At 71.7% G+C, this 57,671-nt stretch carries 49 protein-coding genes and 1 pseudogene (2 of these 50 running past the window's edge); 22 read left to right on the top strand and 28 right to left on the bottom strand.

Going from position 1 to position 57,671, the window contains the following annotated elements:
• The 10 genes in view from hypE to AB0K80_RS22800 are tightly spaced (at most 56 nt apart) and all read left to right on the top strand, a layout consistent with a single transcriptional unit that may run on beyond the window.
• Positions 1-29: the final stretch of a hydrogenase expression/formation protein HypE gene (gene hypE, locus AB0K80_RS22845; protein WP_365672422.1), read on the top strand. Its footprint begins 997 nt before the window's first position; 29 of the gene's 1,026 nt are visible here — the last part of the coding sequence; its start codon lies off the left edge, out of view; its stop codon occupies positions 27-29.
• Positions 29-2,395 carry a carbamoyltransferase HypF gene (gene hypF, locus AB0K80_RS22840; RefSeq protein ID WP_365672420.1) on the top strand — a complete coding sequence of 789 codons (2,367 nt, stop codon included), beginning with the start codon at positions 29-31 and terminating at the stop codon, positions 2,393-2,395. Before hypE ends, hypF begins: the two co-directional genes overlap by 1 nt.
• A gap of 4 nt (positions 2,396-2,399) precedes the next feature.
• A complete protein-coding gene (locus tag AB0K80_RS22835; protein WP_365672419.1) occupies positions 2,400-3,662 on the top strand; it encodes a biotin carboxylase in 1,263 nt (420 codons plus the stop codon).
• A gap of 56 nt (positions 3,663-3,718) precedes the next feature.
• Positions 3,719-6,340, top strand: coding sequence for an ATP-grasp domain-containing protein (locus AB0K80_RS22830; RefSeq protein ID WP_365672418.1), 2,622 nt, complete (start codon positions 3,719-3,721; stop codon positions 6,338-6,340).
• Entirely contained in the window at positions 6,337-7,620 is a 1,284-nt protein-coding gene (locus AB0K80_RS22825; protein WP_365672416.1) for an MFS transporter, read from the top strand. Before AB0K80_RS22830 ends, AB0K80_RS22825 begins: the two co-directional genes overlap by 4 nt.
• Positions 7,621-7,636: 16 nt before the next feature.
• The gene (locus AB0K80_RS22820) at positions 7,637-9,145 is read left to right on the top strand and encodes a pyridoxal-dependent decarboxylase (protein WP_365672414.1); all 1,509 of its coding nucleotides are present in this window, start codon (positions 7,637-7,639) and stop codon (positions 9,143-9,145) included.
• Entirely contained in the window at positions 9,133-10,350 is a 1,218-nt protein-coding gene (locus AB0K80_RS22815; protein WP_365672412.1) for a fatty acid desaturase, read from the top strand. The genes AB0K80_RS22820 and AB0K80_RS22815 overlap by 13 nt, the downstream gene beginning before the upstream one ends.
• 54 nt (positions 10,351-10,404) lie before the next feature.
• Positions 10,405-10,824: a cobalamin-dependent protein gene (locus tag AB0K80_RS22810; protein WP_365672410.1), complete on the top strand. Its 420-nt coding sequence runs from the start codon at positions 10,405-10,407 to the stop codon at positions 10,822-10,824.
• Entirely contained in the window at positions 10,817-12,208 is a 1,392-nt protein-coding gene (locus AB0K80_RS22805) for a methylaspartate mutase (RefSeq protein WP_365672408.1), read from the top strand. The genes AB0K80_RS22810 and AB0K80_RS22805 overlap by 8 nt, the downstream gene beginning before the upstream one ends.
• Before the next feature lie 17 nt (positions 12,209-12,225).
• A complete protein-coding gene (locus AB0K80_RS22800; RefSeq protein ID WP_365672594.1) occupies positions 12,226-13,608 on the top strand; it encodes an aspartate aminotransferase family protein in 1,383 nt (460 codons plus the stop codon).
• 205 nt (positions 13,609-13,813) lie between these two features.
• Here the strand turns inward: AB0K80_RS22800 and AB0K80_RS22795 are convergent, their stop codons facing one another.
• Positions 13,814-16,063, bottom strand: coding sequence for an MMPL family transporter (locus tag AB0K80_RS22795; protein WP_365672406.1), 2,250 nt, complete (start codon positions 16,061-16,063; stop codon positions 13,814-13,816).
• 373 nt (positions 16,064-16,436) lie between these two features.
• On the opposite strand from AB0K80_RS22795, the gene AB0K80_RS22790 reads away from it, so the two are divergent.
• Positions 16,437-16,982, top strand: coding sequence for a DUF1697 domain-containing protein (locus tag AB0K80_RS22790; RefSeq protein ID WP_365672404.1), 546 nt, complete (start codon positions 16,437-16,439; stop codon positions 16,980-16,982).
• The gene (locus AB0K80_RS22785; protein ID WP_365672403.1) at positions 16,975-17,391 is read left to right on the top strand and encodes a nuclear transport factor 2 family protein; all 417 of its coding nucleotides are present in this window, start codon (positions 16,975-16,977) and stop codon (positions 17,389-17,391) included. Before AB0K80_RS22790 ends, AB0K80_RS22785 begins: the two co-directional genes overlap by 8 nt.
• Here AB0K80_RS22785 and AB0K80_RS22780 read toward each other — a convergent pair.
• Positions 17,330-18,232, bottom strand: a complete 903-nt coding sequence (locus tag AB0K80_RS22780) for a transglutaminase-like domain-containing protein (protein WP_365672592.1) — start codon at positions 18,230-18,232, stop codon at positions 17,330-17,332. The genes AB0K80_RS22785 and AB0K80_RS22780 overlap by 62 nt on opposite strands.
• 57 nt (positions 18,233-18,289) lie before the next feature.
• Positions 18,290-19,107: pseudogene (locus tag AB0K80_RS22775) on the bottom strand (aldo/keto reductase); the annotation flags it as partial.
• Positions 19,108-19,144: 37 nt separating this feature from the next.
• Between AB0K80_RS22775 and AB0K80_RS22770 the strand changes: the two are divergent.
• Positions 19,145-20,170 (top strand): 2-dehydropantoate 2-reductase, encoded by a 1,026-nt coding sequence (locus AB0K80_RS22770; protein WP_365672401.1) that lies wholly within the window; start codon positions 19,145-19,147, stop codon positions 20,168-20,170.
• Between the two features lie 71 nt (positions 20,171-20,241).
• On the opposite strand, the gene AB0K80_RS22765 is transcribed toward AB0K80_RS22770, so the two are convergent.
• The 15 genes from AB0K80_RS22765 to AB0K80_RS22695 all read right to left on the bottom strand — a co-directional run bounded on the left by AB0K80_RS22765 (position 20,242) and on the right by AB0K80_RS22695 (position 35,117).
• Positions 20,242-20,982, bottom strand: a complete 741-nt coding sequence (locus AB0K80_RS22765; RefSeq protein WP_365672399.1) for a sirohydrochlorin chelatase — start codon at positions 20,980-20,982, stop codon at positions 20,242-20,244.
• Positions 20,983-20,987: 5 nt separating this feature from the next.
• The gene (locus AB0K80_RS22760) at positions 20,988-21,890 is read right to left on the bottom strand and encodes an ABC transporter permease (RefSeq protein WP_365672397.1); all 903 of its coding nucleotides are present in this window, start codon (positions 21,888-21,890) and stop codon (positions 20,988-20,990) included.
• Positions 21,877-22,662 carry an ABC transporter ATP-binding protein gene (locus AB0K80_RS22755; protein ID WP_365672394.1) on the bottom strand — a complete coding sequence of 262 codons (786 nt, stop codon included), beginning with the start codon at positions 22,660-22,662 and terminating at the stop codon, positions 21,877-21,879. Before AB0K80_RS22755 ends, AB0K80_RS22760 begins: the two co-directional genes overlap by 14 nt.
• Before the next feature lie 44 nt (positions 22,663-22,706).
• Positions 22,707-23,813 carry an aliphatic sulfonate ABC transporter substrate-binding protein gene (locus AB0K80_RS22750; RefSeq protein ID WP_365672392.1) on the bottom strand — a complete coding sequence of 369 codons (1,107 nt, stop codon included), beginning with the start codon at positions 23,811-23,813 and terminating at the stop codon, positions 22,707-22,709.
• Positions 23,814-24,048: 235 nt separating this feature from the next.
• Positions 24,049-25,383, bottom strand: a complete 1,335-nt coding sequence (locus AB0K80_RS22745; RefSeq protein WP_365672390.1) for a GTP-binding protein — start codon at positions 25,381-25,383, stop codon at positions 24,049-24,051.
• 2 nt (positions 25,384-25,385) lie between these two features.
• A complete protein-coding gene (cysD, locus tag AB0K80_RS22740; RefSeq protein WP_365672389.1) occupies positions 25,386-26,324 on the bottom strand; it encodes a sulfate adenylyltransferase subunit CysD in 939 nt (312 codons plus the stop codon).
• Positions 26,321-26,857 (bottom strand): adenylyl-sulfate kinase, encoded by a 537-nt coding sequence (gene cysC, locus AB0K80_RS22735; RefSeq protein WP_365672590.1) that lies wholly within the window; start codon positions 26,855-26,857, stop codon positions 26,321-26,323. The genes cysD and cysC overlap by 4 nt, the downstream gene beginning before the upstream one ends.
• 35 nt (positions 26,858-26,892) lie before the next feature.
• Positions 26,893-27,603 (bottom strand): phosphoadenylyl-sulfate reductase, encoded by a 711-nt coding sequence (locus AB0K80_RS22730; RefSeq protein WP_365672387.1) that lies wholly within the window; start codon positions 27,601-27,603, stop codon positions 26,893-26,895.
• Entirely contained in the window at positions 27,600-27,779 is a 180-nt protein-coding gene (locus AB0K80_RS22725; RefSeq protein WP_365672385.1) for a hypothetical protein, read from the bottom strand. Before AB0K80_RS22725 ends, AB0K80_RS22730 begins: the two co-directional genes overlap by 4 nt.
• Complete coding sequence (locus AB0K80_RS22720; protein WP_365672383.1) at positions 27,776-29,473, bottom strand: nitrite/sulfite reductase; 1,698 nt, start codon at positions 29,471-29,473, stop codon at positions 27,776-27,778. Before AB0K80_RS22720 ends, AB0K80_RS22725 begins: the two co-directional genes overlap by 4 nt.
• Positions 29,474-29,621: 148 nt before the next feature.
• On the bottom strand, positions 29,622-29,705 hold the full coding sequence (locus AB0K80_RS22715) for a putative leader peptide (RefSeq protein ID WP_310591794.1): 84 nt from the start codon (positions 29,703-29,705) through the stop codon (positions 29,622-29,624).
• Positions 29,706-29,832: 127 nt separating this feature from the next.
• Positions 29,833-30,405 (bottom strand): GNAT family N-acetyltransferase, encoded by a 573-nt coding sequence (locus AB0K80_RS22710; RefSeq protein WP_365672380.1) that lies wholly within the window; start codon positions 30,403-30,405, stop codon positions 29,833-29,835.
• A gap of 70 nt (positions 30,406-30,475) precedes the next feature.
• A complete protein-coding gene (locus tag AB0K80_RS22705; RefSeq protein WP_365672378.1) occupies positions 30,476-31,765 on the bottom strand; it encodes a hypothetical protein in 1,290 nt (429 codons plus the stop codon).
• Between the two features lie 164 nt (positions 31,766-31,929).
• The gene (locus AB0K80_RS22700) at positions 31,930-33,219 is read right to left on the bottom strand and encodes a GAF domain-containing protein (RefSeq protein WP_365672376.1); all 1,290 of its coding nucleotides are present in this window, start codon (positions 33,217-33,219) and stop codon (positions 31,930-31,932) included.
• Between the two features lie 260 nt (positions 33,220-33,479).
• Complete coding sequence (locus AB0K80_RS22695) at positions 33,480-35,117, bottom strand: acyl-CoA dehydrogenase family protein (protein ID WP_365672375.1); 1,638 nt, start codon at positions 35,115-35,117, stop codon at positions 33,480-33,482.
• Positions 35,118-35,204: 87 nt separating this feature from the next.
• Here AB0K80_RS22695 and AB0K80_RS22690 point away from each other — a divergent pair, with 87 nt between their 5' ends.
• On the top strand, positions 35,205-36,368 hold the full coding sequence (locus AB0K80_RS22690; protein WP_365672372.1) for a YihY/virulence factor BrkB family protein: 1,164 nt from the start codon (positions 35,205-35,207) through the stop codon (positions 36,366-36,368).
• Positions 36,369-36,474: 106 nt separating this feature from the next.
• Entirely contained in the window at positions 36,475-37,158 is a 684-nt protein-coding gene (locus AB0K80_RS22685) for a helix-turn-helix transcriptional regulator (RefSeq protein ID WP_365672588.1), read from the top strand.
• Here AB0K80_RS22685 and AB0K80_RS22680 read toward each other — a convergent pair.
• Both AB0K80_RS22680 and AB0K80_RS22675 read right to left on the bottom strand, forming a co-directional pair.
• Entirely contained in the window at positions 37,144-37,542 is a 399-nt protein-coding gene (locus tag AB0K80_RS22680; RefSeq protein ID WP_365672370.1) for a VOC family protein, read from the bottom strand. The two genes, AB0K80_RS22685 and AB0K80_RS22680, sit on opposite strands and share 15 nt — an antisense overlap.
• A gap of 65 nt (positions 37,543-37,607) precedes the next feature.
• Positions 37,608-38,558, bottom strand: a complete 951-nt coding sequence (locus AB0K80_RS22675) for an aminoglycoside phosphotransferase family protein (RefSeq protein ID WP_365672368.1) — start codon at positions 38,556-38,558, stop codon at positions 37,608-37,610.
• Positions 38,559-38,609: 51 nt separating this feature from the next.
• Between AB0K80_RS22675 and AB0K80_RS22670 the strand changes: the two genes are divergently transcribed.
• Entirely contained in the window at positions 38,610-39,272 is a 663-nt protein-coding gene (locus AB0K80_RS22670) for a ThuA domain-containing protein (RefSeq protein WP_365672365.1), read from the top strand.
• 62 nt (positions 39,273-39,334) lie between these two features.
• Here the strand turns inward: AB0K80_RS22670 and AB0K80_RS22665 are convergent, their stop codons facing one another.
• From AB0K80_RS22665 to AB0K80_RS22650, 4 genes are all read right to left on the bottom strand, one after another.
• A complete protein-coding gene (locus AB0K80_RS22665; RefSeq protein ID WP_365672359.1) occupies positions 39,335-41,005 on the bottom strand; it encodes a tetratricopeptide repeat protein in 1,671 nt (556 codons plus the stop codon).
• A 61-nt stretch (positions 41,006-41,066) separates the two neighbouring features.
• A complete protein-coding gene (locus tag AB0K80_RS22660; RefSeq protein WP_365672355.1) occupies positions 41,067-42,110 on the bottom strand; it encodes a substrate-binding domain-containing protein in 1,044 nt (347 codons plus the stop codon).
• A gap of 671 nt (positions 42,111-42,781) precedes the next feature.
• A complete protein-coding gene (locus AB0K80_RS22655; protein WP_365672353.1) occupies positions 42,782-42,955 on the bottom strand; it encodes a hypothetical protein in 174 nt (57 codons plus the stop codon).
• A 154-nt stretch (positions 42,956-43,109) separates the two neighbouring features.
• Complete coding sequence (locus AB0K80_RS22650; protein WP_365672352.1) at positions 43,110-44,354, bottom strand: hypothetical protein; 1,245 nt, start codon at positions 44,352-44,354, stop codon at positions 43,110-43,112.
• Positions 44,355-44,574: 220 nt separating this feature from the next.
• Here AB0K80_RS22650 and AB0K80_RS22645 point away from each other — a divergent pair, with 220 nt between their 5' ends.
• Both AB0K80_RS22645 and AB0K80_RS22640 read left to right on the top strand, forming a co-directional pair.
• Positions 44,575-44,880 carry a hypothetical protein gene (locus AB0K80_RS22645; RefSeq protein WP_365672350.1) on the top strand — a complete coding sequence of 102 codons (306 nt, stop codon included), beginning with the start codon at positions 44,575-44,577 and terminating at the stop codon, positions 44,878-44,880.
• A 308-nt stretch (positions 44,881-45,188) separates the two neighbouring features.
• The gene (locus AB0K80_RS22640; RefSeq protein ID WP_365672348.1) at positions 45,189-47,570 is read left to right on the top strand and encodes a hypothetical protein; all 2,382 of its coding nucleotides are present in this window, start codon (positions 45,189-45,191) and stop codon (positions 47,568-47,570) included.
• 66 nt (positions 47,571-47,636) lie between these two features.
• Here the strand turns inward: AB0K80_RS22640 and mmuM are convergent, their stop codons facing one another.
• Positions 47,637-48,548, bottom strand: coding sequence for a homocysteine S-methyltransferase (gene mmuM, locus AB0K80_RS22635; protein WP_365672346.1), 912 nt, complete (start codon positions 48,546-48,548; stop codon positions 47,637-47,639).
• A gap of 131 nt (positions 48,549-48,679) precedes the next feature.
• Between mmuM and AB0K80_RS22630 the strand changes: the two genes are divergently transcribed.
• Positions 48,680-50,098 (top strand): amino acid permease, encoded by a 1,419-nt coding sequence (locus tag AB0K80_RS22630; RefSeq protein ID WP_365672344.1) that lies wholly within the window; start codon positions 48,680-48,682, stop codon positions 50,096-50,098.
• A gap of 43 nt (positions 50,099-50,141) precedes the next feature.
• Here the strand turns inward: AB0K80_RS22630 and AB0K80_RS22625 are convergent, their stop codons facing one another.
• Positions 50,142-50,753: a hypothetical protein gene (locus AB0K80_RS22625; protein WP_365672342.1), complete on the bottom strand. Its 612-nt coding sequence runs from the start codon at positions 50,751-50,753 to the stop codon at positions 50,142-50,144.
• Positions 50,707-52,959 (bottom strand): hypothetical protein, encoded by a 2,253-nt coding sequence (locus AB0K80_RS22620; protein WP_365672340.1) that lies wholly within the window; start codon positions 52,957-52,959, stop codon positions 50,707-50,709. The genes AB0K80_RS22625 and AB0K80_RS22620 overlap by 47 nt, the downstream gene beginning before the upstream one ends.
• A gap of 355 nt (positions 52,960-53,314) precedes the next feature.
• Between AB0K80_RS22620 and AB0K80_RS22615 the strand changes: the two genes are divergently transcribed.
• Positions 53,315-53,482, top strand: a complete 168-nt coding sequence (locus AB0K80_RS22615; protein ID WP_365672337.1) for a hypothetical protein — start codon at positions 53,315-53,317, stop codon at positions 53,480-53,482.
• A gap of 516 nt (positions 53,483-53,998) precedes the next feature.
• Here the strand turns inward: AB0K80_RS22615 and AB0K80_RS22610 are convergent.
• Positions 53,999-56,095, bottom strand: a complete 2,097-nt coding sequence (locus AB0K80_RS22610; RefSeq protein WP_365672335.1) for an autotransporter-associated beta strand repeat-containing protein — start codon at positions 56,093-56,095, stop codon at positions 53,999-54,001.
• A 171-nt stretch (positions 56,096-56,266) separates the two neighbouring features.
• Between AB0K80_RS22610 and AB0K80_RS22605 the strand changes: the two genes are divergently transcribed.
• Positions 56,267-57,358, top strand: a complete 1,092-nt coding sequence (locus tag AB0K80_RS22605; protein ID WP_365672333.1) for a glycoside hydrolase family 43 protein — start codon at positions 56,267-56,269, stop codon at positions 57,356-57,358.
• Between the two features lies 1 nt (position 57,359).
• Positions 57,360-57,671: the 5' end (the start) of an RICIN domain-containing protein gene (locus tag AB0K80_RS22600; RefSeq protein WP_365672331.1), read on the top strand. 1,101 nt of this gene lie beyond the right edge of the window; the window shows 312 of its 1,413 coding nt (coding positions 1-312); it begins with the start codon at positions 57,360-57,362; its stop codon lies beyond the right edge, outside the window.

The raw sequence follows: 57,671 nt of genomic DNA, 5'->3' as shown, positions 1-57,671 counted from the left end.
AGGGCGCCGAACTGCCCAGGCTCTGCTGATGGCACCCGACCAGGCCGCCGGACCGGTCGAGCGCCGGCGGCTCCGGGTGACCGGGGTGGTCCAGGGCGTCGGCTACCGGCCGTTCGTCTACCGGCTCGCCCTGACGCACGGGCTCACCGGCTGGGTCCTCAACGACCCCGAGGGCGTCCTGACCGAGGTCGAGGGAAGCCCTGAGGCGCTCCGGCGCTTCACGGTGGCCCTCAGCGACGACGCCCCGACGCTGGCGCAGGTCACCGGGGTCGAGGCCGCAGACGTGCCCGTGCGGGGCGAGCCCGGCGAGGGCTTCGTCATCCGCGAGAGCGTCCACTCGGGCCGCAAGGACACCCTGGTACCGGCCGATTCCCACGTATGCGCCGACTGTCTCGCCGAGCTGCGGGACCCGAACGACCGGCGCTACCGCTACCCGTTCATCAACTGCACCAACTGCGGACCGCGTTACTCGATAATCGGCGGTCTGCCGTACGACCGGGTACAGACGACCATGTCCGCCTTCACCATGTGCGAACGGTGCCGGGCGGAGTACAACGACCCACTGGACCGCCGATACCACGCCCAGCCCAACGCGTGCGCGGACTGCGGGCCGAGTCTGCTGCTCGCCTCCCCGGACGGCACGGTGCTCCGGGGGGAAAGCGCGCTCGCCGCGGCCGTGGCCGCGCTCACCGCCGGCCGCATCGTGGCCGTCAAGAGCGTGGGCGGCTTCCACCTCGCGGTCGACGCGCGCAATGAGCAGGCCGTGGATCTGCTGCGGCGGCGCAAGCGGCGCGACTCCAAACCATTCGCGGTGATGGCGCGCGACCTCTCGACGGTCGCGGAGATCGCTCGGTTCAGCCCGGCCGAGGCCGAACTGCTCCAGTCACCGGCCCGCCCCATCGTGCTGCTGCGCAAGGCCGCCGGCGGACTGCCGGGAGCGGTGGCACCCCGCAACCCCAACCTGGGGGTCATGCTGCCGTCCGCGCCCCAGCACCATCTGCTGGTTGACGCGCAGGGGTTGAGCGCACTCGTCATGACGAGCGGCAACATCTCGGGTTACCCCATCGCCTACCGCAACGACGAGGCACTGGAACACCTCTTCGAGATCGCCGACGTCATCCTCTACAACGACCGGGACATCGAGATCCGCGTCGACGACTCCCTCGTCAGGTTCTCGGCGCACCCCGAACTCGGCGAGCCGGTGCTGAGCTTCCTGCGACGCGCCCGCGGCTATGCCCCGTACGCGGTCGAAGTGGACCTGGAACTGGCCCCGATCGTCGCCTATGGCGCCGAACTCAAGACGACCGTGGCCCTGACGGAGGGATCCAGGGTCTATGTCAGTCAGCACATCGGTGACCTGAAGAACGACGAGACCTTCGCATCCCACCGCCAGACGGCGCGGCATCTCGCCGATCTGCACGGCATCAAGTCCCGGTACGCCGTGTGCGACATGCACCCCCAGTTCCGGGCGACTCGGCAGGCACTCCAGGAGGACGGATCCGGTTTCGAGCAGGTGCTGCTCGCCCAACACCACCACGCCCACATGGTCTCCTGCATGGCGGAGAACAAGCTGGCGGGAACGGCCATCGGCGTGGTCTTCGACGGGGCCGGGTACGGGATGGACGGCACGATCTGGGGCGGTGAGTTCCTCCTCGGCGGCTACGCCGACGTGGCGCGAGTCGCGCACCTGAGGCCCATCGCACTGCTGGGCGGCGACCGCGCGGTCACGGAACCCGTGCGCACGGGCTTCGCCTTGGCGGTCGACACGTTCGGCGACAGCGCCGAGGCATGCGCGGCGTTCCCCGTACTGCGCCGGCTCGGCGAACATGAGCGGCACGTCTTCTCGACGATGCTGCGGCGCGGCGTCAACTCCCCGCTCGCCTCCAGCATGGGCCGGCTCTTCGACGCCGTTGCTGCGCTGCTCGGCGTGTGTGGTCATGCCGAGTACGAGGCGCAGGGGCCGATCGAGCTGGAGGGGCTGCTGGGGCGGGAGCTGTCGCTCTCCCCGACCGCCGAGCGGTACCGCTTCGAGGTACGCGATCAGGAAAGCCCCGCCGAGATCGACCCGCGTCCGGTCGTCCGGGCGATCGCGGCCGATCTGGCCGACGGGGTGGGCATCGCCACGGTGAGTCGGCGTTTCCACTCGGCGGTCGTCGACATGGTGGTCGAGCGGTGCCGGGCGATCCGGGAGGTCGGCCAGGTGACCGCCGTGGCTCTGTCGGGAGGCGTCTTCCTCAATGAGTTCCTGCTGGTCAACTGCCTTGTCGAACTCCGCCGAGCGGGTTTCGACACGTACTGCCAGCAACAGCTGCCGACGAACGACGGGGGTATCGCCCTCGGCCAGGTCGTCATCGCCAACGCCCGGATCACCGCACAGAAAGAGAAGGAGGACTGAGCGCGTGCCCGCCCTGCATCCCCGGACCGTCCCCGTCCGTTCGCACGTCATCCTCCTCCACCGCTGGCGGGACCGGCACGCCGACTACGCCTCCTACCTCGACCACGACGCCCACACGGTGTCGTATGTGACCACGTCCCTGGGGCGGCAGTCCGTTCCCGAGGGCGCGGCCGGTGTCGTGGTGGTGGACGCCACGGACGACCTCCGCGAGGTACGCGCGGCGGTCGCCTCGCTGGTCGAACGGTTCGGCTCGCCGGACGCCCTCGTGGCGCTCAATGAGGGCGACCTCGACACGGCGGCCGCAGTGCGCGACGAGCTGGGCTGCCCGGGCCAGGGGTCCGAGGAACTGGCCCGGTTCCGGGACAAGCTGGCCATGGTGGCCGCGGTGCGGCGGGCGGGCATTCCTGTTCCCCCCTTCGCCGACGCGCCGGGCCGGGCGGCGGTCGTCGGGTTCGCGCGGCATCAGGGCTGGCCGGTGGTGGTGAAGCCACGCCGGGGCACCGCGAGCCGGGGCGTGAGGATCCTGCTGTCCGAGGCGGATGCGGCTGACCTGCCCGAGCTTTTCGACGAGCAGTGTCTGGTCCAGAGCTTCGTCCCGCATCCGATCGTGCACATCGACGGCGTGTGGGACGGCAAGGCACTCGGCCCCTGGCGGGCCTCCCGCTATCTGCGCACGTGCCGGGAGTTCACAGAAGGTGACTGGCTGGGCTCCGTCGAGATCGACGATTCCGCGCTGCTGTCCGCCCTGGAGACCTTCACGGCCGCAGTAGCCGCCGCGCTGGACGACCGGCCGTGGGTGTTCCATCTGGAGGCCTTCTTGAGCACCCCTGCGGACGGCCCCCCTGCGGTGACTTTCCTGGAGGCCGGGGCGCGGGTCGGCGGGGCCGAGATCCCGTTCGTGTGGCGGGAGGTTCATGGCATCGATCTGATGAGAACCGCCTTCGACATCCAGCTCGGCAGACGGCCCTCCCCGGCGCCGGCACCGGTGTTTGCCGAGACCGGAGGCTGGCTGCTGATCCCGCTGCCGGTCGAGCCGCCCTGCCGGGTCGAGGAGGCGACCGCCGTGCCGGCCCTCGCCGACGGCCTCTACGCCCAGGTCGTTCCCGAGCCGGGCGCAGTGATGCCGAAGATCGGCGGCTACGAGCACGTCGGAGCTCGCTTCCGCTTCCGCGGATCGTCCAGCCAGGACGTCGAAGGGGCGGTTGAGAAGACGGCGGCCGCGTTCCGGCTGCGCTGCACGCCGGTGGCTGCCCCCGCACCCCAGTAGCCGGCCCCAGTCCGTCCACACCCATCCTGGTACATGAAAAGTGGTGAACCCTCCCCGTGAACGCCCGGCAGGACCTCCTCATCGTCGTCGGCAGTCGACTGCAGGCATACCGCGCATACTCCCTCGCCTCCCTGGCCCGGGTCTACGACGTCGCCCTGGTGACATCGCAGCCGGTCAGCTGGGAGAAGCCGTACATCTCCCGCAGCCGGGAGGCAGACACCTCGTGTGCGCAGAGCCTGCTGCCCGCTGTGGAGGCCGTGCTCGCCGAGGCCGGTGACCAGGTTCGGGCAGCCATCGTCACATGGGACGAATTCTCCCTGACCGCGACGGCCGAAGTGGCTCGCCAATTGGGCCTGCCGCATATGTCCCCGGAGGCCGCCACCGCCTGCCGTGACAAGTACCAGACTCGTACGATGCTCGACCGGGCCGGGCTGGCGAACGTCCGCCACCGTCTCGTCACCTCCCTCGACGAGGCGCTGGACGCGGCGGCCGCCGTCGGCTACCCCGTCGTCCTCAAGCCCACTTCCCTCGCGGGCAGCCTCGGTGTCACCGCCGTACCGGACGCCGACGCACTCCGGTCCGTCTACGCCGAAGTCGCGGGGGCGTCGCTCACCGGCGTCCAGGCCGGCGGTGACGTCCTGGTCGAGGAACTGCTGGACGGTCCGGAGATCAGCATTGACAGCGCCGTCTTCGACGGCGAGGCCGAACCGGTGATCGTCGCCCGCAAGCGGCTCGGTTTCCACCCGCTCTTCGAGGAGGTCGGCCATCTGGTCGGCGCGTGGCGTCATGAGCCGTGGGCGGGCAAGGTCGAGGAACTGCTTCGCGCGGCGCACCGGGCCCTGGGGATCGACCAGGGCGTCACGCACACCGAGATACGTCTGACCTCCGGCGGGCCGCGGATCGTCGAGCTCAACGGCCGGCTGGGCGGCGACCTCATCCCGCATCTCGGCCACCTCGCCACCGGCGTCGAACTCCCGCTGGTCGCCGCCGACATCGCCTTCGGCCGTCGCCCCGACTGCACACCCACCCAGGCCCGCACCGCCGAGATCCGGTTCCTTTACCCGCCCTACGCCGGTGTGATCGACCGCGTCGACCTGGGCGCCGCGCGGAACGTGCCCGGCATCGCCGAGGTCGTCGTCCTGGCCGAGCCCGGCACGGAACTGCTGCTGCCGCCGAGGATGCTCACCCCGCGCACCGCGGCCTTGATCGCGGTGTGCGACACGCCCGTCGAGTGCACCACGGCGCTCGACGCCGCCGAGGCCGAGGTGGTCACGACGGTGCGCGGCCCGGCCGAGGCGGGGCTCGGCGCCCTGCTGGAGAACCCGGTGACCCGCCGCTTCCTGGACCTCAGCCGGGGCGGCCTGGACACGATGGCAGTGGACGGGGTCTCCGACCCCTGGTTCCGCTACGGCGCCGGCGGCGGGGAGATGCTCAACCGCCCCGTACTGCTGTCCGCCGCGGACACCCGGCGCATCCAGGACGATCTGAACGGACTCTTCGACCTGCTCACCACGCTGCCCGACCGGCTCTTCGGCAGTGACCGGCGGGCCTTCGCCGAGGCGGTGGGGATGTCCCCCACCCAGATCGACCTCGTGTTGCGCGGTTCGGCCGACCATCTGGCGCCGATGGCGCGTGCCGACATGTACCGCGAGCCCGGTGGTTTCAAGGTGATGGAACTCAACACCGGGAGTTCCCTGGGCGGTTGGCAGATGGCCGAGTTCGGCCGGGCCATGATGTATGACCTTGCCTTCCGCGCCTTCGCCGAGCGCGAGGGCCTCGTGTACCCGGACCCCCTGGCGGAGATCGCCAAGGCCATGCGTGCGGCGTGTGGCGACCGGGTCCTGCCCGCCCGTCCGGTGCTCGCCATCACCGAATGGCCGGACGGCTTCGACAAGACCAAGCCGTGGCTCGATTTCGTCGTGCCCGGCTGGATGCGGCTCGGCTTCGACACCGTGGTGTGCCACCTCGGTGAGTTCGAGTACCGCGACGGCGTGCCCTTCGTCCACGGCAGGAAGGTGGACATCGTCTACCGGATTTTCCTGCCCGGTGAGATCGAGGACGACCAGCGCAGTTTCGACCTGGTCGACCCTCTCCTGAGGGCCGTCGATCACGGGCACACCGTCCTGTTCGCCGGGCTCGACTGTGAGCTGTACGGCAACAAGGGCAGCCTGGCCATGCTCAGCGACGAGCGGAACCGGAACGCCTTCTCCCCAGCGGAACTGGAACTGATCGACCGCATCTTGCCGTGGACCCGCTTCGTCCGGGACGAGCCGGTCGACCTGCGGGGCGAACGGATCGATCTGGTGGCCCATGTCCTGGCCAACAAGGACCGGCTCACCCTGAAGCCGACCCTCCTCTACGGCGGTGTCGGCGTGGTGTGCGGCTGGACGGTCACCGAGGAGGAATGGCACCACCACATCCGCGAGGCCGTCGGAGGTCCGTTCGTGGTGCAGGAGCGCGTGCTGCCGGTGGCCGAGCGGTTCGTGAACGACACCGATGACGGCTTTCAGCAGATGGTCGTCGCCTACGGCGCCCTGCTCATCGGCCGCACGTACGCCGGCATGCTCGCCCGCGGGGTGGCCAACCCCCACGTGGGGATAGTCAACATGCCCAACGGTGCCCGGATCGGCTGCGCCTTCCACGTGGCGGACAGGAACACCGCAGGAGCCGGTGCATGAGGCGCTTGCGACTCGAGGGTCTCTGGCGCGACCGAGAGTTTCTCAAGTTGTGGAGCGGCGAGTCCGTGTCCCTGATCGGGGCCCAGGTGGGCACGCTCGCGCTGCCGCTCGCCGCCGTGTACGAACTGCACGCCAGCGCGCAGCAGCTGGGTTTCCTCAATGCGGCGTCATACGCCCCGTTCCTGCTGGCAAGTCTGGTCATCGGGGTCTGGGTGGACCGGCACCGCCGTCGGCCGCTGATGATCTGGAGCAACATCGGCCGTGCCGTCGTGTTCGCGAGCATCCCCCTGTGCGCGGCGCTCGACATACTGCAGCTGGCGTACCTGTATGCCGCCGCGCTGGTCGTCGGCACCCTGACGGTGCTCTTCGACGTCGCCTACCAGTCGTACTTGCCGTCCTTGATCGGTCGTGATCACCTGGTGGAGGGCAACAGCAAGCTGCAAGCGAGCAGCTCCGTGGCGCAGATCGGCGGCCCAGGCCTGGCCGGTGTGCTGGTCGGCTGGCTCACCGCTCCCGTCGCGATGCTCGTGAACGCCGGCGCCTGGCTCGTGTCCACGGCGTCGTTGCTCGCGATCCGGCACCGCGAGCCGGCCCCCGCGCCCCCCGCGGAGCGCACCTCGTTGGGCAGGAGCGTCACCGAGGGCCTGCGCCTGGTGCTCGGCGACTCGCTCCTGCGCAACTGCGCCCTGCACTCGGGGACGTACAACATGTGCTGGCTGTCGCTGCAGACGGTCTTCGTCGTGTACGCGGCCAGGTCACTGGGTCTCGCTCCGCACACCATCGGGCTGGTCCTCGGGGTCGGTGCGGTCGGCTCCCTGATCGGGGCGATGAGCGCCCAGTGGATGAAGCGACGGCTGGGCCTCGGCCCGGCGATCATCGTCGCTGGGGTGATCTGCTGTGCGCTGCCGCTGCTGATCCCCGCGGCCCCGGGCCGCGGCCCGCTCGCGCTGGTTCTCTTCGTCCTGGCCTTCGCCGGCTGCGGTCTCGGCGGGACGGTGGCCACCGTGCACATGGTCAGCCTCCGCCAGGCGATCACACCAGCCGCAATGCTCGGCCGCGTCAACTCGGGCTGCCGTTTCCTGTCATGGGGCCCGCTTCCGTTGGGCGGCGTCGCCGGTGGCTACCTGAGTGATGCTCTGGGCCCTCGCACGGCTCTCGTGATCACCGGGATCGGCTTCCTGTTCGCCCTTCTCTGGCTGGCGTTTTCGCCGGTACCCCGTCTCAAGGACTTTCCCGAGCCCCCGCTCACCGAGCAGCCGCGCGCTGCCTCACAGCTCTGACTACCAGGGAGAGAACATGTCCTCACCATCGCCGTACCAGCCCGCGGGCGGCACAGCCGGCCTGGCCAGTGTCCGCGCCCTGGTGAACACAGCCCTCGACATCCTTGAGGAGGTCTCCGCCGAACGCCTCGGCCCGGTGTCCCCCGGCGGCGCCCGAGGCGTGCGGGAGGCCGCAGGCAAGGCGCTGGCCCAGCCGCTGCTTCCCGAGGCGGGCGGCGAGCCGTCCGTCGTACTGGACGAACTGGTCCGCCCGTACGCCAAGTGGGCGGTGGACCTCACCCACCCGGCCGCGCTGGCCCGAATGCAGCCACCTCCCACCCCGGTCGGCGTGGCCGCCGAACTGGTCGCCGCGACGCTCAACCAGTCGCTGCACGCCTGGGAAAGCGGCCCCTTCGGGCTGGAGCTCGACCGCTGGGTGATAGCGCAGCTGGCCGAGTTCGTCGGATACGGACCCGAGGCCGGCGGCACCCTCACCGCCGGCGGCAGCGTGTCGAACCTGATGGCGATGGTGGCCGCGCGAGATGAGACCGTGAACACCAAGCTCGGCAGGTGGGTGCGGCAGGAGGGGCTGCTGAACCTGGGTGTGCAGCTGGTGGTGCTGTGTCCGCAGGGCATTCATTTCTCCATCGGCAGGGCCACACGCATCCTGGGTATCGGCGAGGACCAGGTCGTGCTCGTGCCCACTGACGAGCAGGGCCGCATGATCCCCGCCGAGGCCGACCGGATCCTGGCGAGCCTGCCCGAAGACCAGGTGCCCGTCGCCCTGGTGGCCTGTGCCGGTTCGACCGACCTCGGAGTCGTCGACCCGCTTCCCGAGCTGGCCGAGGTAGCCCGCAAGCATGGGGTCTGGCTGCACGCGGACGCCGCATACGCCGGCGGGGCGCTCTTCTCCGAGCGGCTCAGGGGCATGCTCGACGGGCTCGCCGAGACGGACTCCGTCACGATCGACCTGCACAAGATCGGCTGGGCTCCCGCATCGTCCGCCGCCCTGCTGGTGCGCCGGGAGGAGACACTGGCCCCGTTCGGGCTGGAGGCGACCACGTGTCTGAGCGCTGACGACGACACCTGCGCCGGTTACATCGGCTCGCAGAACACCTCCCTGCAGACCACCCGGCGGGTGGACGCCCTGAAGATAGCGGTGACCATGCGGGCCCTCGGCAGGGAGCGGCTGGGCGCCATGGTCGACGCCTGTCACGACCTGGCCCGTCATGCCGCGGCTCGGATCGCCGCCGAGCCGCGTCTGGAATGCCTCACTGAGCCGCCGCTCACCGCCGTGCTCTTCCGCTACCTGCCGGGCGACGGAATCGATGTCGACGCCTTCAACGGCGCACTGCGCCGCCGGATGCTGGAGGACGGACGCGCTCTGCTGGCCCGTACCCACCTCCAGCAGGACGGGGTCAGCCGGGTGTGGCTCAAACTGATCTTCCTGAATCCGGAGACCACCCCGGAGAACCTCGATCACGTCCTCGACGAACTGCTGGCGACAGCGGCCGAGTTGGAGGCGGAACAGCGTTGCCAGAGCTGAACGAGACTTCCGCGCCCCGGCTGTGGCCCAGTGACGTGCGGGACGAGGTACGGGAGTCGATGACCCGGCTTCCACGCTTCCTCGCCCTGCCGCTGACCATGCTGACGGGGCGTCCGCACGCAGAGCAGAAGCCGCTGCGCTTCACACCGACCGCGCATCTGGTGAACGCGTTCTCCTCCCTGGTCTGCGGCCTGGCAGTGAGTGCCACGGCGCTCGCCGCCAGGGGCTGGTGCCTGGTGCTGCTGCTGCCGGGCTGGGCCGTGACCCTGCACGCGATGCGCAACCTGCGCATGATGGTGTTCCACCAGTGCGCGCACCGGAACATGTGGCGCAAGCCGAAGCCGGACGCGCTGCTGGGCGAGTTCCTCGCCGGGCTGCTGGTCGTCCAGGACTTCGACCGCTACAGCGCGGAACATGTCAAGGACCACCATGCGGTCCACCACATGACACTGCGTGATCCCACCGTCCAAGCCATCCTGGTCAGCCTCGAACTTGCGCCGGGCATGTCCCGGCGCGCGATGTGGCGCAAGGTGCTCGGCAAGCTCGCCTCACCTCGCTTCCACGCCCGTTTCCTCGTAGCCCGTGTCCGCTCCTACTGGCACGGCACGAAACCATCGGGCCGCGCCGTCTGGCTGCTGAGCATGGCCGCGGTGGCGACACTCGCCACCTGGCTGCACCTGTGGGTCTTCGTCCTCCTCGGCTGGGTCGTGCCGCTGACCTTCTTCTACCAGGTCAGCAACACGCTCCGGCTGTGCGTCAAGCACACGTTCCCCGCCGCTGACGAGAAGGCCCGCAAGGGCCGGCACTACTTCGGCAGCCTCACCAACGCCATCTTCCTGGGCGAGGCCGCACCCCCGGCCGGCCTGCCGACCGGTCGCCGAGCGCGGGCGTGGTGCCGATGGTGGCTGCGCATGCTGTTCGTCCATTTCCCGGCGCGCTATCTGGTGCTGACCGGAGACACGGTGGTCCACGACTTCCATCACCGTTATCCGATGAGCAAGGACTGGGCGAACTACGTGTTCGCCCGTGAGGCAGACAACGCCGCGGGGGCACCGGGGTGGCCCGCTTACCGGCACGCCTGGGGCCTGATCCCAGCCATGGACGCAGTCTTCGACTCGCTGCGCGCCGCAGATCCAGAGGAGTACAGCCTCGTGCGGCTCTCCGAGGTCAATGAACGCGAGCTGTTCGCGGCCTTCGACGACTGATCGCTGTAGGACACACTGAAAGAGGCGTCTGTGAACGCATCATGCGGGGACGGCGTGCGCGTTGTCATCCTCGGCGTCGCCGAGAGTGACGCGCATGCCGTGGCGAACCAACTGATCAACATGCAACTGGAACAGCACGGATTCACCGTGGTGAACCTGGGGGTGTGCACACCGCTGGAGGAGTTCGCGGCGGCGGCCGAAGCCTGGCCCCACGTCGAAGCGGTCCTGATCGGCAGCCTCAACGGGCATGCTCATCACGACCTGCGCAGGCTTCCGGAGTTGCGGGCGGCAGGCCGGCTCCGCTGTCCGGTCATCGTCGGCGGCAACCTGTCGGTCGGCAGTCACAAGACCGACGGAGATCTGCAACGGCTGCGCGACCTCGGCATCGACCACCTGCTCGACGCGTCCGACGAACTCGTCCTGCTTCTGGACCGGTTGCGCTCGGCCCGGATCGCAGCACTCCAGCATGGCTGACCTGCACGGCATGGAGCTCAGTCTGTCCGTCGCGGCCGAACTGCCCGACTGGACGGAGACGGTGGCCTATCTCACCGCACCCGGGCGGGCACACGCCGTCGAGGTCCTGCGGCAGGCGGAGGCAGCCCGCCGTCCTCTGGTCCAGCCGCGATGCGGGGTGGGCGGTCACCAAGCGATGCTGCGGCTGCTTGGCGATCTGGAACCAGCCCGTCCCGGCATGCTGTCGGTCACTATTGATGCGCACACCCGGCTGAAGCGGTTCACTACGGCCGAGTCGCTGCTTCGGGCAAACCCGTTGGACCTCAACGGGTACCCGCTGGTGGCCCACGGGTGGCGACGAGGACGTGAGCTGGTCGAGGCGGTCGGCGTGCCGTTGGAGATCCGGCACGGATCGCCGGACGGCCGGGACCTCTTCGCGGTGGCACTGGCCTCGGGCATCACCTCGTTCGAGGGTGGCGGTATCGGCTACAACCTGCCGTACTCGAAGGACGTACCGCTGTCCGTGTCGCTGCGGGACTGGCAGCAGGTGGACGCCCTGTGCGGGTGGCTTGCCGGACACGGGGTGGTGGTGGACCGGGAACTCTTCGGCACCCTCACCGCTGTGCTGGTGCCGCCCTCGATCAGCCTTGCGGTCACCCTGCTGGAGGCGTGTGCGGCGGCCCGCGAGGGGGTGCGGTGCCTGTCCCTGTCCTATCCGCAGGGTGGTGAGGTGCACCAGGACGTTGCTGCCCTGCGTGCCATCCGTACGCTCGCCGCCCGCTATCTGCCCGAGGATGTCGAAGTCTTCCCGGTGCTGCACGAGTTCATGGGGGTGTTTCCGCGGACTCCCGCCTTCGCCCGCGCGCTCATCCTCTGCGGTGGTCTGGTGGCCCGGCTCGGCCGTGCGACGAAAGTGATCAGCAAGACCACGCAGGAAGCCTTCGGAATACCGGATTCCACGGCGAACGCCGATGGGATTCAGGCCGCCCGCATCGGTGCCTCTGAACTGCTGGACTTCGTCCGGATCGACGAGGACCGCGTGGCGGAGGAGAAGTACTGGATCGAACGCGAGGTGGCGGAGCTCATCGAGCCGGTGCTCGGTTCTGCCGACATTCTGGCGGGTATTGCGCTGGCCTTTCGCGAGGGGCAGCTCGACATTCCGTTCAGCGCCAGCATCCACGCCCACTCGCGGATCATGCCTCAGCGGGACAGCGGCGGTGCCATCCGCTTTGCCGACACCGCGTCCCTACCGTTCTCCGATGCCACCCTGGCCTTTCACAAGGAACGTCTGAGGTCCGTCGGCGGGGCGGGCAGGACGCTCATGGAAACGGCCAGCGCCGACATCTACCACTTCCTTTCGCAAGAGAGCTCCATGCTCCTGGACGATACGAAAACGAGATTGTGATGACTTCTGAGACCTCGATGAGCCAACTCGGCCCGGGCCTGCCCGACCCGGAAGAAGGCGAGCGGATCCGCGCTCTGGACCGTGCCCATCTCTTTCATTCCTGGGCCGCGCAGGGCAGCGTGAACCCGCTACCTGTCGCCGGTGCTTCGGGCCGCCACTTCTGGGACTACACGGGCAAGCGTTATCTGGACTTCGCCTCGCAGTTCATCAACTCGAACATCGGCCACGGTCACCCGAAGGTCGTCGACGCGATCAAGGCACAAGCCGACCGCATCTGCATGATCGCCTCGATCTTCGCGAACGACCAGCGCAGCGAGGCGGCGCGGCTCATCGCCGAACTCGCGCCCGGCGACCTGAACCACGTCTTCTTCACCAACGGTGGCGCTGACGCCAACGAACACGCGGTCCGGATGGCCCGGATGCACACCGGCCGGCCGAAGGTGCTCTCAACCTACCGCTCCTACCACGGCGGTACCTCGACCGCGATCGGCTTGACCGGTGATCCCCGGCGCTGGGCGAATGAGAACTCCGGCAGCGCCTGCGGCAACATCGCGCACTTCTTCGGCCCGTACCTGTACCGCTCGCATTTCCACGCCACGGTCGAAGAGGAGGAGTGCGCCCGCGCACTCGCCCACCTGGAGCAAGTCATCGCTTTCGAGGGGCCCTCCACCGTCGCCGCGATCGTGCTGGAGACGATCGTCGGCACGGCCGGCATCCTCGTTCCTCCTCAGGGATACCTGGCCGGTGTCCGTGAGCTGTGCGACCGGTACGGCATCGTCTTCATCGCCGACGAGGTCATGTCGGGCTTCGGCCGCGCCGGCGAGTGGTTCGCGGTCGACCACTGGGGAGTCACCCCCGACCTGATCACCTTCGCGAAGGGCGTCAACTCGGGATACGTACCGCTGGGCGGCGTCATCATCTCGGACGCCATCCATGAGACCTTCCGTGACATCGCCTATCCCGGTGGCTTGACCTACTCCGGCCATCCGCTCGCCTGCGCGGCGGCCGTGGCGACCATCAACACCATGCGGGACGAGGGAATCGTCGAGAACGCCGCGCGGATCGGCAAGGAGGTGCTCGGCCCCGGTCTGCGTGAGATCGCCGCGCGGCACCCTTCCGTCGGCGAGGTGCGCGGCATGGGCGTCTTCTGGGCGGTGGAGCTCGTGCGCGACCGCGAGACCAGGGAGATGCTGGTGCCCTACGCGGCGACCGGCGCCCAGAACCGTCCCGTGGACGAGGTGGTGGCCGCGTGCAAAGAGCAGGGCATGTGGCCGGTCTACAACTACAACCGGATCCATCTGGTCCCGCCGTGCACGATCACCGACGAGGAGGCGGAGGAAGGCCTCGCCATTCTGGACAAGGCGCTTGACGCGGCCGACGAGTATGCCGTCTCCGGCTGACCCTGAACGGATCACCCGCAGGACAAGCGGGGCGGTGCGGGGCGTGCGCGGCTGAGCCGCCCACAAGAACGCGGGGCCCGCCTTGCGCCATCGACAACGAATGGTCCCCCGACCTCGTCGGGGGACCATCACGAAGGATCAAGGCCGGTGCCGACCGGCTGGACCCCGAGCCCAAGGGGCCTTGTCGGACGGAATCCGGACCGGGTCAGACCTTCAGCGGCTCCGCCTCGCCCCGCCCGGAGGGCGGCGCCACGGCGCCCTCAGGCGCCTCGTCGTGGGTGAGGTCGGGCAGCCGGTGCAGCCACTTCGGCAGGTACCAGTTGCGCTCACCGAGCAGCGCCATCACCGCCGGCAGCAGCACCCCGCGGATGACCGTCGCGTCGATGAGCACCGCGGCCGCGAGGCCGACGCCCATCTGCTTCATGGACTGCATGGACAGCGTCCCGAAGATCGCGAACACGGCGACCATGATGACCGCGGCACTGGTGACGACCCCGGCGGTGGTGACCACCCCGTGCCGGATCGCGTCCGTCGTGGTACGGCCCCGCAGCCGGGCCTCACGGATCCGGGACACCACGAACACGTGGTAGTCCATCGACAGGCCGAACAGGATCACGAACAGGAACAGCGGCAGCCAGGAGATGATGGCGCCGACGCCCTCCGCGCCCACCAGGGACGCGCCCCAGCCGTGCTGGAACACCGCGACGAGGATGCCGTACGCCGCGCCCACCGACAGCAGGTTCAGCAGGATCGACGTGATCGCGACCGTCAGCGAGCGGAACGACAGCAGCATCAGCGCGAAGGCGAAGACCACGACGAAGGCGAAGACCGGGACGACGGCTCCGCCGAGCTGGTCGTTGAAGTCCTTCGAGCCGGCCACCTGCCCGGTGATCGGCGCCTGAACGCCGTCGACCTTGCCGAGCGTGGCGGGCCGCACCTCCTCGCGCAGCTTCTCCAGGCTCGCGCCCGCCTTGTCGAGGTCGGAGCCGCCGACCAGCGGCACGTACACGAAGGCGAGGTTCTGCGCGTCATGCAGCTTGATCTCCACCGGGCCGCGCGAGGCGCCCGAACTGATCGCCCGCTCACGGAAGCCGGCGAGCGCGGCCTTGACCTCGGGCGCGTTGATGTCGTCGGCCTTGACGATCACCTCGGCCGGCTCCGAGCCGCCCGGGAAGGCCTCGTTGAGCCGGTCGTAGGTCTGCACGATGGGCAGCGAGTCGCCGAACTCCTGGTCCAGCGTGAGGTTCTGGGTCTTCATGCCGACCGCGGGAGCCGCGACGGCCAGCAGCGCGCCCGTGGCCACGACCACCGAGACCACCGGCTTGGCGAGCACCCCGCGCAGCACGGCCGTCCAGAACCGGCTCTGCCCGTCGCCGTGGTCCCGGCGGCGGCGCAGGAACGGCAGGCGGCCCTTCTCGACCCGGTCGCCCAGCAGCGACAGCAGCGCCGGCAGCACCGTCACGGAGCCCACCATGGCGACCGCCACGACCATCAGCGAGGCCAGGCCCATCGCCTCGAACTCGGCGATGCCGGTGAACAGCATGCCCGCCATCGCCACGCACACGGTGATGCCGGACACCACGATCGCCCGGCCGCTGGTCGCGGCGGCGATCCGCAGCGCCGTGCGGGCGTCCCGTCCCGCGGCCCGCTCCTCGCGCTCGCGGCGCAGGTAGAACAGGCAGTAGTCGACGCCGACCGCCATGCCGACCAGGAGCATCACGGAGTTCGCGGCGTCCGTCATCGGCACCAGGTGGCTGACGACGCCCATCAGGCCCATCGTCGCCATGATCGCGGTGATCGCCAGTGCCACCGGCAGCAGCGCCGCCACCAGCGCGCCGAAGGCGATGAGCAGAATGCCGAGGGCCACCGGCACCGCGGAGTACTCGGCCTTCTGGAAGTCGTCCCCGAACGCGTCGTCGAACGTCTTCATCATGCTCGCGGAGCCGATCTCCTCGATCCGCAGCGAGCCGTGCTCCTTCTGGACTTCCTCGACGGCCTCCAGCACCGGCGCCACGCGCTCGCCCGCGGTCTCCGCCTCACCGCGCACGTCGAACTGCACCAGCGCGCTGCGGCCGTCCTTCGAGATCGTCTTCGTGTCGTACGGCGAGGTGACGGCGGTGACCCGGCCGGTTTTCCCGACCGCCTCCATCACCTGGGTGACGGCGGAGCGGAACTCCTCGTCGGTGGCCTTCGGGCCGGCGCCCTTCGCCTGGATCAGTACCGTCTCACCGGCCGGCTCCTCGATCCCGGCGTCCTCGATGATCTTCGCGGCGGTGTGTGTCTCCCCCTTCAGCTGGTCGCTGTCCTTGACGTCGACGCGGCCCGCGGCCGAGCCGAGCCCCATCGCCAGGACGACGAACAGCACCCAGATGCCGACGGCCGCCCATCGGTGCCGCGCACTCCAGCCGCCGGCGCGCGCGGCCAGGCCCCGCACCGGCGCTTCTCCGTTTCCCATGACGGTCCCCATGACGGGCTTGCCCCCTCGTATCCGGTGCCGGCCCCCTGCCGCCACCCTTCGTTCGAAGGTATGCGCGGGATAAAGCCATCTCGTCGTGCTGGCCGGTGAAGCGCCGCGGCCGGAACTCATCCCCCCGGAGACCGGGCCCTCCGCACTGGGGAGGACAGCGGCCCCTTACATCTACCGGGGCTTGTCGGGGGACGCCCCCTGCGGGGCCGCCCGTACTGACACGTGTTACATGGGTCACAGAAACGGGAAGCGGTTGATCATCGCCCGGCCGGTCGGCCAGAGTTTCGCGCAGGCCGCCCCGCGCGGACGCGGCCGTCGTGCCCACCCCCACGGGGCACGACGGCCGCTCTATCGTGAGCGGATGACGACCAAGTACGCGGCGCTGCTGCGCGGCATCAACGTGGGCGGCAAGAAGGTGCCGATGGCCGACCTGCGCACCGTCCTCGAAGGCCTCGGCCACGGCGACGTACGCACCTATCTCCAGAGCGGCCAGGCCGTGTTCGTGCCGGACCACGGGGACGAGGACTCCCTGGCCGCCGAGATCTCCCAGGCCATCGAACGGCACTTCGGCTTCGGTGTCGACGTGCTGGTCCGCGACCACGCCTATCTCAAGGCGGTCGCCGAGGCCTGCCCCTTCCCGGCCGCCGACCTGGCGCCGAAGCAGCTGCACGTCACCTACTTCTCCGCGCCCGTCACCCCGGAGCGCTTCGCGGAGATCGACCAGGACGCCTACCTCCCGGAGGAGTTCCGGCTCGGCGACCGCGCGCTGTACCTGTACGTCCCGGAGGGCCTCGGCCGCTCCAAGCTCGCCGAGCACCTGGCCAAGCCCCGCATCACCAAGGGCCTGATCGCCACGTCCCGGAACTGGAACACGGTGGTGAAGCTGGTGGAGCTGACCGGTGACTGACCGCACGCCCGCCGTCGCCGCGGCCGTCGAGGCGGAACTGGCCCTCCTGGACGGGGCGGTCCGCGGCTCGCCCCAGCGGGTGGACGCCCTGCTGCACCCGGACTTCCACGAGTTCGGCGCCTCCGGCAGGGTCTGGGACCGGGCGGCGATCATCGCCATGCTCGCCGACACCGCCGGCTCCGACGCCCCGCCGATCACCGCCTCCCGCATCCGGGGCGTCCAGCTCGCCGCCGACCTGGTCCACCTCACGTACGACACGGACGCGGGCGGCCGCCGGGCCCACCGCAGCTCCCTGTGGCGCCGCACCCGGCAGGGCTGGCAGCTCTACTTCCACCAGGCCACGCCGTTCAGCGGCCCGGAAGAGTGCCCTTCCGGGCCGGAGGAGTGCCCTTCCGGGCCGGAAGAGTGACCTTCCGTACGCCGAGGTACGTGGTGTACGAGGTGACGACGTCCGGGACGGCCAGGCGGGGATCCTCGTACAGGCGCCGCAGTTCTCCCTCGTCGGTGGCCGCGGCGACCGTGTCGATCAGGGCGAGGTCGTCCGCCGTGAGCCGGCTGTCGTCGAGGATCTCCGGCCCCCAGCAGTCCCACGGCAGCACCTCGACGCCGTTCAGGGCGGCCAGGTCGCGCAGGACGTTCGCGCGGACGAACCACAGGCCCCTGGCCCAGGGGAGACCACTGAACCCGAAGCTGTCGGGTGCTGCCCGCCCCGACCGGCAGGCCCGCCAGGCGTCCGGCGCCACGAGGAAGCGGTCCCGGGGCACATCCACCGGGTCGAACGGCAGGCCGTCGTACGCGTGGTGGACCTGCGCGTCCGCCAGCCGCCAACCACCGTCCGAGGCACGGTACTCGGTGACCCAGTGGTCCTCGTGCCGGCCCTCGGTGAAGTAGGTGGCGAAGCCGCAGCGCAGCCGCGCCGGTGTCCCCGTCGCCCGCAGCAGGGAGCACAGCAGCAGCGCGAAGTCCCGGCACGTGCCCACGAACCGCTCCCGCGGCGCCCGGGGTTCGCTCAGCGGTGCGTCCCGGCGCTCGCGCAGCACGCGCAGCAGCCCGGTGACGTACCGCGACTCGGCGTCGGTGTGCAGCCGTGGCGCGGGGATGGTGTGCCCGAAGCGCTCGCCCTCGCCCCGGTGGATGATCAAGTCCCTGACCAGACCGGCGAGTTGTTCCGGATCGCCCGGCAGCCCCGCGGTGTCCAGGTGGCCCGGGTCGCTGTACGGCGTCTGCCTCAGGTAGAAGTCGTCGTCCATGCCGTTGAGCTTCGACCCTGACACGGTGGCAGGGTCAACTCCCCAGCGTGTCCAGGCGGCCAGGTCGTCCGCCGTCAGCCGTACGGCCGCCGCGTCCAGGTTCTCCTCCAGGTGGGCGAGTGACCCGGTGCCCGGGGTCGGACACAGGACGGGGGAGTGGTGCAGCAGCCAGGCCAGGGCGATCTGGGACGGGGTGGCGCCGTGCGCGGCGGCCAGGCCGGCGCACACCGGGTGGACCGTCAGCGTCCCGTTGCCGAGCGGAAACCACGGCAGGAACGCGATGCCGCGCGCCTCGCACAGCCCGAGCAGCGGCTCCGAGGCCCGGTCGAGCAGGTGGTAGCGGTTCGGCACGGAGCTGATGTCCGTCACCGCCAGGGCGGCGGACAACTGCTCGGCCGTCACCGTGTCCAGACCGATGTGCCGGCTCTTGCCCTCCGCCCGCAACTCCTCCAGGGCGCCGAGCTGTTCGGCCATCGGCACCTGCGGATCGAGCCGGTGCAGCTGATCCAGGCCGATGGTGTCCAGCCGCAGCCGCCGCAGGCTCGCCTCGCACCCGGCCCGCAGCCGCTCCGGCCGTCCGTCCACGTGCCAGGAGCGGTCGCTGGTCCGTACGACTCCGCCCTTGGTGGCGATCAACAGCCCTGGCGGGTAGAGGTGCAGGGACTCGGCGATCAGTTCCTCGGCGATCGACGGGCCGTAGTTGTCCGCCGTGTCGATCAGCGTGACCCCGCGCTCGACGGCGCGTCGCAGCACCGCCACCACGTCCCCTCGGCCGCCGCGCGGACCCGAGTAGCCCGGACCGGTGAGCTGGCGGTGCCGAAGCCCAGGCGGCGGACCCGTATCTCCCCGCCGACGGCGAACGTCTGATCGATCATGGGTGGACCGTACACCCGTCTGTGCGAGGCTCCTCCCATGCGCTACATCATCATCGGAGCAGGGGCCGTCGGCGGCGTCGTCGGCGGACGGCTGGCCCAGGCCGGGCACGAGGTCGTGCTGGTCGCACGGGGAGCACACCGCGACGCGCTGAGGGAGCACGGGCTGCGGCTGCGCGTCCCGCAGGGCGAACTGACCTGCCGGCTGCCGGTCGTCGACGGACCGGCCGCGCTGGGCGAGCTGCGCGAGGACGACGTGCTGGTGCTCGCCGTCAAGACGCAGGACACCGAGGCGGCCCTGCGCACCTGGGGACCGGCGCCGGTGCGGGGCGGCGGCACCGCCGCCGGGACGCTGCCGCTGGTGTGCGCACAGAACGGCGTGGAGAGCCAGCGCCTGGCCCTGCGCCGCTTCCGGCGGGTGTACGGCGTCTGCGTCTGGCTGCCCGCCACCCACATCGAACCGGGCGTCGTCGCCGCGGCCGGCACCCCGCTCACCGGCATCCTGCACCTGGGCCGGTACCCGCACGGCACGGACGACACCGCCCGGCGGATCGCCGCCGACCTGGAGACGGCGCACTTCGAGGCCCCGGTCGTGCCGGACGTCGCCCGCTGGCAGTACGCCAAGCTGCTGGCCAACCTCGCCAACTCCCTGGAGGCCGTCACCGGCCCGGTCGGCAGCGACGAGGCCCGGGCGCTGTACACGCGGGTGCGCGCCGAGGGCGAGGCGGTGCTCGACGCGGCCGGCATCCCGTACGCCGGCGAGCAGGAGCAGCGCGCGGTGCGCGGCGACAAGGTCCGTCAGGTGCCGCTGGACGGCGTCCCCCGCAGCGGCGGCTCCTCCTGGCAGTCCCTCAGCCGGGGCACCGGCACCATCGAGGCCGACTACCTCAACGGCGAGATCGTCCTGCTGGGCCGGCTGCACGGCGTACCGACCCCGCTGAACGAACTGCTCCAGCACCTCGCCAACACCTTCGCGCGCGAGCGGCGGGCGCCGGGCTCGATGCCGCTGGAGGAATTGGTGGCACTGGCGGACAAGGCCGCTGCCGAGGCCGGATCGGCCCACTGAGAACCCACCGGCTCGGTTCGCGCCCGAGCGCACCCGCACGGGACAGCTGCGCTTCGGCCGACGGGCCGGGCTCAGGCGCCGAGCGCCGCCCGCACCGGCAGCCGGGCCTCGTCGTACCGGTCCAGCAGCAGCCGGGCCACCTCCGGTGCCGGACCCAGCACCTCCGCCAGGACGTCCGCCTTCGCCGCGCCCCGCGCGATGCGGTCCGGCAGGAAGCCGGGGGCCAGGACGTAGGGCGCGACGGCGACGCGGGCGCAGCCCAGCGCCCGCAGCTCCCGTACGGCGTCCTCCGTACGGGGAAGGGATGCGGAGGCGAACGCAGGCCGCACGGCGCACCAACCGGTGTGCCGCCACTCCCGCGCGATATCAGCGATCACTGCGATCGCCTCCGGGTCGGTGGACCCCGCCGAGGCCAGCACGACCCCGGTCGAGGACTTGTCGGCGGGGGCCAGCCCCGCCTCGGACAACCGCCGCTCCAGCGCGGCGAGCAGCAGCGGGGAGGGGCCCAGCACCTGCGCCTGCCGGATCCGCAGCCGCCGCGGCGCGTCCCGCAGGACCGCGGGGATGTCCGCCTTCGCGTGGAACGCGCGGGTCAGCAGCAGCGGCTGGGCGACCACGTCCCGGACGCCCTGCGCCGCCAGCGACTCCAGGACTCCCTGCACGGAGGGGACGTTGAAGTCCAGGAAGCCCGTCTCCACCCGGACACCGGGGCGCTGCGCGCGCACCCGGCGCACCAGGGCGTGCACCGTCGCGGCGTGCCGCGGGTCGCGGCTGCCGTGGGCGATGACGAGGAGCACCGGCTCACCGGACACCAGGCTCAGCCCTTCACCAGCAGGCCGCGGCTGCGCAGCACCCGCCGCTCCAGCGGGCTGAAGATCAGCAGGTCGATGGCGATACCGACGAACAGGATGAGGATGATCGCCTCGAACACCATCGCCATGGAGCTGTTGGTGCGGCCGTTCTCCAGCAGCGCGCCCAGCCCGATGCCCAGATCGGGGGAGGAGGCGATGATCTCGGCCGCCATCAGCGACCGCCAGGAGAACGCCCAGCCCTGCTTCAGCCCGCCCAGGTAGCCGGGCAGCGCCGCCGGCATCACGATGTGCCAGGCACCCTTCAGACCCGTCGCGCCCATGGTGCGGCCCGCCCGCAGGAACAGCGGCGGCACCTGGTCGACGCCCGAGACCAGGCCGTTGGCGATGGAGGGGACCGCGCCGAGCAGGATCACCGCGTACATCGCGCCGTTGGTCAGCCCCAGCCAGATCACCGCGGCCGGCACCCACGCCACCGACGGCAGCGACTGCAGACCGGACAGGATCGGGCCGATCGCGGCGCGCACGAACTTCACTCTGGCCACGATCAGCCCCAGCGGGGTGCCGATGGCCAGCGCGAACAGGAAGCCCAGCAGGCCGCGCGAGACGCTGGTCCAGATGTAGCCGAGGAGGTCGCCCCGCAGCCAGGCGTCCTTGAACTCGGCGCCCACGGCGGCCGGGGAGGGCAGCTTGCTGGGGTCGTCGACGATCTTCAGCGAGATCAGCGCCTGCCACACCACCAGGACCACGGCGACGGCGAGGACCGGCGGCAGGATCTTGTCGAAGAAGGTCACCCGGAACGGCGTACGGCCCGCGCTCCTGGTCTCCAGGGCGTCCAGGCCCGCCTCCAGACCGCCGAGGCCGTCCTTGGCGGGGGCGTCCGTCGTGTCGGTCGTCTCAGTGCTGGCCATGACGGCGGATCTCCCCACGCAGTACATCGGTGATCTCGAGGGACAGTTCGGCGACGGGCGCGTCCTCGATGCGGCGCGGCTGGGGGATGCCGACCGTCCACTCGCGGGCGATCCGGCCCGGGCGGGACGACAGCAGCACCACGCGCTGGGCGAGCCGGACGGCCTCGCGCACGTTGTGCGTGACGAACAGGACCGACACCCCCGTCTCCGCCCAGATCCGCGTCAGCTCGTCGTGCAGCACGTCCCGGGTGATGGCGTCCAGCGCCGCGAACGGCTCGTCCATGAGCAGCAGCCGGCTGTCCTGGGCGAGCGCCCGGGCCAGCGCCACGCGCTGGCGCATACCGCCGGACAGCTCGTGCACCCGCTTGCCGTACGAGCCCTTCAGACGCACCAGTTCGAGCAGTTCCTCGGCCCGGCCGCGCCGCTCGCTCTTCGCGACCCCCCGCAGCTTCAGGGCCAGTTCGATGTTCTTGCCCGCGGTCAGCCACGGGAACAGGGCGTGCTCCTGGAACATCAGGGCCGGCCGCCCGTCGGTGGTGATGCTGCCGGCGGAGGGCTGGTCGAGGCCCGCCACCAGGTTCAGCAGCGTCGACTTGCCGCAGCCCGAGGCTCCCAGGAGGGTGACGAACTCGCCCGGAGCGACATCGAGGCTGATGTCGTCCAGGACGAGCTGCTGCCCGCCGGGCCCGGCGAAGGACTTCGAGACGTGGTCGATGCGCGCGGCGTGCTCGACGGCCTCGGCGTTCTCGGCCTTGACGATCGTGGTGGCCATGGTCGTCACCTCCTGGGAACTCTCGGATGCGGACTCGTGCGGACTCAGCTGGCGCCGAGGCCGGCGTCGTCGACGGTGGGTTCGCCCTCGGCCTTGAGGACCTTGTTCAGCAGCGTGAGGTCGTAGATGCCGTCCAGCTTCGGGTTCTCCAGAAGGCCGGCCTTGACCGCGTGCTGCGCCTCGGTGTTGAGGGTCGAGGCCAGCGGGTCGTTCGTGAACTGGATGGACGTCCAGGCCGGGTCCAGCACCTTCGCCGGCAGTTCCTTGCCCGAGTCGATCGCCAGCTGCTTGTTGGCCGCGGCCTTCGCCTGGTCGGGGTTGGCGTTGATCCACTTGTTGGTCTCGACCGAGGCCTTCAGCACGGCCTCGACGGCCTTCGGGTGCGCGGCGAGGAACTTCTGCGACACGATGACGTTCGTGATCACGAACTTCTTGTCCGGCCACAGGGAGGACTCGTCCAGCAGCACCTTCGCGCCCTCGGCGACCAGCTTGGACGCGGTCGGCTCGGGCACCCACGCGCCGTCGATGGAGCCCGACTTGTAGGCGTCCGGGGTGACCTTGTTGTCGGTGCGGATGACCGAGACGTCGCCCTTGCCGCTCTGCGCGTCGACCTTCCAGCCCTGCTCGGCGATCCAGTTCAGCAGCGCCACGTCCTGGGTGTTGCCGAGCTGCGGCGTCGCGATCCGCTTGCCCTTGACGTCCTTCAGCGACTTGATCTTCTTCGGGTTGACCACGAGCTTCACGCCGCCGGACGCCGAACCGCTGATGATGCGCAGGTTCTTGCCGTCGGACTTGGTGTAGCCGTTGATCGCCGGGGACGGGCCGATCCAGCCGATGTCGATGGACCCGGAGTTCAGCGCCTCGATCTCGGAGGGGCCGGCGTTGAAGATCTGGTACTTGGCCTCGGTGCCGCCCAGCGCCTTCTGGAAGAAGCCCTTCTGGACTCCCACCAGGGCGGTGGCGTGCGTGAGGTTGCCGAAGTAGCCGATCTTGACGGAGTCGAGCCCGTCGATCTTCTTCGCCCCGGCGGCGACTTTCTGCTCGGGCGACTTGTCGTCGGCCTTGGACCCGTAGCCGCAGGCGGCGAGGGTGAGCAGCGGGAGGGCGGCGATCACCGCGAAGGTGCGGCGCAGGGAAATCTTGGCAGGCACGGGAGGCGTTTCCTCTCGTCGGCCCGGCGGTCACGGTCTTTCAGGTCGTGGCCGGGAGGTCGGCACAGGGTCTTCGTCGCTTCCGGGACGTCGGGTGGGGGGACGGGGCGCGCAAGCGGTGCGCGTACGTCAGCGCACACATCGCGCCACTCCGCCCTGCCCGCTGCCGAGGGCACCGCTGCCGACGCGGCCGCCCTCCTTCGCGAACGTGGAGTAGAAGTCGGCGGGGTTCATGTCAGAAGTCCCACCCGTCGTCGTCGCCCTCGTCCTTGACCGGCTCCGGGGAGGCGAACGACTCGCCGACCATGCCCGCGGTGAGCGTGGTGCCGTCGTACGGGTCGATCAGGATGAACGAGCCGGTGCGCCGCGAGTCGGCGTAGGAGTCGACCGGCAGCGGCTCGGCGGTGCGGACCTTCACCCGGCCGATGTCGTTGGCGACGAGCTGCCCCGGGTGCGGGTGCAGGGACAGGTCGTCGAGGGTGAGGCGGGAGGGGATGTCCTTGACGATCGCTTTCACCGTGCGGGTGCCGTGCTTGAGCAGCACCCGGTGACCGACCCTGAGCGGCTCGTCGGCGACGTGGCACACGGTCGCCTCGATGTCCTGGGTGGTCGGCGGCGCGTCCTTGCTCGGCACGATCAGGTCGCCGCGTGAGATGTCGATGTCGTCCTCCAGCAGGAGGGTCACCGACTGCGGCGTCCAGGCCACGTCGACCGGCTTGCCCAGCACGTCGATCCCGGCGATCTTCGTGGCCCGCCCGGACGGCAGTACCGTCACCGAGTCGCCGACCCGGAAGGTGCCCGCCGCGATCTGCCCGGCGTAGCCCCGGTAGTCGGGGTGCTCGGCGGTCTGCGGCCGGATCACGTACTGCACCGGCAGCCGGGCGTGGCAGTGCGCCAGGTCGTGGCTGACCGGCACGGTCTCCAGGTGCTCCAGCACGGTGGGGCCGCCGTACCAGTCCATGTTCGCGGACGGCTCCACCACGTTGTCCCCGGCGAGCGCCGAGATCGGGATCGCGGTGACCTCCGGGACGCCCAGCTCGGTGGCGTACGCCGTGAACTCCTCGGCGATCGCCGCGAACACCTTCTCCTCGTAGCCGACGAGGTCCATCTTGTTGACCGCGAGCACGACGTGCGGCACGCGCAGCAGGGCGGCGATGGCGGCGTGCCGGCGGGTCTGCTCGACGACCCCGTTGCGGGCGTCGACCAGGATCACGGTCAGCTCGGCCGTCGAGGCACCGGTGACCATGTTCCGCGTGTACTGCACATGGCCCGGGGTGTCGGCCAGGATGAACCGGCGCCGGGGCGTGGCGAAGTAGCGGTAGGCCACGTCGATGGTGATGCCCTGCTCCCGTTCGGCCCGCAGACCGTCGGTGAGCAGCGCCAGGTCCGGGCCCTCCTGGCCGCGGCCGGCGGAGGCGCGTGTGACGGCCTCCAGCTGGTCGGCCAGCACCGACTTGGAGTCGTGCAGCAGCCGGCCCACCAGGGTGGACTTGCCGTCGTCGACGGAACCGGCGGTGGCGAACCGCAGCAGGGTGGTGGCCGAGAGCTCCTCGGTCGTGGTCGTGCTCATCTCTAGAAGTACCCCTCGCGCTTGCGGTCTTCCATCGCGGCCTCGGAGAGCTTGTCGTCGGCGCGGGTGGCGCCGCGCTCGGTGAGCCGGGAGGCGGCGATCTCGGCGATCACCTTGTCGATGGTGTCGGCGTCGGAGTCGACGGCACCGGTGCAGGACATGTCACCGACGGTCCGGTAGCGGACGAGACGCTTCTCGACGATCTCGCCCTCCTTCGGGCCGCCCCACTCGCCGGCGGTCAGCCACATGCCGCCCCGCTGGAACACCTCACGCTCGTGGGCGTAGTAGATCTCCGGCAGCTCGATGCCCTCCCGGGCGATGTACTGCCACACGTCCAGCTCGGTCCAGTTGGACAGCGGGAACACCCGTACGTGCTCACCGGGCGCGTGCCGGCCGTTGTAGAGGTTCCACAGCTCGGGGCGCTGGCGGCGCGGGTCCCACTGGGAGAACTCGTCGCGCAGCGAGAACACCCGCTCCTTGGCCCGGGCCTTCTCCTCGTCGCGGCGCCCGCCGCCGAAGACCGCGTCGAACTTCTCGCTCTGGATCTTCTCGGTCAGCGGCAGCGTCTGCAGCGGGTTGCGGGTGCCGTCCGGGCGCTCCTTGAGCACCCCCCGGTCGATGTAGTCCTGCACGGAGGCGACGTGCAGCCGCAGCCCGTGCCGGGCGACCGTACGGTCCCGGTAGTCGAGGACCTCGGGGAAGTTGTGCCCGGTGTCCACGTGCAGCAGCGCGAACGGCACCGGCGCCGGGGCGAACGCCTTCAGCGCCAGGTGCAGCATGACGATGGAGTCCTTGCCGCCGGAGAACAGGATCACCGGGTTCTCGAACTCGCCCGCCACCTCGCGGAAGATGTGCACCGCCTCGGACTCGAGGGCGTCCAGGTGCGAGAGGGCGTACGGGCTGCCGGTCTCCTCGGTGACGGTGGCGACGGTGGTCGTCATGCCAGTCCCCTTTCGCTGAGCAGGGCGTACACCGACGCCGCGGACTCCTGCACGGTCTGGTTCTGCGACTCGATCCGCAGATCGGGCGCGGCGGGCTCCTCGTACGGGTCGTCGACGCCGGTGAGCCCGGTCAGCTCGCCCGCGGCCTGCTTGGCGTACAGGCCCTTCACATCGCGCTCGCTGCACACCTCCACCGGGGTGGCCACGTGGACCTCCAGGTAGGCGGTGCCGTTGGCCTGGTGCCGCTTGCGCACCGCCTCGCGGCTGTCGGCGTACGGCGCGATGACCGGGACGAGGACGAGCACGCCGTTGCGGGCGAGCAGTTCGGCCACGAAGCCGATGCGCTGCACGTTGGTGTGCCGGTCCTCGCGCGAGAAGCCGAGGCCCGCCGAGATGAACTCGCGGATCTCGTCGCCGTCGAGCACCTCCACACGGTGCCCCTGCGCGCGCAGCCGGCCGGCCAGCTCGTAGGCGATGGTGGTCTTGCCGGCGCTCGGCAGACCCGTGAGCCAGACGGTGGCTCCGCTCGTCACGTCGGTCTCCTGAATGGTCGCCTGATCAGTCGTGGTCATCCGTGCAGCCCGCACTCGGTCTTGGCCCGGCCCGCCCAGCGGCCGGCCCGCGCGTCCTCGCCCTCCGCCACGCGGCGGGTGCAGGGGGCGCAGCCGATGGAGGCGTAGCCGTCCATCAGCAGCGGGTTGGTCAGCACGCCGTGTTCGGCGACGTAGGCGTCCACGTCGTCCTGGGTCCAGCGGGCGATGGGGGAGATCTTCACCTTCTGCCGCTTGTCGTCCCAGCCGACCACCGGGGTGTTCGCCCGGGTCGGGGACTCGTCGCGGCGCAGGCCGGTGGCCCAGGCCAGGTAGCCCTTGAGGCCCTCCTCCAGCGGCTGCACCTTGCGCAGCTTGCAGCACAGGTCGGGGTCGCGGTCGTGCAGCTTCGGGCCGTACTGGGCGTCCTGCTCGGCGACCGTCTGCTTCGGGGTGAGGGTGAGGACGTTGACGTCCATCACCGCCTCCACCGCGTCCCGGGTGCCGATGGTCTCGGGGAAGTGGTAACCGGTGTCGAGGAACACCACGTCGACGCCGGGCATCGCGCGGGAGGCCAGGTGGGCGACCACCGCGTCCTCCATCGAGGACGTCACGCAGAAACGCTTGCCGAACGTCTCGGCGGCCCACTGGAGGATCTCCAGCGCGGTGGCGTCCTCCAGCTCGCGGCCCGCCCGCTCGGCGAGCTCCTTGAGCTCCTCGGTGCCGCGCTCTTCCTGAATCGCCGTCATATCTCAGCCCTTCCGTCGTCGGCTCGCCGCAGCCCCCGGGCCAGCAGCCCGAGGAACTTCAGCTGGAAGGCTCGATTGCATGCCCCGCATTCCCACGCGCCGTGGCCCTGCTCGCCCGGGCGCAGGTCCTCGTCGCCGCAGTAGGGGCAGTAGAACGGAGCGGCTCGCTCGGTCACGACAGCGACTCCTCACTGGCCCGGGCCGCCCAGGCGGCGAACCGCTCGCCCTCCTTGCGCTCCTGCTGGAACCGCTTCAGCACCCGCTCGACGTAGTCGGGCAGCTCCTCGGCGGTGACCTTCAGGCCGCGCACCTTGCGGCCGAAGCCCGCCTCCAGTCCGAGCGCGCCGCCCAGGTGCACCTGGAAGCCCTCGACCTGCTCGCCCCGGTCGTCGAGGACCAGCTGGCCCTTGAGGCCGATGTCCGCGACCTGGATACGGGCGCAGGCGTTCGGGCAGCCGTTGAGGTTGATGGTGATCGGCTCGTCGAACTCCGGAAGCCGGCGCTCCAGTTCGTCGATGAGCGACGAACCGCGCTGCTTGGTCTCCACGATGGCGAGCTTGCAGAACTCGATGCCGGTGCACGCCATGGTGCCGCGCCGGAACGCCGAGGGCCGGGCGGTGAGGTCCAGCGCCTCCAGCCCGTCGACCAGGGACTCGACCTGCCCCTCCTCGACATCGAGGATGATCATCTTCTGCTCGACCGTGGTACGGACCCGGCCCGAGCCGTGCGCCTCGGCCAGGTCGGCGATCTTGGTGAGCGTGGTGCCGTCGACCCGGCCGACCCGCGGCGCGAAACCGACGTAGTACCGGCCGTCCTTCTGGCGGTGCACGCCGATGTGGTCGCGCCACTGCTGCACGGGCTGTTCCGGCGCCGGCCCGTCGACCAGCTTGCGCCCCAGGTACTCGTCCTCCAGCACCTGCCGGAACTTCTCCGCGCCCCAGTCGGCGACCAGGAACTTCAGACGGGCCCGGGTGCGCAGGCGCCGGTAGCCGTAGTCCCGGAAGATCGACAGGACGCCCTCGTAGACGTCCGGGACCTCCTCGAGCGGCACCCAGGCGCCCAGCCGGACGCCCAGCTTGGGGTTGGTGGACAGGCCGCCGCCGACCCACACGTCGAAGCCCGGGCCGTGCTCGGGGTGCCGTACGCCGACGAACGCCACGTCGTTGATCTCATGGACGACGTCCAGCAGCGGCGAGCCCGAGATGGCCGTCTTGAACTTCCGCGGGAGGTTGGAGTACGCCTTGTTGTTCAGCACCCGGCGCTTCATCTCCTCCAGCGCCGGCGTGCCGTCGATGATCTCGTCCTCGGCGATGCCGGCGACCGGGGAGCCGATCATCACGCGCGGGGTGTCGCCGCAGGCGGTGACGGTGGACAGGCCCACGGCCTCCAGCCGGTTCCAGATCTCCGGCACGTCCTCGATGCGGATCCAGTGGTACTGGACGTTCTGCCGGTCGGTGATGTCGGCCGTGCCGCGCGCGAACTCCTGCGAGATCTCCCCGATGACACGCAGCTGACGCGTCGTGAGCGCACCGCCGTCGATGCGGACGCGCAGCATGAAGTACTCGTCGTCCAGCTCCTCCGGCTCCAGGACGGCGGTCTTGCCGCCGTCGATGCCGGGACGGCGCTGGGTGTACAGACCCCACCAGCGCATGCGGCCGCGCAGGTCGTTGGGGTCGATGGAGTCGAAGCCCCGCTTGGAGTAGATCGTCTCAATGCGTGTCCGCACGTTGAGACCGTCGTCGTCCTTCTTGAACTGTTCGTTGCCGTTGAGCGGGGTGAAGTGCCCCGCGGCCCACTGACCCTCACCGCGGTGACGGCTCACCTTGCGGCGGGGAGTCGCGGCGGCAGGGTTCTGCGGGGTGGCGGCCATGGTGAATTCGTCCTTCGGGACAGGCGGGAATCGGCTCTGACCTGCGCTGCGGGGGCGCACGGGCAGGAAGGTGCTGCCTCGCGCGCCGTTGCGCGGGAATCAGGGGGAAGACGAGGATGCCGGGCTGCTGGAGGGTCCTGACCAGCTCTCAGCGCGCCGGACAGATGGCGCTGGACATGCGGCCGAGGTCGACGTGCCGTCGACTCACCAAGGCGATTCCAGTTCCAGACATGACGGAAGCGTGTCACGGCGATCTGGACACAGTCCAGCTTCGTCCGTCATGTGGACATCCCTGTCTCGTTATGCAAGACGGGCGTGTCGTTGGTCACATGCTGTGCGAGACATCTTGTCCGCGCAGGTCAGGCCGGGTATGCGCCCGGCCACGGACCCGGTGCGGCCGCCTCGGGCTCCTCCTCGACCTTGGTGTCGAACAGCTTGAAGCCGCGGCGCAGGTAGTTGTCCATCGCGTGCTCACCGTCCTTGCTGCACGTGTGCAGCCACACCCGCTTCGTCGGCGCCAGCCCCGGCCAGCGCTCCGCGAGGTCCCAGGCGCGGGCGGTGCCGTACGACAGCAGGTACCCTCCGATGCGCCGGCCGCGGAAGGCCGGCAGCAGCCCGAAGTAGACGATCTCCACCACCCCGTCGTCCTGCGGCTCCAGCTCCACGTACCCGGCGGGCGTGCCCCGGTCGTACGCCACCCACGTCTCCACCCCGGGTCGCTCCAGGTACTCCCGCCACCGCGCGTACGACCAGCTCAGCCGGTCCGTCCAGTGGATGTCGCCGCCGACCGAGGCGTACAGGAAGCGGCTGAACTCGGGCGAGGGCACCTGGGAGCGGACGATACGGACGTCGCCTTCCGGTCCGGCGGCCGGCAGCAGGTCGGCCGGCGCGGTCTGCTCCAGGGACCAGGTGGTCACGGCGAGGGTGCTCATGCCGGTCAGGGAACCATCCGCCGCGCCGATCTGTCGAACAGAGCGCGAAGGGTGTCCAGGACGTGAGCCGCTAGTCCACGGACCGGTCGATCGACTCCAGCGGCAGCGCGAACAGCATGCGCCCGGACTGCGACCACACCTCGCCCGTCTTCTCCCCGTACGACAGCGGGCCCGGCCGGCCGCTCCAGCAGCGGCGGGTGGCGTCGGCACCGCACTCGGTGGCCTGCGCGCCGCTGGTGTCCTGCCGCCACAGCGTGCCGTGCCCGCCCGGTTCCCGGGCCGCGCCGGCCAGGTACCAGGCCGAGCCGTACGCCAGCACACCGCGCACGTCGGTCGTCTTCGTCCGGAACGCCTCGACCACCGGCACGTGCCCGGTGGAGTCGGTGGCGAGCAGCCCGGAGCGGGCCGGGTCCGCGCTGAACGCGTAACGCCACAGCCGGGTGGGCCGCCCCGCGTCCGCGGGCACCCGCTCGCTCGCGACCAGGCTGTCCGGTGCCGTGCTGCGGTCCAGGGAGATGCTGTCCGGCCGCGGGACGCCCGGGCCGGCGGGCAGCCGGTAGGAGGCGACGGCGGGCAGCACGAACCGGGCGCCGGCCGCCGCCCAGCCGCCGGTCACCCGGCCGACCGCGTCGGTGCCGACGGTGGCCCGCTGGATCCGGTGCACGTCGTAGACATACAGCGCCTCGCGGTCACCGGAACCGGCCGTCACCAGCAGCTTGTCCTGGTACCAGACCATCCCGGACACCGGCGACAGCAGCGCCCGGTAGTCCCGGCCCCCGTCGACGGGCACGGCGAGCAGCGCCCAGGTGTAGGTGACGTCCGCCGGGTCGCTCGCGTCGACGAAGGCGACCCGGGCCTGGCCGTCGGCGGCGGTGCCGGTGTCGCGGGACCAGGCGGACAGGATCACCCGGTGGTCGCCCCACCGGCCGTCGTCGTCCGCGTCGCCGGAGGTCGTGACCGCGCCGGGCCGCCAGCCCTTCGTGTCGGCGGCGCCCCAGCAGTACGCGCGCGTGGCCGCCGGCTCCACGGGCAGGGCCTGCTTCTCGGCGGCCGGGCAGTCGGCCGCGTCGGTCAGGGTCCGGTCGGCGTCCGCCAGGGCGTCACCGACCCCGACGGGCCGGCCCATCGCGGAGGCGAGCCGGTCGAGCCAGGGGCGCGGCACCCGGTCCTCGGTGAGCCGCAGCGCGGCGGTGCCGTCGGGCCCGGTGAGGGGCTTGAGCGCCCCGGGGTCGCCGGCGACCGTGGCCTGCGAGGCGCTGATCAGGGTGGCGGCCGCGGTGAGAGCGAGGGCCGTCCCGGCCAGGGCGGCGCGCAGCGCCTTGCCCCGCCTGCGCCGGCGGTGTCTGCCGCGATGCTTCATCGATCCTCCCGAGGCGAGCCAACTGCGCCTGATGTTCCGTACGTTGACGCAGGAGCAGGTGGGGTGGCCCGTCAAGGGATGCTACGGCAGGCAAGGAGGGTCCGGAACGGGATGCCGCACATCCGCCGAAGACGCCAGCCTGCGCCACCCCCCCGGCCGGGGGTTCAGGGCGTGTGGAGGGCGGCCCGCCGCCTGCCCACCGCCGGTGCCGTGGAGTGCGGCAGCAGATCGCGCGGGTCCTCGGGCAGCAGCACCTCCACCTCCGCCTCGTCGTGGAACCGGTACGGCCGGTGCTCCAGCAGCGCCCCGAGGTAGCGCCGGATCCGCGACATCTCGGCGCGGACCGTCACCGTACGGGCCGGGTCGCCGAACAGGTCCGCCGCCAGGCCCGCGGCACCGCGCCCCGGCCGGTGCACGGCCAGCAGGTACAGCAACTCGGCGTGCCGGGGACTCAGTTCCCGGCTCCAGCTGCCCGCGCCGCCGAAGACCTCCAGCGACCAGCGGCGCGGCTGCCTCAGGTCCAGCACGATCCGGGCGGCACCGCCGGGCACCGGCTCCTCGTCGGGCCGTACCAGCCAGCCGCCGGCCAGCGGCTCCAGCGTGCACATCCCCAGGGCCGGCAGCCAGGCCGGGCCCGGCGACGGCGCCTTGGGCAGTCCGACCCGCCGCGTGTACGACATGCCGGTCACCGCGGCGGTCCAGCCGTCCGCGTCGACCACCAGCGCCCGCCCGTCGAGCCGGGCCAGCACCGGGGCCGCCACCGCGCGCAGCCGCTCCAGCGACTCCAGGTGCATCTCGCGCAGCCGCGCCTCGGCGAGCCGGGCCACCGATTCCACCCAGGCCAGCGTCGCCGGGTGCATCGTCTCCAGCGGGCCGCTGACGTCCACCACGCCGATCAGCCGGCCGTCCCGCGGGTCGGTCAGCGGCGCACCGGCACAGGTCCAGGTGGCGTGCGACCGTACGAAGTGCTCGGAGGCGAAGACCTGCACGGGGCGGCGGGCCACCGCCGCGGTGCCCACGCCGTTGGTGCCGACGACGTCCTCACGCCAGTCCGCGCCGGGCTCGAAACCGAGCCCGTCGGCCTTGCGCAGCACCGGCGCGCTGCCCTCGCGCCACAGCACCCGGCCCTCCTCGTCGGCGACCACCATGATGTGGTGGGCGACGTCCGCGACCGACAGCAGTCCCTCCCGCAACACCGGCAGCACATGCCGCAGCACCGAGGCCTCGCGCCGCCGCCGCACCTCCTCCCGGGACAGCAGCCCCGCCCTGACGCCGTGGTCCGGGTCGACACCGCGGCGCAGCATCCGCTCCCAGGACTGCCCGATCACCGGCCGGGGCGGTACGGGGGCGCGCTGACCGGAGAGCGTGGCGGAGCGGACCTCGTTGAGCACCCGGGCCGCCCGTGCCGTGTCGACGGCGGCGAGCTGCGTCACGTCCAACGGCGTCGGTGCCACGGGGCCTCCTGGAAGTCCGGTCCGTTCCATGGTGCCGTCCGCCGCGGCTCAGGCGCACAGTCCGCACACAGACAGCAGCAAGTTGCAACCCCTTGCAACCCTGGTGAACGGCCCGCCCCGGGGCCGAGAATGGAGCGACGCCGCTGAGCGGCGTCGACGGCTCGAACGGGCCAGTGCGGCGGGGGGTGGTGCCGTGTCGGCGCAGCACCACCCCTTGCCTCCGGCGTGCCCCGCCTTTTCTCCGGCGTGCCGCCCTCCGCTCAGGCGGGCACCGGACGCGCCCGCTCCACCACGTACGTCAGATCCAGACTCGGCGGCAGGGTGCCGAAGGACGCCCCCGCGTCCGTGCCCAGGCGGGACGCGCAGAACGTGTCGGCGATCTCCGGGGGCGCGTACCGGACGAGCAGGGCGCCCTGGAGGACCAGGGCGAGCCGCTCCACCAGGCGGCGGGCCCGGGCCTCGACACCGCCGAGGTCGGCGAGTTCGGTCAGCAGGTTCTTGATGGCGCCGTCGAGGCGGTGGTCGGCGCCCCGCGCCTGCCCCACCTCCCCGAGGTACGCGTCGAGCACCTGCGGCTCCCGCTGAAGCGCCCGCAGCACGTCCAGCGCCTGGACGTTGCCCGCGCCCTCCCAGATCGAGTTCAGCGGCGACTCGCGCACCAGCCGGGGCATGCCGGACTCCTCGACGTACCCGTTGCCGCCCAAGCACTCGGCGGCCTCCACCGCCACCGACGGGCAGCGCTTGGTCACCCAGTACTTGGCCGCCGGCACCGCGATCCGCAGCAGCGCCCGCTCCTGCTCGCTGCCGGCGTCGTACGCGGCCGCCAGCCGCAGCGCCAGCGTCGTCGCCGCCTCCGACTCGATCGCCAGGTCGGCGAGGACGTTGCGCATCAGCGGCTTGTCGATCAGCTTCCCGCCGAACGCCTCCCGGTACGCGCAGTGGTGCACGGCCTGCGCCACGGCCTGCCGCATCAGCCCCGCCGAGCCCAGCACACAGTCCAGCCGGGTCGCCGCCACCATGCCGATGATGGTGCGCACCCCGTGCCCTTCCTCGCCCACCCGGCGCGCCCAGGTCCCGTCGAACTCGACCTCGGCGGAGGCGTTGGACCGGTTGCCGAGCTTGTCCTTCAGCCGCTGGACGAGGAACACGTTGCGGGTGCCGTCCTCCAGCACCCGAGGGACCAGGAAGCAGGTCAGCCCGCCCGGCGCCTGGGCGAGGACCAGGAAGGCGTCGGACATCGGCGCCGAGCAGAACCACTTGTGCCCGGTCAGCTCGTACGTGCCGTCCTCGGCGAGCGGCCGGGCGGTCGTGGTGTTGGCGCGTACGTCGCTGCCGCCCTGCTTCTCCGTCATGCCCATCCCGAACAGCACCCCGGCCTTGAGGTGGGCGGGCCTCAGGCCCCGGTCGTACACCGTCGACGTCAGCCGCGGCTCCCACTCGGCGGCGAGCTGCGGGTCGGTGCGCAGCGCGGGCACCGCGGCGTGCGTCATCGACAGCGGGCAGGTGTTGCCCGCCTCCACCTGCGTCCACACCAGGAACGCGGCGGCCCGCCGCACATGCCCGCCCGGCCGGTTCCACGCCGAGGTCAGCCCCGCCGAGACGCCCTTGCCCAGCAGCCGGTGCCAGGCCGGGTGGAAGTCGACCTCGTCGACGCGGTGCCCGTAGCGGTCGTGGGTGCGCAGCCGGGGCGGGTTCTCGTCGGCCTGCACCCCCCACTCCTGCACCTGCGCCGAACCCGAGGTCCGCCCGTGCGCCGACAGCTCCCCGAGCGCCTCGTCGAGCAGGCCGGGGTCCAGGTGCCGGCGGACCGCCGCCGTCAGGGCCCGGTCGGCGGAGAAAACGTCGTAGCCGGTCAGCGGCGGTGGCTGGTTGGCCACGGTGTGGGTGCTGCGTGCCATGTCTGCGAACGTACCCCGCGGTACCCCGAGCTCACCTCACGGACACTGCGGGTGAGCGCGACCTGGCGCGACGGATACCTTTAGGGCGTGCAGCCAGCAAGTGAAACCCCCGACAGGCCCTCCGGCCGCCTCCACCGGGCCAGAGCCCTCTACCGGAACGTCTCCAAACGCAAAACCGCCTGGCTGTTGCTCAAGGACACCGTCAACTCCTGCATGGAGTACCGCATCCTGGGCCTGGCGGCCGAGGCCGCGTTCTTCACGCTGCTGTCCGTGCCGCCGCTGCTGCTGAGCATGATCGGACTGCTCGGCTACGTCGACGCCTGGACCGGCGCCGACACCATCCAGAGCCTCCAGACCAACCTGCTGGAGGCCGCCCGCACGGTCCTGTCCGACCGGGGCGTGAAGGAGATCGCCCAGCCGATCCTGCACGACGTGATGAAGGGCGGCCGGCCCGACGTCATCTCCATCGGTTTCCTGTTCGCCCTGTGGTCCGGCTCCCGCGCCGTGAACGTCTTCATCGACACGATCACCGTGATGTACGGCCTCGACGGCGTCCGCGGCATCGTCAAGACCCGCCTGCTGGCCTTCCTGCTGTTCATCGTCGCCCTGCTGATCGGCTCGGTCGCGCTGCCGCTGATGGTGGCCGGGCCGGACGCGGTGGTGCGGATCGTGCCCTGGTCGACGACGGTGGTGCAGATCCTGTACTGGCCCGTCGTGATCCTGCTGTCGATCGCGTTCCTGACCACCCTCTACCACGTGTCCGTGCCCGTGCGCTCCCCGTGGGTCGAGGACGTACCGGGCGCGCTGGTCGCCCTCGGCATGTGGGTGCTCGGCAGCTTCCTGCTGCGCATCTACCTGACCAGCACGGTCGAGGGCCCCACCATCTACGGCTCCCTCGCCGCGCCGGTCGCCGTGCTGCTGTGGATCGGCGTGTCCGCGTTCGCCGTGCTCGTCGGGGCCGCGGTCAACGCCGCCATCGACCGGGTCTGGCCGGCCGCCGCCACGGCGGCGGCCCGCGAGGCCAACGAGCGGCTGCGGCAGGCCCAGGTCGCCGAGTACGTGGCCCGCGCCGCGGCCGCCGGGGAGGCCGACCCCGACATGCCCTCGGAGTTCCCCGAGCGGTGGTCGCGCTTCCTGCCGCCCGACGACGTCACGGCCCGGCTGCGCGCCCATGTCAAGAGCACCCACGGCAGGACCGGACACGCGGACGGCTCCGACCACCACCGGGACGAGCCGCCGCCCGGGCAGTGACCATCGGCCCTTCACGGCTCCGCCGGGGCGGTCCACCGGGCCGGGCGGCGCACCCCCGGTGGGGTACCGGGCCGGGCGGCGTAGCCTGGCGTACGTGTCGTCGTACGTGTACGCGGAGCGGCCCTCCCGGCTGCCCGGCGCGGTCGTGTGGACCAGCACCCCGGCCGGCTCCGACCCCGCCCGGATCCTGCCCGACGGCTGCATGGACCTGCTGTGGAACCAGGGACGGCTGCTGGTCGCCGGACCCGACACACGCGCGTACGTCACCGACGGCGAGGCTGGCGCCTGGGCCGGTGTCCGCTTCTTCCCGGGCACGGCGCCCGCGCTGCTGGGGGTGCCCGCCGACGAGCTGCGCGACCGCAGGGTCGCGCTCGCGGACCTGTGGCCCGCCGCGGAGGTCCGGCGCCTGGCCGCCCGGGTGGCGGCGGCCCCGGACCCCGCCACCGGCCTGGAGGAACTGGCGCTGCGCCGCGCGGCCGGCACCCCACCCCCCGACCCGCTGCTGCGGCGCGTGGTGACGGCCCTGGCCGCCGGCCGCCCGGTCGCCGCGACCGCCGACGCGCTCGGCCTCGGCGCCCGCCAGCTGCACCGCCGCTCCCTGGCCGCCTTCGGCTACGGACCCAAGACGCTGGCCCGCGTCCTCAGGCTGCAGCGCGCCCTCGCCCTGGCCCGCTCCGGCCTGCCCCTCGCGCAGACGGCGGCCCGGGCCGGTTACGCCGACCAGGCCCACCTCACCCGCGAGGTGCGGGAGCTGACCGGGCTGCGGCCGCGGGACCTACTGGCCCGGTAGCGGCGCGAACAGGTCCACGCCGTTGCCGTCGGGGTCGTGCACGGTGGCGTACCGCTGCCCCCAGAAGGCGTCCCACGGCTTGAGCTCACCGTGGTACCCGGCGCCCACCAGGTCCGCGTACACGGCGTCGACCTCCTCGGGCCCGTCGCAGCGCAGCGCCAGCGAGGCGCGGCTGCCGCCCCGCGGCGGCCGCCATTCGGCGTGGAAGGAACGGACGGTGTCCTCGGTGTCGAGCATCAGCCGCAGCCCGCCGGGCAGTGCGGCTTCGGCGTGCGGCTGGTTGCCGGAACCCTCCGGGAAGGGGAACCCGAGACGGCGGTAGAAGGCGACGGAGGCGGCCATGTCGGAGACGACGAGGCCGATGGCATCGAAGCGTGCGGTCATGCGGTCACCGTAGGCGGGGCCGCGGTGGCCGGTCTTGAACGAATCGGACCTCACTCCCCGCCGGGTCAGCGGGCGGACTTGTCGGGGAACTCCTGGAGCACCTTGGCCAGGTGGTCGGCGAGCGCGGTGAGCTGCGCCAGCCGTGGCCCGCCCCGGGCGATCCGGAAGCCGTGACGGCGGCCGTGGAACGCGGCCTGGACGGCGTGGAACTGGGCCCAGCGGCGGGCGCGTTCCCGTTCGACCTCCGCGGCCTCGGCGAAGACGTCCAGCAGACGGTGCACGGACCGGCGCAGGTCACCGCCGGCCTCCAGCAGCGCCGGCAGGCGGGACTTCAGCAGGGTGCCGCCGTCGTAGGCCAGGTCGCCCGCGTACCCCTTGGGGTCCACGGCCAGCCACGGCTCGCGGTCGGCGCGCAGGATGTTGCGGGCGTGCAGGTCGCCGTGCAGGAGCGTGTCCGGCTGGAGGGGGCCCAGCTCGCGGACGGTCGCCACCGCCGCCGCCACCACACGCCGGGGCATGGTGTGCGGCAACTCCGCGGCGTCTCTTCGCAGTTCCGCCTCCCAGTGGCCCGCGCGCTCTCGCAGCCGGGGCAGGCCGGGCGGCGCCGGGACGGCGAGTCGGCGGCCGATCCGCGCCGCGACCGTCACGATCTCCTCGTTGTCCGCCCGCTCCGCCAGGGTCGTCGTCCGGGCCCGCTCCAGCAGCATCGCGAACCGGTCGACGTCGCGCTCGTACAGCAGCACGGCCCCGCGCCCGCCCCACGCCGCGAAGGCGTCCGGCTCGTGGACGTTGCCCGGATGCGGAAAGGACACCTTGAGCACGGCGGCCTCGCCGCCTTGCCGGCGCACCGGGACGACGACGCCGACACCACCGTGCAGCACCTCACCGTCCGGCACGCACCCCCAGCGCGCCAGCAACTCGTCCACGATCCCGGGCAGCTCGGCGAGCCAGGCCGCGCCGGCCTCCCCTTCCCGCTCGACGGTGCCCCGCGCGAAGGCCTGAGGTATCCGGATCATCCGGCGACGATACCGAGCCCTGGGCGTCCGCGAACGGCATAGGCTCACGCCATGGCGCCCCGACTCCTCGTCTACAGCCGCACCACCGCCTACCGGCACGACTCGATCCCCGCGGGCATCGCCGCCCTGCGCGCCCTCGGCGGCTTCGAGGTGGACGCCACCGAGGACCCCGCCGTCCTCGAGCACCCCCTGGACGCCTACGCGGCCGTCGTCTTCCTCTCCACCAGCGGCGAGGTCCTCACCCCGCGCGGCCGCGAACGGCTCGCGGCGTACGTCGACGCGGGCGGCGGCTTCGCCGGCGTGCACGCCGCCGCCTGCACCGAGTACGACTGGCCGTACTACGGCCGGATGCTGGGCACCTGGTTCGCCCGCCACCCGGAGCACCAGCCCGGCCGGGCCGTCGTCGAGGACCACGACCACCCCGCCACCCGGCACCTGCCGGCCGTGTGGCACGTCACCGACGAGTGGTACGACTTCCGCACCAACCCCCGCGCCGCGGTCCACGTCCTGGTCCGCGCCGACGAGTCGTCCTACGAGGGCGGCGGCATGGGCGACGACCACCCCGTGGTCTGGTGCCGCCGCCAGGGCGCCGGCCGTGTCTTCTACACCGCCCTCGGCCACGCCCCGGAGGCCTACCACGACCCCCACTTCCGGGCCCACCTGCGGGGCGGGATCGGCTGGGCCGCACGCGTGACGGACAGCGGATCACACTGACGAGGCGTCAACTGCGTGGCGGGCGCGGACGGCTGCCCGCGGCGGAGGTGCCCGGCCGGCGGTCAGGCCGTCAGCGCCGCCTCCACCTGCGCCAGTTCCTGCCGCGGGTCGGCCATCCGGGACAGCACGACCAGATCGTCCTGGCTGTAGCGGGCCCTCACGTCGTCGTCCCAGCGGGCGGCGGCGGTCCGCAGCGGCTCGACGGCTTCGGCGAGACGCCCCAGCCGGTGCAGGACGAGTCCGTAGTACCCGGCGGCCTCCGTCCTGAAGGCCGTCTCCCCGCCCTGCTCCCAGGCCGTACGGAGAAACGGCTCCGCCTCCGCGTACGCGCCGCGCTGGGCCTTCAGCTTGCCCGCGAGCATGGCGTTCAGCCCGGACCCGTCACCGGCCGCGCGGACATACCAGCGTTCGGCCTCCTGGAAGTCCCGGTGGTGCTCGGAGAGCCACCCCATGTGGTTGCACGCGTCATGGTGCCCCGCCTCGGCGGCCGTCCGGTACCACTGGTCGCGCAGGGTGGGCTTGCGCAATGCGCCGTACAGTTCCGCCAGGTCGTACGCCGCCTCGGGGTCCCCGGCCAGCGCGGCGGGTTCGATCCAGCGGATGAGGTGGCGGTCGTCCGCACCGCCCCAGTCGCCGAGGATCTTCCCGTACGCGTACGAGGCGTGCACGTCGCCCGCCTCGGCCCGCTCGCGCAGCCCGGGCAGCCGGCGCAGATCCTTGCCGGGCCCGACGGTTCCGCTCTCGCGGATCGCGGCGATCCGGGCGAGCTGCTCGACGACGTCCTCGTCGTCCTCGCCGACTTCCCGGAACCACCGTTCGGCCTCCTCGTAACGCCGCTGCCGCTTGCACAGCAGCGCGAGGTTCCACTGGGCCGGCGGATGCCCCTGGGCGGCGGCGAGGCCGTACCAGTGCTCGGCGTCGACGAGGTCGCCGCGCTGCTCGTGCAGGACACCGAGGACGTACGAGGCGCCTTCGTAACCCTCTTCGTGGGCCCGCAGCAGCAGGCCACGGGCCTCGGGCCAGGAGGAGTCACCGCCGGTCTCCGCCAGGAACACGGCATGGTCCACGCGGGCGGCGGAGCTGAGCGCGGAGGCCCTGCGGTAGTAACCGGCGGCTTCGGCCGTCAGGCCCGGGTAGTCGCGGAAGTGCTGTTCCAGGGCGAACAGCGGGCGCAGCGCCTCCGCGGCGGCGTCCGCGTCCTGGGCGGCCTCGGCGGCGTTGAGCCCCGCCGCGACGCGGTCGAAGTCCTCGCGGATCGACTCGAAGAGCTGTACCCAGCGGAAGACCGCGATGTCGCCGAGATCGATGTCGCTCATCAGGAACTTCGCCGCATCGTCGACCCGCCCCTCGGCCGCGAGCAGCTTGCCCAGCTCGATCTTGCAGTCGAGGTGGCGTCCGCCCTCCCAGCCGCGGCGGAACCAGTCGGCGGCCTCCGGGTCCCCGTTCTCGCGGAGCAGGACGCCCAGTCCGTAGGCGCATCCGGCGTGACGGTCGGCGACGGCGCGGTACAGCGCTTCCGCGGCCTGCCGATCGCCCCGGATCTTCCGGTACCGGGCAAGGGTGTAGTGCGAGAAGGCGTCGCCGGCCGCCACCGCCTGCTCCCAGTAGGGGATCCCTTCGTCCACGAGGTGGCGCAGCACGAAGAAGTCGGTGTGCCGTCGGGCTGCCGCGGTGTCGCCGGCGCGGGCGGCGGCGACGAGCGCCTCCCCGTGGGCCTGTATGTCCTCCATCATGATCGCATCGTGCCAGGGAGCGCCAACAACCCGCCAACACGGGGGTGTTGCCCTCCTCAGGTCAGCCTCGCGGTCTCGCCGTGCTGGCGCGTTCGATCAGGCGCGTGGACAGTTCCGTGCGGGTGCCCTCGGGACGGCTGCCGTCCATCATCCGCACCAGCAGCCGCACAGCCGTCGCCGCCATCTCCGACAGCGGCTGACGGACCGTGGTCAGGGCCGGGCTCACCCAGCGGGACTCGGGAAGGTCGTCGAAACCGACCACGCTGACATCGTCCGGGACCCTCAGCCCCCGCTCGGCCAGCGCCTCGTACACCCCGAGCGCCATCCGGTCCGAGCAGACGAACACGGCCGTCGGCGGCTCGGGCAGGTCGAGGAGTTCCAGCATCCGGCGGCGGGCCGCCGCCTCGTCGAACGCGCCGTGCCGGACGTACGCGGCGCGCTGTTCCACACCCGCCGAGGCCAGCGCCGAGCGGTACCCGGCGACCCGGGCACTGCTGCTCACCGTGCGCCGGGGACCGGCGATCACGGCGATCCGCTCGTGGCCCAGCGCCAGCAGGTGCTCGGTCGCGCTCACCCCGCCCTGCCAGTTCGCCGCACCCACCGACACCACCCCCGGCGGCGGTTCGCGGACCGGGTCGATCATCACGTAGGGAATGCGGTGCTGTTCCAGCCAGGCGTACTGCGACTCGCTCAGCTCGGCCAGGTCGAACAGCACCCCGTGCGAGCCGCGTGCGCCCAGCCTGTCCAGCCAGCCCCGCTCGGGGCGCCCGCCGCGGTCACGGGCCGGCGCGGCGCAGACCACGACCTCCAGTCCCACGTCGTACGCCGCCTCCGTCACACCGTGCAGCACCGCACCCGACCAGGGACTCTCCAGCGACTGCACGACCAGGTCGACCAGCCGCGGTGCCTTCGCCGTGTCGAAACGGGGCCGGCGCACGTAACCGAGCCGGTCCAGTGCCTCGGTGACGCGCCGGCGGGTCTCGGGCGCCACGTCCTCCCGTCCGTTGACCACCTTCGACGCGGTCGGCACGGACACCCCCGCCTCGCGGGCCACGACCGCCAGCGTCGGACCGGCCGCCGCGCTCGCACTCCCCGTACGGACCATCGGGAACCCCACCTCTCCGGCCCGCCCGAGGGCCGTGGAAAGTTTCGACCAGCGCTGCCTGCCGCGCTCCGCAGAGCACGCCGACCAGACCCTAAAGAAAGCGCTTCCTACTCTAGGTCTGGCTCAACTCGGCGGGAAGACAGAGGAATCAGCGGGTTTCCTTGGCGCAAAACTTTCGAAACCCCGAACGCGTGGGTGATCCCCATGCGGACAGGCGCGGGTGTGCCCGCGGGCGGGCGGCCGAGGCGGAGCTTCCCGAGGTGCTCAGCCTCCACCGCGAGCTCAGCCCCGACGACGCCCCGCTGCGCCACGACACGCGGCCGGGATCTGGGCCGCGACAGCCGCGCAGCAGGGGCGGACGCCGACCGTCCTGGTGGCCGACGCCGACGGCGCCCTGGCCGGAACGGCGGACTGCCTGGTGATGCCGAACCTCACCCGCGGCGGGATGCGTCTCGGTGGGGGCGGGTTGCTGCCTGGTGCCCGGCGCGGCTGGTCACTGCGTACTGGGACCGGCTGGTGTGCGTCTCGGTGGTGGTGGGTTGCTGCCTGGTGCCCGGCGCGGCTGGTCACTGCGTACTGGGATCGGCTGGTGTGCGTCTCGGTGGTGGCGGGTTGCTGCCCGGTGCCCGGCGCGGCTGGTCACCGCGTACCGGGCGCGGCCGACGTGCGCCTCAGTGGCGGGCCGGCTGCTGCCCGGCGCCCAGCCGCACGGGCGCCACCATGTCCTCCAGCATGAACGCCAGAGTGGGCGTGCCGGCCCGGGCGACCCCTTTCGCGCGTGCGTCGGCGACGTGGTCCAGCTCGCGCACCGCCCGCATCACCCGCGCCCTGGTGGCCGCGCTCACCGGGTACACCCCCGCCGAACTCCCGGGACACCGCCGACGCCAACACCCCCGCCCAGGCAGGCCGCCACGTCCCGGATCGCACCCGGACGGGAACCGGCTCCCGCGGGGAGGCCGGCGGCAGTGGGGAGGAACGGGACGAGGGTAGAGGGGCACGCTACGGTCCGGCCTGCCGGGCGGATCGTCCCGCCCGTGCCTCCGCCTCGGCGCCCCCGTGGAATCCCCGGGTGTCCCCCTCGGCGCCGCCCGAGAGGCCTGGCCGCTCGCCCGGTGCCGCCCAGCGCTCCTCCTTGACGGCGGCCGTCTCCGGGTCGGCCACCGCGTCGGTGGGTTTGCCCACCTCCGACAACGTCAGCTGGGCCCGGTCGTCGACCAGGCGGGTCACCAGGTGCTGCGCGGCGCCGAAGACGGCGGCCCAGGCGAGCACCTGGGCCCGGCTGTCGAGATCGCTCAGCCCGGGCACGAAGGCGCCCCTGATCAGCAGCAGCCCGAGGAAGGCCGACAGGGCGCCGGTCGGGAACTTCAGGACCGCCGACGCCAAGGGAAGCATGTACGGGGCGTTGGTGCCGCGGATGCGGCGCAGTGAGGCGATGACGGTGAGCGCCGCGCCGGCCAGCCCGGCGATCTCGACGGTGAGGATGTCCTTGCGCTGGGCGAGGCTGCTGGCGGCGGTGCTGGGCGACACCCCGGAATGCTCCCTGGAGGGACACACCACCTGCACCTGTTCCGCGCCGCCCGGGCTGACCTTCGGGGTGAAGCACAGGCTCAGCGAGGACGGGAAGAACCAGCCGTACAGCGCGAGGCCCGCCACACCGAGCAGCACGAGGAACGTGGCGGTCCACAGGATGTTGCGCAGGCTCCGCACCCGGGCCAGTTCGCCGTCGAGGGTGTTGTAGGAGGCGTCCAGCACTCTGGCCATGAGCTCCCGGTCGCTCGGCGTCATCTCCCCGGAGACGATCTGCCGGAGCCGCTGGGTAAGCCGTATGCGCTGCGGGTCGTCGGCTTCCAGGTGCTGCTTGGCGAGCGCCATGACCTCCCCGGCGCGGCCGGCGGCCTCCGTGTCGGACACCAGCTGCAGCAGCAGGACGTCGGCGCTGCGCACATTGGACCAGACACCTTCGCGGGCGGTGGAGCCCGACCACAGCCGCCGCCATCCGAACTCCTCGTCGGCGGCGGCGCGGGCGTTGTCGAGGTGACGCCGCATTCCCTCCAGCAGCGCCTTGCGTTCCTCGGAACGACCCGGCCTGCCGGTCTCCTGCTGGAGTTGCGCCTCCAGATACGCGATACGGGTCTTCGCCCGGGCACGCCACGGCGAGGGCTGTGCTCGGGTGCGCCCCCGGCCGGTGAGCCACGGGTACGCACCGACCGGCTGCCGTTCTCGCGCCGGCACGGAGGTGTTCATCGTCAAACCTCCGTCGGCACGCGGGACATGCTCAATCCCGTAGCCTAATAAGAATCGAGCGGAATGGGAAGAGAGGGGAAGAAGGAGGGAAGAAAGGGGAAAGAGAGGAAACGGCCGTGCGTTACACCGTCAATTTACGCGCTCGCTCTGCCTTTTTTCCTCTTCAGTTATTGACGCGTGAACCGCTGTGGCGGTTGCCGTGCTCGCGAAAGGCGGCGCCATGAGCGACCGTGAGCTGACCATCGCGCTGGAAGAAGGCTTCGACCACCGGCATGTCGTCGTCCTGGTCGACGGCCGGGTCGTCCTCGACGATCCCGATGTCAGCACGCGGCACCAGATCGGCCTGGCCAGGTCGGTCCGTGTCGCCCTGCCCGAGGGAGACCACTTCGTCGGTGTGCGTCTGGACGGATCCGACCGCCTCGACCTGCGGATCGACACGGCCGCCATCCGTTCGGTGCGGGTCAGCGTCACCGCTGACGGCGGTGTGCACGCCGTCGCCGGCGGCGATCTGCCGGGCTATCTCTGAGAGCGCCGAGCCGAGTTGCAGCCCGTTTCCGCCGGGCTTTGACTGAGGAGAGGGCCACGAACAGGCGGGTTTTCCCGCCCTTGCTCGAATTACTCGCCCGATTCTCTCTTCCCGAAAGTCTCGCTCCCCGAGGTTCGTTGCCCGAAGTTCCGCTGTCCCAAGCCGCGCTGCCCCGAAGCCGCGGTGCCCGAAGTGCGCCTCGTACCGTGCGCCTTCGCCCTGCCGGCGGCTTTCCGTGCCGTCGTCGGACAGCCGTGACAGCGGCGGAAGCAGAGGCCTCCCGCGCCGACGCCTCATCAGGAGGAAGAATGACCACCCAGGAATTCAAGCCCCGCGGCGAGTTCGACCAACTGGTCACCGCCGTCGCGGACCAGATCTCCCGCCGTCTGGGCGGCGAACAGCAGGCCGAGCAGGCGCCACAGGCGACCAGGGAGCCCGAGCAGCTCCTCCCGGCGCGACGCAGCGGCGTCTACGTCCGTGACAACCGTCCCTTCCCGGTCCCGGGCGGTGGTCAGGGGGCCGAGGCCCTGGCCGGGGCCGGGGAGGCCGGCGCGGCCGGGACCGGCCCGGGCGGTCCGGCGACGAGGCCGGGCGGCGTTGCGCCGCGCAACGGGCAGGCCCAGCCGGCGGACGCCGAGGCCGGCCTGCGGACCGGCCCCGCGCCGGCCGCCGCGATCCCGGGCACCTTCGAGGAGCTGCGCGTCGACGTGGACGGCCCCGCGCCCACGATGACCGTCTCCGGCACCGTCTTCCGGCTCTTCGGCGGCAGGCTCACCTGGATCGCACAGGTCACCCGGCAGCCGAACGGCTCGTACACCGGACCGATCACGTACCGCGACGGCAACCCGTCGCTGCGCCCGGGCAACGCGATCCGTGTGCGGCTGACCGGCACACCGCCGCTTCAGCTCATGGGCGCGCTGGTGACCTTCGTACGGCCCGACGCGCCGGACGAAGTGGTCCGCTACACGCATGTCACCCCCGACTTCCGCACCGTGCACATCGAGTTCGACCGGGTCTCCGACGCCGAGCAGACCGACTCCTACCGGCTGCGCGACCATCCCGTACGGCCGCCCGACCTGCCCGACGTCACCCTGAGCATCGAGGACGCGTTCACCCGGCAGGGCATCCACGTCACGCGCACCAGGGGCAGCAACGAGATCCCGCTCTCCGAGTCCGTCGACGGCAGCTGGTCCGACATCGAGATGCACGACGCGATGCAGCGGCACTGGTCCGAGTGGAAACCCGGCCCGTCCGGCGAGGGCGTCGCCCAGTGGCAGGTGTGGACCCTGTTCGCCGGGCAGCACGACCTCGGCCACGATCTGGGCGGCATCATGTTCGACGACATCGGCTCCGCCCAGCGCCAGGGCTGCGCGATCTTCTCGCGCTCCTTCATCTCCGATCCGCCCCCTCGCGACCCCGCGCCCGAGGCGTACGTCCGCCGTATGCGTTTCTGGACGGCGGTGCACGAGATCGGTCACACCTTCAACCTCGCCCACTCCTGGCAGAAGGCGCTGGGAACACCGTGGATCGCGCTGGCCGACGATCCCGAGGCGCTCAGCTACATGAACTACCCGTTCCGCTACCCGCCCGGGGAGCAGGCGTTCTTCAGCGAGTTCCGGTACTTCTTCTCGGAGGACGAACTGCGCTTCCTGCGGCACGCTCCAGAACGGTTCGTGGAACAGGGCAACATCCCGTGGTTCGACCACCACGCCTTCCAGCGGGCGAGAAGTGCCGCCGCCGCGGGGCCGCTGCGCCTCGCCCTGCGCGTCAACCGTGCGTCCGACCCGCAGGGCACCTACCGCTTCAGCATGCTGGAACCGGTGATCGGCGAGCTGAAGCTGACCAACGTCTCGACCGCCCCCATGATGGTCGACCGCGACGCCCTGGTGAGTGAGGACGTCAGCGTCGTCGTGCAGCGCCGGGGCGCCGGCGAGGCCCGCGTCGTGCGGCCGTACCTCACCCACTGCCGGCGGCCCGTGCCAGTGCTGCTCCAGCCCGGTGAGTCGCTGTACGCGCCCGTCTTCCTCTCCAGCGGCCTCGGCGGCTGGCAGATCGACGAACCCGGCGACTACCAGGTGTACGCGGCACTGCGCATCCCCTCCGACGGCGCCGCGCACACCGCGGCCCCGGACGCGACCGGGCAGGTCCTCGCCGAACCGCTGCCCGTACGGGTGCTGCGCCCGGTCAGCCGCGAGCACGAACGCCTCGCGGACGACGTGTACACCGACACCGTCGGACGTGTCCTGGCGCTCGGCGGCAGCCGGGTGCTCGACCACGCCAACGACGTCCTGCGCGAGGCGATCGAGCGTGTCCCCGAGGAACCGGTGGCCCAGCACGCGGCCGCGTGCCTGGTCACCGCCACGGGCGTCCCCGGCAAGGTGCTCACGCGCAGCGACGGCGGTGCCGCGCGCGTCGACGCCCAGGGCACCGACGTCGACACGGCCCTGCCCCTGGCGCAGCGGGCCTACGGCGACCTCGACGCGGCGGCCGACACCTTCGGCCACATCCGCCTGACCCGCAAGGTCGAGGCCACCGCCGGCGCCCTTGCCGCACAGGACCGCCACGACTGGGCCACCGAGCTGCTGGACCGGCTCGTCCAGACGCTGCGGGAGCGCCGGGTCACCCCGCGGGTCGTGGAGCAGGTGCAGGAGGAGAAGCAGCGGATCAGCCGGGAGCAGGGCGGCAGCTAGCCACCGCCGTCGCCGGCCGGCCCACGCCCGCTCCGCCGGGCGTGGGCCGCACGCCGCGTGGAGTGGTCAGCCGGCACGCAGCGAGCGCGCGATCCCGCCGATCGCCTCCGGCCCCACCCGGCAGCACCCCCCGATCAGCCGGGCCCCGGCCGCGCGCCACCCCGTCACCTGCTCGGCGGTGAAGGTCGCGCGGCCGTCCCAGGCCCGGGCCCGGGCGTCCCAGGCCTCACCGCTGTTCGGGTACACCACGACCGGCTTGCCCGTCACCCGCGCCGCGATCTCGATCGCGCCGTCCACGTCCTCGGGCGCGCAGCAGTTGACGCCGACCGCGATCACCTCGTCCACGTCCGCGGCGAGCGCGAAAGCCTCTTCCAGCGGCTGCCCGGCGCGCGTCCGGCGCCCCTGCACGGTGTACGACAGCCAGGCCGGCACCCCGAGCCCGCGCACCGCGCGCAGCAGCGCCGCCGCCTCGTCGGCGTCCGGGACCGTCTCCAGCGCGAGGACGTCGGGGCGGGCGGCGGCCAGCACCTCCATGCGGGGCCGGTGGAAGCGTTCCAGTTCGTCCACCGTGCGCCCGTAGCGGCCCCGGTACTCGGAGCCGTCCGCGAGCATCGCCCCGTACGGGCCGACCGACGCCGCCACCCACAGCGGCCGCGGAACCTCGGCCCGCCGGGCCGCCTCGCGGGCCAACTCCACGCTGAGGGACAGCAGTTCGGCGGCCCGCTCGCGGCCTATGCCGCGCTTGGCGAAGCCGGCGAAGGTGGCCTGGTAGCTGGCGGTGATGGCCACGTCGGCGCCCGCCTCGTAGTAGGCGAGATGCGCCTCGGTGACCGCCTGGGGCCGCTCGGCGAGCAGCCGCGCCGACCACAGCTCGTCGCTCAGGTCGTGCCCGGCCGACTCGAGCTGGTTGGACATGCCGCCGTCGAGGACGACGGTCCCGGCGGCGAGGGCTTCGGCGAGGGGCGAGGTGCTGGTCATGGGGTCGACGGTAGTCGAGGCGACGCCGTACGCCACATCGGTGTGTGTCCATTACATGAACAGGTCGCCCAGCATGTGGGATGCCGGGTTACGATCACGACCCTCCCCGCCCCGTCCGTACAGGAACCGTCATGACCGCCCCCGGCACCACCGACGCAACACAGCCCACCGAGCCCGCGGACTCTGCCCAGCCCGCCGAGTCCGCTCCGGACCGGTCCGCTCCCCGCCGCACCTTCGGCCTGGCCGCCGCCACCGCCCTGGTGATGGGCAACATCATCGGCGGCGGCATCTTCGCCCTGCCCGCCACCGTCGCCCCCTACGGCACCGTCAGCCTGCTCGCCTTCGTCGTCCTCTCGGTCGCCGCCGTGCTGCTCGCCCTGCTCTTCGGGAAGCTGGCCCGGCGCAGCCCGGTCACGGGCGGCCTGTACGTCTACCCGCGCGACGCGTTCGGCCCGTTCGCGGGCTTCCTGTCGGCGTGGTCGTACTGGACGATGTGCTGGGTCAGCATCGCCGCGCTCGCCGTCGCCGTCGTCGGCTACGTCGACGTCCTCATACCCCTGCGCGGCAACCACGCCCTCGAGGCGGCCGTCGCGCTGGCCGCCCTGTGGCTGCCGGCCGCTGCGAACTTCGCCGGCACCCGGTGGGTCGGGGCGGTCCAACTGGTCTCGACCGTGCTGAAGTTCCTGCCGCTGCTCCTGCTGTCCACCGTCGGCCTGTTCTTCGTCGACGCGGACAACTTCGGCCCGTTCAACGCCTCCGGCCAGAGCGTGTCCGGGGCGCTGGCCGCCTCCGCCGCGCTGCTGCTGTACAGCTTCCTCGGCGTGGAGTCGGCCGCGGTCAGCGCGGGCGAGGTCCGCGACCCGGAGCGCACGGTGGGCCGGGCGAGCGTCCTCGGCACGCTCGGCTCGGCGCTGGTCTACCTCCTCGGCACCGTCGCCGTCTTCGGCCTGGTCCCGCACGACCGGCTCGTCGACTCCGGCGCCCCCTTCGCCGACGCAGTCAACGCCGTCACCGGCGGCTCATGGGGCGGCACCGCCGTCGCCCTGGTCGCGGTGGCCTCGATCACCGGCTGCCTCAACGGCTGGATCCTGATGGCCGCGCAGATGCCGTACGCCGCCGCCCGCGACGGCCTCTTCCCAGCCCCGTTCGCCCGGGTCGGCAAGGGCGGGGTCCCCGGTTTCGGCGTGTGGGCCTGCGCGGTGCTCGGCACGGTCCTCATCGCCCTCAACTACACGGCGGGCCCGGACACCACCTTCCGCGTCCTCGTCCTGATCACCACCTTCACCGGCTGTGTCCCCTACCTGCTGTCCGCCGCCGCCCAGCTGTACTGGCTGGCCCGGGGCACCCGCGAGCGGGTCCGCCCGGCCGGCCTGGCCCGCGACCTCACCGTGGCGGCCCTGTCCTTCGCCTTCTCCTTCTGGCTGATCGCGGGCGCCGGGTACGCGGCGGTCTACCAGGGGGTGCTGTTCCTCTTCGCGGGGATCCCGGTGTACGTGTGGCTGCGCGGGCGCCGGGAAACGACGCAGAGCGCCACCGGACCGCGACCGTGACCTCACGACGGCTCTCCCACACGCACGTGTGGTGCTTCACCGGTCACCCCACGCGGATCCTCGAGACACAGACCAGATCCTGCTGGTACGTCACGCCCCCCTGCCGGTAGACGTACCGGCATCCGGTCAGATCACCGGTGACCTTGCCCGTCACGCGGACGCGGGCCGCCCAGAAGACCTCGCCGGGTTCGTGCGCCGGCACCACGGCCGGCCGGCCGGAGCGGTCGGGCAGCGTGGTCAGATCCGGTATGCCGGGCGAGCCCCCGACCGGAGAGGCACTGAGCGGGTGCCCGCCCGTGTCCTCGTGGCTCAGTGCCTTGTACCCGATGATCCGAAGGCCGTCGGGCACCCGCGTGATCTCGCCCCGCAGAAGCGTCAGCGGCCGGTCGGAGACGTTGTCGGCCGTGGGAAGGGCGACCCAGTACTCCTTCCCGATCCGCGCGTGCGGGCTGGTCACCTCGACGCCGGCCTGGATGTCACCGTCCAGCGCCGTGCCGGCCGCATGGCCCCCGGAGGGCTCCTCGCCGGGCAGCGACCAGACGGCCAGGACGGTCAGCGCGGCAGCCAGGGCCGACCCCAGCAGGAGTGCGCGGCCTTTTCCCCAGGTCCTACTTGGAGTAGAAGACGCCGGCTTTGCCGCTGCTGATGGACCCATTCTTTCCCCACACCCAATGTTTGCCCGGCCTGTTGCCGGCGCTGATCTTCTGCTTGTGGTTGGAGTCGTACCCGGTCTTCGCCCCCATGGACACGCCGTAGAAGCTGACGGCACCACCGAACTTGACGCTCCTGCCCCGGGAGAGCTGGGCGTGGGCGCCCGGTTCGAGGTAGTTGCGGTACGCCTTGTTGGCGCGGTTGAAGTTCGCCGAACCGTCCTTGCCGGAGACGTCCTTGCCCACCTTGCCGAGCGCCCCGCCGGCCGGGGCCTTGTACCGCTTGGGCTCGATCTTGTACCAGGTGGAGCGGACGACGCCGGAGCACATGTACTGGTTCTTGACCTTCACGTACTCGATCGGAACCTTGTACTGCTTCGCGTAGTGCGGGCCCTTGTTGGTGTACCCGACGGCGATGCTGACGCTGTGGGAGACCTCCTTAGACGCGCCCAGGGTCCAGTTGCCGTTGCTCTTGACCGCCGTCTCGACGCTGGAGTTCATGGAAGACTCGTACTCGAAGGTCGCCTTCGCGTCCCAGCCGGCGTGGGCCTCGCCCACCACCGTGTACTTGATCTTGGACGCGACGGGGATCCGGATCGTCTCGCAGGTGCCGGAAGCCATAGGAGTGACCGGTGGCCGTACGGGCTCGGCACTGACGTCCTTGCCGTCGACGAGGTACGGGTCGTAGTCGGCGGGCAGCACGCCGGTGTCGCTCTGCCACTGCGGATCCTCCCCGTCGGGGACGGCGGGGCTGTTCTCGACCTTGGCCGCGTAGGTCTGCGCCTCGCCGGTCGCGGCGAAGGAATCCTTCGGATTGCCTTCGGCATCCACGGTGTTGGGGATCAGCTTGACGCTGTGGCCGTTGTCGGGACCGGCGATGCTGGCGTCGACGGCCGCCTGGTCGGTCATGGCGGACAGACTGTCGACACCGAGCATCTTCACGCCGCTGCCTGTGGCGCCGAGGGCGACGGCCTCCAGGTTGAGGATCCCGCCATTGTCGTCCTTGGCCTGCTGCACGGCGGCCGGCAAGGTCTCGGGGAGCGTGAGGGACCAGGAGCCGTCCGCACCGGTGGTGGCGGTGCCGACCACGGTCCCCTTCGTCTCGCCCGCCGCGTCGAGGCCGACGTCGGAGGCGGTGACGGAGACCGGCAGCCCCGCGGAGGGCTGGCCGTTGCCCAAGGTGAATCTGCCGGTGACCGTGCGGGACGGCGGCGCGACGGTGTCGCCGGCGGGGTCGTCCGTGAGGGCGGTGCCGGTGTCGTCCGGGGGAGCGCCGAAGTAGGGCGCCACGTCGGGGTCCGGGTCGGTCAGGCAGGGCCCGGCGTCGGCGATGATCTCGCCGACGATGCCCGAGCGCACGTCGTCGTCGGCCTGTGTCCAGGGACCGGTGGTGTACGTACGGATCTGGCCGGTGGTGTCGGGGTCCGCGGTGACGGACTGGGTACCGACGGCACCCGGGCCTGCCGACCAGCCCTGGGTGGCGTCGACGCCGGTGGCGATGTCGGTGGTGCCCCACAGCTTGATCGTGGGGCCGGTGGTGGGATTGAGCGGCAGCACGAGGCTCTGCTGGATCGTGCCGTCCTTCAGCCACTGCACGGCAGAGTTGACCATCCAGGCGTCGTCCGCTGCGGCGATCGCCGTGGTGATGGAGGACTTCGTGCCATCGACGATCCGGGTGAGGGTGCCGTCGCCCGTGGCCGGGCTGGACTGGCGGTAGACGTCCATGGTGCCGTCGGAGGCGAACACCAGGAACCACTGGCCATTGGTCAGCACGCGTGTGGCCGACGACCAGTCGAGGCCGTACATCTTCACCGGCGTCAGCAGGGCGCCGCCGGTGGCGGTGTTGTCCTTGTACGCCTTCACCTGGCCGGTGGCAGTGGCTTCGTAGAGCAGGCCGTTGCCGCCGCCGGTGAACACCTTGCTGGTCATCGGCAGGTTCGCCGTGTACAGGGTGTCCACAAGCGTGGCCCCGGGGCTCTTCGGGCCCCACTCCATGTACTTGTGGAGGACGCGTTTGGACGCGATGTTGCCGCTGGTGGCCGGCTCCCACACGTAGGTGGGGACCGAGGAGGTGATGCAGTCCGTGTCCGCTGCGGCAGCCGGCTGGGCGGGTGCGACGGCCTGTGGGGCGACGGCGGCCCCCGCCACGAGAACGGCGCATAGGGCCCAGGTGGCGCGGGAGGCGGGTCGTCCGGTCTGGCTGGTGGCCATGAATCCCCTGTTCGTTCACTGCGCAGCCCTGCGGGCGCGCAGCTGGTGCGGGCGAGCTGGTCGGGCTCGCGGTAGCCAGATCCCATCACGCCGCCGCACCGGCAAACTGGAGCTGCCAATTCCGTTTGTGGCCGTGATCAGCCCTGTTTGCCCGCGGCGCGGCCACTATGTGAGGGAAACGTGTTGAGGTTCCTCTGAGCTGAGACGTCGACTCTTTGCCAAACCTTGTACTCCTCGTCGCCATTTCGATCACCGGCTGCAACGGCACCGAGATCACCGGGGTGCCGCGGGTACGGGAGCTGTACGGCATGCCTGCCCTGGGCTCCTGATCCGTGGCGAACGTCCGGACGGCGACGTGGCGTTGTTGCTCGAGGAAGCCCGCGGGCAGGCTGCCACCGGCTGGCCGCTCGCCCGGCACGTCCGGCGGCTCGGCACAGCCCAGGCAGCAGCCCGCGTCGAGGACCGGCCGTGGCTCTCCCGCCGCTTCCTGCGCGGTTACGTCGGCAGCAAGACGCAGCGCTGATCGAACGAGGACTTCCTCGTCCGCTGGGGCGCCGACGGGCCCGATGCGGTCGGCGGTACGTCGGACGACCCCGTCGTACGGCAGCTGTTGCTGTACAGCGACTGGCTGGACCTGGTCCGCCGCGGGACCTCATCTGCCCGCAGCCCATCTGTCCGAGGACTTGCCCACGGGGTCGGGCGGAGGAGCTGTTCCGTGCGCTGGAGGACCGGTGCGAGGAGCCGGCCCGCCGGAGGAGGCGCGGGTGCTGGACGTCCTCGTGGGGATCGCCCGCTCCCGGCGATGGGAGTCGGCCGGGACGACCGACCGGCCAGGGGCGCCGAGGGACTGTACGGCTGACTGAGCCGGAACGGCGGCTGAGGGCCCCGTCGACGGCCCCCCGCCGACTGACCCGGGGCGGCGAGTGCCAGGCGTGGCTCACCGGCCAGGCGGCGACTGACCAGCGCGGCCGTGCCGAGACGCCGGGTGCTCCCGTACGGCTGACCGGTTCCTCGCCAGGCGTTCCGGTGTGCGGCGTGCCTATCCCCGCGAGGCGTGCCTGCCGCGCCGGCGTCGGCCCCCGCTCACGCGTCGCGTCGCGGGAACCAGCAGACTGGCCAGGAGTCCCAGCCCCAGCGCGTACGGCCACCAGTTGAAGCCGACGGTGTGCGACGTGTCCGAGGTGCGCGCCTCGGCGCTCGCCGCGCCCGGCCCCGATGCCGCGCGGGCGGCCGCGGGCGGGCTCGCCCCGGCGGTCGCGGTCAGGACGACGTCGTTGCCGTCGCCGCCCCGGTAGGTGATCCGGTAGGTGGTGCCGGCGAGCTTCAGCCGGGCGCCCTCCTTCAGGCCGGTGAACGCGCCGGTGGTTGTCGCGCGCCCCGTGTGGTCGAGCACGGTGATCTTCCGGGCGGGGCGCTGCTTCCCGGCCGCCGAGACATCGAGGCCGCCGGCCAGCCGGAGCGCGCCGGTCACCGTGAGCGGCCGGGAGCCCAGCACCAGTTCGCCCCGCGCGCGCTGAGTGTAGGAGCCGCGCACCGTGAGACCGCCCGCGACCACGCCCTCGTTCGTCACCGCCCCCCGCACCGTGCCCGTGCCGCTGAGCGAGTGGGTCACCCGCAGCCCGGCCGGGCCCGCGTCCAGCCGGGCGGCCGCCGTCGTGAGGCGGATCGCCCGGCTGTGGTTCAGCGTCGCTCCGGAGCGCAGCGCCAGCGTGCCCTTCGCGACCGTTGTCGTCCCCGTGTACGTCACACTCCCCGTCAGGGTCGTCGTCGCCGGCCCCGCCTGCGTGAGCGACCCGGAGCCGCTGACCGGGGGCAGGGACAGGGCCTGGCGCGTGTTGTGCACGACCAGTGAGCCGTCGTCGACGACCTCGCAGCGGCCGCCCTTGGTGTAGAGCCCTCCGTCGCCGCCGGGCCTGCCCGAGCCCAGCCGCAGCACGGCGCCCTTCTCGCCGGTCGTCGAGCCGTCGTAGTACTGGACGGCGGCGAAGGTGACGTCGTTGCCCTTCGTTCCCTTGATGACGACGTCCCCCGCGCCCGGCGCGGCCAGCGTGTCGTGGAACCGGCCGCCGCCGATGGGCGCGCCCAGCGTCACCGGGCCGTCGTAGTCGAAGGTGAGCCGGGACCGGGAGCGCGCCGCGAGCAGGTTGATGTAGACGGTCTCCGCGGTGCCCGGCATGAAGATGCGGTGAGTGGTGCCGTCGCCCCACTGGACGTCCGCGCCCTTGATGTTGGTGCCGCGCTTGTTGACGTTCTTGCGCGCGGGCGTCCAGTTGAGGGCGGGATCGCTGAGCGACGGGTCGGTGTCGCCGCCCCGGTCCGACCAGCTGTACTGGCCGGTCAGGATCACCTTGCCGCCGGGCCGCGACTGGATGTTGATGTCGCTGCCGTACGCGCGCTGGTAGAAGTCCATCCCCATGGTGACGGTCTGTCCCAGCGGGGTGTCCACGGTCCAGGTGCCCTGGTTGAGCACCTTGCGGACGCGGGGGAGCGAGGTGGCGTACTCGGGTCTCCCGGCGTCGACCTGGGTGCCGTTGTCGATGACCCCGGAGAAGGGGTGGGTGCCCGAAAGGTCCCAGGTGCCCCACAGGAACCTCGGCTGGGTGATGAGCCCGGAGCCGCTGAGGGTGCCCAGGTTGTAGGCGCTCCTGAGCGACAGCCGGAGCGTGCCGTCGACCCGGATGTTGTCCTGGTTGAGCCGGAACGCCGGGGTGCCGTACGGGAAGTGGCCGATGAGCCCGGTCGTGCCGCCGTCGCCGTACTGGAGGGTCGCACCCCGGGCGACGGTGACGGCCGGCGGGTCGGGGCGGGTGACGGTGACGTACGGGTGGGCGCCGCCACGCACGCTCACCTGCTGCCGCTGCCGGGACCTCGGCAGGGTGAAGTCGCTGTCCCTGGTGAGGATCAGCGTCCCCGTGCCGCGCACGGTGAGCGTGCCCGTACCGCGGAACACCCCGTCGTACGTCGTCGTCCCGGGCGGGACCGTGACCACCGTGTCGCCGCTCAGGGTCACGTCCCGGCCGGCGAGGACGTCGGCGGTGACGTCCCGGGAGGCCGCCGCTGCCGGGGGAGCGGTGAGGAGGGCCACCGCGAGGGCACCGGCGACGGCCGCTGCTGTCGTATGGGTGAGGCTGCGCACGCTGTCGGAGACGCACCCGGGCCCGGGGCGATAACAGAAACTTCGCGGGACCTTTCCCGTCCCGTCCGACCCGTTGACCTACTCATGACACACGCTTACCTTCAGCTCGTTCGTGATGACAGATGCAGTTCGTGATCTCGAACGTACCCCCACGTCTGAGAGGCAGTTCGCATGAGCCGCGACCCCGCTCTGCCCGAAGTCACCAGCCGCCGACTGCTGTTGAAAGGTGCCGCGGCCGCCGGCGCCCTGGCCGCGGTACCCGGCGCCGCCCAGGCGGCGGCCCCCGCCGCCCCTGGCACACCCCCGAAGGCAGCCCCGTTCGTGAACCCGCTCGTCCGCAACCGCGCCGACCCGCACATCACCCGGCACACCGACGGCTGGTACTACTTCACCGCCACCGCCCCCGAGTACGACCGCATCGTCCTGCGCCGCTCCCGCACCCTGAACGGCCTGTCCACCGCCGACGAGTCCGTCATCTGGCGGGCCCACCCCACCGGGGACATGGGCGCGCACATCTGGGCACCGGAGATGCACCGCATCGGCGGCAAGTGGTACATCTACTTCGCCGCCGCGCCCGCCGAGGACGTGTGGAGGATCCGCATCTGGGTGCTGGAGAACTCCCACCCCAACCCCTTCCAGGGCACCTGGGTGGAGAGGGGGCAGATCAAGACGGCCTGGGAGACGTTCTCCCTGGACGCCACCACCTTCACCCACCGCGGCACCCGCTACCTGTGCTGGGCGCAGCACGAGCCCGGCATGGACAACAACACCGGCCTCTTCCTGTCCGAGATGGCCGACCCCTGGACCCTGCGCGGCCCGCAGATCCGCCTGTCCACCCCGGAGTACGACTGGGAGTGCGTCGGTTACAAGGTCAACGAAGGCCCCTACGCCCTCAAGCGCAACGGCCGTGTCTTCCTGACCTACTCGGCCAGCGCCACCGACCACCACTACTGCGTGGGCCTGCTGACCGCCGACGCCGACAGCGACCTGATGGACCCGGCCAGCTGGTCCAAGTCGCCGACGCCCGTCTTCACCAGCAACGACACGACCCGGCAGTACGGCCCCGGCCACAACTGCTTCACCATCGCCGAGGACGGCCGCACCGACGTCCTCGTCTACCACGCCCGCCCGTACAAGGAGATCGCCGGCGACCCGCTCAACGATCCCAACCGCCACACCCGCATCCAGAGACTCGGCTGGAAACCGGACGGCACACCGGACTTCGGCATCCCGGTCGCCGACACGGCGCAGGCGGGGGTGTGAGATGAGACGCCTCCACAGCATCCTGCTCGCCCTGTGCTGCGCGCTCGCCGGCGCCCTGGCGACCGCCGCCCCGGCGAGCGCCGCACCCCAGACCGTCACCAACGGCACCCAGTTCACGGACACCGCCGGCAACCCCGTGCACGCCCACGGCGGCGGCGTCCTCAAGGTCGGCTCGTACTACTACTGGTTCGGTGAGCACCGCAACGCCGACAACACCTTCCGGTACGTGGATGCCTACCGCTCCACCGACCTGAAGAACTGGGAGTTCCGCAACCACGTCCTGACCCAGTCGTCCGCCGCCGAACTGGCCAGC

Source organism: Streptomyces sp. NPDC052682, from assembly GCF_040678435.1.
Taxonomy (GTDB): Bacteria; Actinomycetota; Actinomycetes; order Streptomycetales; family Streptomycetaceae; genus Streptomyces.
The sequence above is the reverse complement of the archived record's forward strand: the minus strand, read 5'-3'. Positions and strand labels throughout refer to the sequence as shown.

Excerpts from the sequence above, each read along its gene's own strand:
- hypF (WP_365672420.1), top strand. The coding sequence starts at position 29 with ATGGCACCCGACCAGGCCGCCGGACCGGTCGAGCGCCGGCGGCTCCGG.
- AB0K80_RS22825 (WP_365672416.1), top strand. The coding sequence starts at position 6,337 with ATGAGGCGCTTGCGACTCGAGGGTCTCTGGCGCGACCGAGAGTTTCTC.
- AB0K80_RS22820 (WP_365672414.1), top strand. The coding sequence starts at position 7,637 with ATGTCCTCACCATCGCCGTACCAGCCCGCGGGCGGCACAGCCGGCCTG.
- AB0K80_RS22805 (WP_365672408.1), top strand. The coding sequence starts at position 10,817 with ATGGCTGACCTGCACGGCATGGAGCTCAGTCTGTCCGTCGCGGCCGAA.
- AB0K80_RS22800 (WP_365672594.1), top strand. The coding sequence starts at position 12,226 with ATGAGCCAACTCGGCCCGGGCCTGCCCGACCCGGAAGAAGGCGAGCGG.
- AB0K80_RS22795 (WP_365672406.1), bottom strand. The coding sequence starts at position 16,063 with ATGGGAAACGGAGAAGCGCCGGTGCGGGGCCTGGCCGCGCGCGCCGGC.
- AB0K80_RS22790 (WP_365672404.1), top strand. The coding sequence starts at position 16,437 with ATGACGACCAAGTACGCGGCGCTGCTGCGCGGCATCAACGTGGGCGGC.
- AB0K80_RS22780 (WP_365672592.1), bottom strand. The coding sequence starts at position 18,232 with ATGGACGACGACTTCTACCTGAGGCAGACGCCGTACAGCGACCCGGGC.
- AB0K80_RS22770 (WP_365672401.1), top strand. The coding sequence starts at position 19,145 with ATGCGCTACATCATCATCGGAGCAGGGGCCGTCGGCGGCGTCGTCGGC.
- AB0K80_RS22760 (WP_365672397.1), bottom strand. The coding sequence starts at position 21,890 with ATGGCCAGCACTGAGACGACCGACACGACGGACGCCCCCGCCAAGGAC.
- AB0K80_RS22755 (WP_365672394.1), bottom strand. The coding sequence starts at position 22,662 with ATGGCCACCACGATCGTCAAGGCCGAGAACGCCGAGGCCGTCGAGCAC.
- AB0K80_RS22745 (WP_365672390.1), bottom strand. The coding sequence starts at position 25,383 with ATGAGCACGACCACGACCGAGGAGCTCTCGGCCACCACCCTGCTGCGG.
- cysD (WP_365672389.1), bottom strand. The coding sequence starts at position 26,324 with ATGACGACCACCGTCGCCACCGTCACCGAGGAGACCGGCAGCCCGTAC.
- AB0K80_RS22730 (WP_365672387.1), bottom strand. The coding sequence starts at position 27,603 with ATGACGGCGATTCAGGAAGAGCGCGGCACCGAGGAGCTCAAGGAGCTC.
- AB0K80_RS22720 (WP_365672383.1), bottom strand. The coding sequence starts at position 29,473 with ATGGCCGCCACCCCGCAGAACCCTGCCGCCGCGACTCCCCGCCGCAAG.
- AB0K80_RS22715 (WP_310591794.1), bottom strand. The coding sequence starts at position 29,705 with ATGTCTGGAACTGGAATCGCCTTGGTGAGTCGACGGCACGTCGACCTC.
- AB0K80_RS22710 (WP_365672380.1), bottom strand. The coding sequence starts at position 30,405 with ATGAGCACCCTCGCCGTGACCACCTGGTCCCTGGAGCAGACCGCGCCG.
- AB0K80_RS22705 (WP_365672378.1), bottom strand. The coding sequence starts at position 31,765 with ATGAAGCATCGCGGCAGACACCGCCGGCGCAGGCGGGGCAAGGCGCTG.
- AB0K80_RS22695 (WP_365672375.1), bottom strand. The coding sequence starts at position 35,117 with ATGGCACGCAGCACCCACACCGTGGCCAACCAGCCACCGCCGCTGACC.
- AB0K80_RS22680 (WP_365672370.1), bottom strand. The coding sequence starts at position 37,542 with ATGACCGCACGCTTCGATGCCATCGGCCTCGTCGTCTCCGACATGGCC.
- AB0K80_RS22675 (WP_365672368.1), bottom strand. The coding sequence starts at position 38,558 with ATGATCCGGATACCTCAGGCCTTCGCGCGGGGCACCGTCGAGCGGGAA.
- AB0K80_RS22670 (WP_365672365.1), top strand. The coding sequence starts at position 38,610 with ATGGCGCCCCGACTCCTCGTCTACAGCCGCACCACCGCCTACCGGCAC.
- AB0K80_RS22665 (WP_365672359.1), bottom strand. The coding sequence starts at position 41,005 with ATGATGGAGGACATACAGGCCCACGGGGAGGCGCTCGTCGCCGCCGCC.
- AB0K80_RS22660 (WP_365672355.1), bottom strand. The coding sequence starts at position 42,110 with ATGGTCCGTACGGGGAGTGCGAGCGCGGCGGCCGGTCCGACGCTGGCG.
- AB0K80_RS22650 (WP_365672352.1), bottom strand. The coding sequence starts at position 44,354 with ATGAACACCTCCGTGCCGGCGCGAGAACGGCAGCCGGTCGGTGCGTAC.
- AB0K80_RS22645 (WP_365672350.1), top strand. The coding sequence starts at position 44,575 with ATGAGCGACCGTGAGCTGACCATCGCGCTGGAAGAAGGCTTCGACCAC.
- AB0K80_RS22640 (WP_365672348.1), top strand. The coding sequence starts at position 45,189 with ATGACCACCCAGGAATTCAAGCCCCGCGGCGAGTTCGACCAACTGGTC.
- mmuM (WP_365672346.1), bottom strand. The coding sequence starts at position 48,548 with ATGACCAGCACCTCGCCCCTCGCCGAAGCCCTCGCCGCCGGGACCGTC.
- AB0K80_RS22630 (WP_365672344.1), top strand. The coding sequence starts at position 48,680 with ATGACCGCCCCCGGCACCACCGACGCAACACAGCCCACCGAGCCCGCG.
- AB0K80_RS22625 (WP_365672342.1), bottom strand. The coding sequence starts at position 50,753 with ATGGGTCCATCAGCAGCGGCAAAGCCGGCGTCTTCTACTCCAAGTAGG.
- AB0K80_RS22620 (WP_365672340.1), bottom strand. The coding sequence starts at position 52,959 with ATGGCCACCAGCCAGACCGGACGACCCGCCTCCCGCGCCACCTGGGCC.
- AB0K80_RS22605 (WP_365672333.1), top strand. The coding sequence starts at position 56,267 with ATGAGCCGCGACCCCGCTCTGCCCGAAGTCACCAGCCGCCGACTGCTG.